Raw genomic sequence first — 55,686 nt, 5'->3', positions numbered from 1 at the left:
GCGCGGCGGCGTCTGGCATGCACGCCGTGCCTTCGCGCTGGCCGCGGCCGGCGCGGCCGCGCTGCCGGCGGCGGCGCAGGTGGACGTGGGCTCGGCCTCGGGCATGCGCCGGCTGGTGCCGGCCGAGACCCTGGAAGACTCCGCCACCGAGCAGTACGGCCAGATGCTGGCGCAGGCCAAGGCCAAGCGCGCGCTCGCGCCCGACAACCATCCCCAGCTGGTGAAGCTGCGCGCCATCGCCCAGCGCCTCATTCCGTACACCGCGCAGTGGAACGACCGCGCGGCCCGCTGGCGCTGGGAGGTGAACCTGATCGGCAGCAAGCAGATCAACGCCTTTTGCATGCCCGGCGGCAAGATCGCGTTCTACACGGGCATCCTGGACCAGCTCAAGCTGACCGACGACGAGATCGCCATGATCATGGGCCACGAGATGGCCCACGCGCTGCGCGAGCACGCGCGCTCGCGCCTGGCCAAGAGCCAGGCCACCAGCATCGGCCTGTCGCTGGGCGCGCAGCTGCTGGGCCTGGGCGACATGGGCAACGCGGCGGCCAACCTGGGCACGCAGCTGCTGACGCTCAAGTTCAGCCGCTCCGACGAGACCGAGGCCGACCTCGTCGGCCTGGAGCTGGCCGCGCGTGCGGGCTACAACCCCGATGCGTCCGTCACCCTGTGGCGCAAGATGGGCGAGGCCACGGGCAGCGGCGGCATCGGCTTCTTGTCCACCCACCCCACGGGCCCCGACCGCATCCGCGAGCTGGAGGAAAACGTGCCGCGCGTGGAGGGGCTGTACCGGCAGTCGCGATCCCGATAGCCACCGGGCCCTTGTCGCCCGAAAGGGGGACATATGGCGCCGCGCAGACCGTGTAGGCTTGCCGCTTTGCTGATTGCACGGCAAGGGACCTATGCGATTGATCCGACGAGCTGCCCGGGCGACCCCCCTCCAACGCCTTGCCGGCCCGGCGGGGCTGGGCTTGATGGCCCTGCTGTGGCAGGGCCCAGCCACAGCCGTGGGCTGGACTGCCGATGTCCCCATGGCCGTGCCCAGGGCGCAGCATGCCGGGGTGCTGCTGGACGATGGCTCGCTGGCGGTCTTTGGCGGGGTCAACGGGAGCGGCTTCGTCGCCGGCGGTGAGCGTTACTCCGGCGGGGCCTGGGCATCCATCGGCAACAGCGGTATTCAGGGCAACGTGACCGAAGCGGTCACGCTGGGCACGGGCCAGGTGCTCGTGCGCACGGACGGCAGCGCGGAGGCGCGCTTGTTCGACCCCGTGGCCGGCGCGTGGCTTCCCGCAGGCATCCAGACCGCAATGCGCAGCCTGCCGTCGATGACGCTGCTGCCCAATGGCAAGGTGCTGGTGGCGGGCGGAAGCACCCTGCAGACGGCCGAACTATATGACCCGCAGACCCGCACCTGGGCGGTGACCGGCAGCATGGCGCAGGTCCGCCGGGCACATGCGGCGGTGCTGCTGAGCGATGGCCGCGTGCTGGTGGCTTCCGGCTTCAACGGCGGGGGGGACGTGCCTGGGGCGGAAATCTACGATCCCGGCACGGAGACCTGGACCCCCGTGGCGCCCCCGCTGGTGCCGCGCCATTACGCCAGCCTGAACCTGCTGCCCGATGGGCGGGCGTTGCTCGCGGGGGGCTACACGGCTGCCGGTGCCACGACGCACGCCGAACTCTACGATGCCGTGACCAACACCTGGACCAGGACGGGGGACATGCACTTTGCGCGCAACGGCGTCATGGGCTCGCCGCTGGCCCATGGCACGGTGCTGCCGTCCGGCCTGGTGCTGATGGTGGGAGGTGCCGATTCCGCGCGAGACCCCCAGCCTGGCGCGGAGCTTTATGACGCGGCGACGGGCACCTGGGCGATCGACGGCTCCATGGGCGTGGGGCGGGAGAACGGCACGGCCAATCTGCTGCCCGAAGGCGATGTCCTGCTGACGGGTGGATACGCCCTCAACCCCTCCACCACCTTCTACGCCTCGGCAGAGCGCTATACCCCCGCCGTGCCCGTGGGGCCCGCGCCGGTGGTGGATGCCGTGCCGCTGCTGCAGCGCGCGGGCGCGGCGCTGACCCTCACGGGATCGGGCTTCACGGGGGGCTTGGGCAGCAGCACGCCCTGGCTGCAGCTGCAGCGTGTGGGCAACGGCGCCATCAGGGGCTGGGCCCCGGCCAGCCATACGGCCACGGGTTTCACGTCGCCGCCGCTGGGCGCCCTGCCGGCGGGGCTCTACATGGCGCGGGTGGTGGTCGATGGCGTTCCTTCCGCGGCCAGGCTGGTCCGGTTCACCGACCCGCCGGGCACGCCCGGCGGTACGCCGGGCAACACGCAGGTCACGGTGCACTGGGCGCCCCCCGCCAACACCGGCGGCAACCCGCCGGACGGCTACACCGTCACCGCCAGCCCGGGCGGCGCGGGCTGCACGGCCGCCGCGCCCGCCACCAGTTGCACGGTCACCGGGCTGACCAACGGCACGCCCTATACCTTCACAGTGCAGGCGCAGCACCCCAACGGCGGGGGGCCCGTGTCGCAGGTCTCCGCGCCGGTCACGCCGACCGCCGTGGTGGGCGCTGCGCCTGTGCCTGTGCCCGGGTTGTCGCCCGCAGGGGTGGCGTGGGTCGCACTGGCCACCGCCGCCTTGGCGGGATGGCGCTGCAGGAAGAGCCGGTGGCGGGATCGGGCGGTTAAGAGTGAAAAAGCCTTCTGGCGCTTACCCATCAAGTGCAAATAGCTATAAAAATAATAGCATTCATTGCGGCGCATCGACCGTCTGGAAACGGCGCAGCGCCAGCAGGCCCGCGGCAGCGGCCGCGGCGAAGGCGGCGCCGCAGGCAAAGGTGCCGCGAAAGCCCACGGCGTCCCACAGCGCGCCGGCAATCACGCTGGCCAGCAGCAGCGCCACGCCGGTCAGCAGGTGGAACATCCCGAACGCCGTGCCGCGCAGATCGGCCGGTGCGCTGTCGGCGATCAGCGCGTTGAACAGCCCCTGCGTGAAGCCCATGTGCAGCCCCCACAGGGCGACGCCCGCCATCAGGCCGGCGAGCCCGGGCACGAAGGCCAGCACCAGGTCGGCGGCGATGAGCAGGGCCAGGCCCGCGAGCAGCACGTCCAGCCGGCGCACGCGGTCCGACAGCGCGCCCGCGGGATAGGCCGACAGCGCGTAGGCCACGCCCATGACCACCAGCACCGACGGTGCCCACATCGGCGCCAGGCCCGCCGCCTGGCCGCGCAGGATGAGGAAGGCCTCGCTGAAGCGGGCCAGCGTGAAGACCAGCCCGATGCCCGCCACCTGCCAGTAGGCGGGGCCCAGGCGCGCCAGCTCGGCCCGGCGCAGCGGCAGCCGCCGCGGGCGTGCCGCGGCCGGCAGCCGGGGCTCGCGCACGCACAGCACGAGCACCGCCATGGCCACGAAGGCCGGCAGCACGGCCAGCCAGAACACCAGCCGGTAGTTGTTGGCCGTCCACCACATCAGGCCCATGGCCAGCAGCGGGCCCGTGAAGGAGCCGATGGTGTCCAGCGTCTGGCGCACGCCGTAGGCCGCGCCGCGCAGTTCGGGCGGCGTGACGTCCGCCACCAGGGCGTCGCGTGGCGCGGCCCGCAGGCCCTTGCCGATGCGGTCCACAAAGCGCGCGCCCACCAGCCATTCCAGCGTACCCGCCAGCGGAAACACCGGCTTGGTCAGGGCGCCCAGGCCGTAGCCGGCGATGGCCAGCAGCTTGCGCTTGCCGAAGCGGTCGCTGAGCGCGCCGGAGAACACCTTCACGATGGCGGCCGTGGCCTCGGCGATCCCCTCGATGAGCCCGACGGCCAGCACCGACGTGCCCAGCACCGCCACCATGTAGAGGGGCAGCAGCGCATGGATCATCTCGGAGGAGATGTCCATGAACATGGACACGAAGCCCAGCGCCCACACGCTGGCGGGTACGGCACGGGCACCCCCGGGCGGCGCGGGTTTCAGTGGTTCCATCGCACCGCCAGCGGGTTCTTGCGCGTGAACAGCTTGATGTGCTCCTCCAGGGTGCGTTGCACGCGCTCCAGGCCATCGGCCGAGTCGGCGGTGCAGGTGAGGTACAGGGTGTCGCCGTCGGCCCGCATGTCGCAAATGCCCGAGGGAAACTGGGCGTGGGCCCGGTGTTCATCGTACTGCACGCTGATCTTGCGGCTGAAGTGAAAGCACAGGCGCTGCAGGTAGCGGCTGGCTTCGGGGGTGGCCACCTGGCCTTGGGACTGGATCATGGGGTGTCTTTCGTGGAGAGGGAGGAAATGGCCTCGTCGGCCAGCACGATGGGGTGGCCCCGCGAGCAGCGCTCGACCCGTGCGCGCACGCCGTAGGCGCGCCGCAGCAGGTCGGGCGTCAGCACCTGGGCCGTGTCGCCAGCGGCCAGCACGCGGCCGCCGCCGAGCACCAGCACATGCTGGCAAAAGCGCAGTGCCAGGTTCAGGTCGTGCACGGCCACCAGGCCGATCGCGCCTTGCAGCTGCACCATGGCGCGCACGGCCTGCAGCACCTGCAGCTGCCAGCGCAGGTCGAGGGCGCTGGTGGGCTCGTCCAGCAGCAAGAGGCGCGGCGCGCGCACGATGACCTGGGCCAGGCCCACCATCTGCCGCTGCCCGCCCGAGAGTTCGTCGAGCCGCCGCAGCGCCAGCGCCGAGAGGCCCAGCGCGGCCACCACCGATTCGATGGCGGCCTCGCGCTGCGCGGGGCTCCATTCGCCGCGGCTGGCGCGCAGCGCGCTCTGCCAGGTTTCGTAGGCCACGAGCGAGGTGCTCTGCGGCAGCGCCTGCGGCAGGTAGCCCACGCGGCGCAGGCGCTCGCGCGCGGGCAGGGTGGCCAAGTCCGTGCCTTCCAGCCACACGCGGCCCTGCGCGGGGCGCAGCCCGGCCACGGCCTTGAGCAGCGTGGACTTGCCCACCGCGTTGGGCCCCACCACGGCCACCAGCGTGCCGGCGGGCACGCCGGGCAGGTGCACGCCCTGCAGCACGGGCCGGCCGGGGTAGCCTGCGGCGAGTTGTTCGATCTGCAGGCCCGTGGTCATGCCGCCCTCCGTTGACGAAGAACGAGCGCCATGAACAGCGGCACGCCCACCAGCGCGGTGATGATGCCGATCGGCAGCACCACGCCGGGCACCAGCGCCTTGCTCAGGATGGACGCGAGCGACAGCATCAGCGCCCCGGCCAGCGCGCTGCCCGGCAGGTAATAGCGGTGGTCTTCGCCCAGCAGCATGCGTGCGATGTGCGGCCCCACCAGGCCGACGAAGCCGATGGTGCCCACGAAGGACAGGGCCGTGGCCGCCAGCAGGCTCACGCGCAGCAGCGTCACCAGGCGCAGCCGCTCCACGCTGATGCCGAAGCTGCGCGCCTGGTCCTCGCCCGCGCGCAGCGCCGTGAGCGCCCAGGCCTGGCGTGCGGACCACAGCAGGCACAGCGAAAGCACCATGCCCACGATGCCGATCTTGGTCCAGGTGGCGCGGCCCAGGCTGCCCATGGTCCAGAACACGATCTGCTGCAGCGCGTTGCTGTCGGCGATGAACTGCAGCAGCCACAGCAGGGCCTCGAAGCTGAACAGCAGGGCGATGCCGAACAGCACCACGGTGTCCACCGTGGCGCCCTGGCGCCAGGCCAGCAGCTGGATCAGCGCCGTGGCGCAGGCCGCGCCGACAAAGGCGCACAGCGGCACGGCCATGTTCTCGCCCCAGGCGATGAGCGTGAAGCCGCTGACCACGGCGGCCGAGGCGCCCACGGCGGCGGCGGCCGACACGCCCAGCGTGAAGGGGCTGGCCAGCGGGTTGTTGAGCGCGGTCTGCATCTCGGCGCCCGCCAGGCCCAGGCTGGCGCCCACCAGCACGGCCATCACGGCGTAGGGCAGGCGTACCTCCCACAGGATCACCTGCTGCGCCTGCGGCAGCGCGCCGGGCGTGAACAGGCCGCGCAGCACGTCGGCAAACGCGAAGTTGGAGGGGCCCAGCGCGATGTCGGCCACCACGCTGGCGCACAGCACGGCCAGCAGCGCGGCCAGCAGCAGCAGGCGCCGGCGCACGAAATGCCGGTAGCGCTGGGCCAGCGAATCGGTGGTCGCCGGGCCGGGGCCGAGTGGGGAAGGGGTCAATGCAATTTCGGGGTCGGGCACGGCAGACGTCGCAATAGAGGTGGGGTGACGGGGCTCAGCGGGCCTGCTGCGCCAGCGCCAGCGCATCGATCAGGCCGGGCGCCATGGCGCCGCCATGGTCCAGGCCGGGCAGCACGGCCATGTCCACGCGCAGCTCGGGCCATTGCAGCGCGCCCAGTTGGTCGGCCAGCGCCTGGGTGCGCTCGATCATGCGGCGCTCGGCCTGCACGGCGGCGCGCGCTGCGGTGGGGGAGGCCTGTGCCTGCTCCAGGCTGCCCACGCGCAATTGCAACTGCGCCTTGAAGGGGCGCGGCGCCGTGGCGTGGGCCTGCATGAACTGGCGGGCGGTGTGCAGCAGCTGCGCGTTGTTCCACCACACCGAGGGGCTGGTGGCGGCGTAGCGTGTGAACTGCGCCGGGCGCGTGAAGAGCGCGTGCAGCACGAACAGGCCGCCGAACGAATGCCCGCTGATCGTCTGGCGCTGCCGGTCCACCGCAAAGGCATCGGCCACGCGGGGTTGCAGCTCGCGGGCGATGAAGTCGAGCAGCATGTCCGCGCCGCCCGCCTCGGGCGTGGCCGCGCGGCCGGGGGCGGGCGGCGTGTAGTCGCGCTGGCGTTCGGCGGGGTGGATCACGGCGTCGCCGGGGTGGCCGATGCCGACCACGATGGCGCTGCCCGTGCCCATGTCGCCGGGCCGCCCCGCGCTGTTGCGCGCCAACTGGGCCGCTAGCGCAAAGGCGGCATTGCCGTCCAGCACATACAGCACCGGATGGCCCGTGGCGGGCGCGGGGCCTGCGGGGCGCTGCACCCAGATGCGCCAGGTGCGGCCGCTGGCCGGGTCGCGCAGGTCTTGCTGGTGCGTGCCCGGCAGTTGCGCGGCGGGGGCCTGCAGCAGCGAAGGCGCGGCAGCCCCGGCGCTGGCGCAGCCGCCCAGCAGGCCCAGGCTGGCGCTGGCGCCTGCGGCGAGCAGCGCACGGCGCGTGCCCTGCGGCGAAGAAGGCACGGGCATCAGAGGCTGGTCCAGTACACGCCGGTCAGCGGGATGGGCTGGAACTGGGTGAACATGGACTGCAGCGTGGCGCGCGGGTCCAGGTCGGCGAACAGCTCGGGGTACAGCCATTTGGCGAACACCTGCACGGCCACCACGTTGAAGGGCGAGTTGTAGTAGTGGTGCCAGATGGCATGCGCGCGGCCGGGCTGCTGCACGGCCTGCAGCTGGGCGATGCCCCGGCGCTGCGTGGCGCGCAGCAGCGAGGCGCGGGCGGCCTCGGGTGTGGCATCGGCGCCCAGCACGATGCGCAGCGGCGACTTCTCGGCCGTGGCCATGCTGCCGATGCCGGTGCCGATGTACAGCCGGGGCTGGGTGGCGATCAAGAACTCGGGGTTCAGCGTGCCATGCTCGCCCGGGATGCGGCCGCGCGCCACGTTGTCGGCGCCCGCGGCATCCAGCAGCACGCCCACCAGGCCCACCATGGTGGCGCAGCATTCATCGGACAGGCCCACGCGGTTCTCCAGAAACACGCCGGGGTGGCGCGTGCCGGCCGGCAGGGTGCGCAGGCGCGATTCGACGCGCTCCAGCTGCGCCCGCCAGTAGGCGTTGAAGGCCTCGGCCTCCTGGCGCTTGCCCAGCACGGCGCCCAGCAGCGCCATGCTGCGCGGCGTGTTCTTGAGCGGGTCGTGGCGGAAGTCCACGAACACCACGGCCACGCCGGCCGCCTCCAGGCGGGCCAGGGTTTCGCGGTCGTTCTTGCTCGGGCCATGGCCGCCCGCCAGGCCCAGGATGGCCAACTGCGGGCGCAGCGCAATCGCCTGCTCGTCGCTGAAGCTGCCGCTGTGGTTGCGGCCCACGCGCGGCACCTTGTCGAGGTGGGGGAAGCGGCTGCGCCATTGGGCGTAGCCTGCGGCGTCCAGGGTTTCGTAGTCGCCCATCATGCCCACCAGCCGGCGGGCCACGTCGTCCCGCTCGAACACGCCCAGCGCGGGCAGCAGCCGGCCTTCGCCGAGCAGGATGCGGTCCACCTGGGCCGGCACGGTGACGCTGCGGCCGGCCAGGTCGGTCACGGTCTGGGTGGCGCCTGGGGCCTGCGCGGGCACTGGCGCGGCTGCGATGGCCAGGGCGCAGGACAGGGAGGCCAGTGCGGCCAGGAGACGGGGGAAGGTGAGGGTCATGGGCGGGAAGGTGCGGTCGGACCGGTGGCGAAGCAATACAGATTAAATGTTATTGAGAATTGTTTGTATTTATCATCTTGAGTTGCTAGCATCGCATGTCCCGTCGCCTGGCGTGTTTGCCCGGCGGAGGAAAACCTTTGCGCAAGCATCCGGGGGCAGGGCCTGGGGCGCCTGCCATGGCGCCTCCATGCCGCTGCTCCTCGCCGTCCCTGACTTTTCCTGTGCCACACCTGCCCATGACCGCCGTCAGACCATTGACCGTCCAATCCTCGGCGCCGCCGCTGGCGGGCCTGCAGGCATCGCTGCAGCGCCACCTGCAGCGCGTGCGGGTGCTGCGCCCCGGGCTGCACCTGCATGCCGACGATGCGGCCGATGCGCAGGACTTCACGGCCTGTGGCGAGATGGAGGCGGGCCTGCGCATCGTGCTGCTGCTGGAGGGATCGGTGGACGTGAGCTATGGCCCGCGCCGCGTGGCCTTGTCCAGCGCCGCGCAGCGTGCGCGGGTGCCGGGCCCGCCGCGCGCGCTGCTGGTGTCGGTGGCCGAGCCCGAGCGCTTTGAGCGGCGCGCACGCCGGGGCGCCTACGCACGCCGCGTGAGCGTGGGCCTGGGCGGCGAGTGGCTGGAGCAGGTGGCCGGGCCCGCGGCCTCGGGGGCCGTCGAGGCCTTTCGCCGCCAGCACCTGGCCATGCACCACTGGCAGCCTTCGGCGCGCATTGCCGCGCTGGCCGAGCAGATCGCCCATGCGCCGGACCTGAACCCGCTGCTGTTGCACCTGTACCTTGAAAGCCGCGCCCTGGAGCTGGTGGGCGAGGCCCTGGGCAGCCTGGCGCAGCACGCGCCCGGGCCTGCGCCCGCCCCGGTGTCGGCCCCGGCCCCCGCACCTGCCGCGCTGCGCCTGTTGCCCCATGAGCACCAGCGCATGCGCGCCTTGCACGCCTTCTTGCAGACCGATGGCGCGATGGACCTGTCGCTCGACGCGCTGGCGCGCCAGGCGGGCACCAACGCCAACACGCTGCAGCGGCATTTCCGCGCGGTGTACGGCACCACGGTGTTCGACTTCGTGCGCGAGCATCGCCTGCAGCGGGCGCGCCAGGCCCTGGAACAGGACGGCCTGACGGTGGGCCAGGCGGCCCTGGTGGCGGGCTACAGCAGCGCCGCCAACTTCGCCACCGCCTACCGCAAGCGCTTTGGCATGCCGCCCAAGCTGGCGCGCGGGAGGATTTGACGCCCCCCCTGAGTCGCCTGCGGCGCCTTCCCCCGGAGGGGGACGCCGCCAGCGCGGCGGGGCGGCCCTTGCGCGGCGGCCCTGGCGAGGCCACGCCCGTTGCGGGCCTCTGGGCTGTGGCGCAGCAAACATCTTTGTTGGGCGTGCAAACACGGCTGGCGGGGGGCCATGGAATCATCGGCCCATGCCAGATGTAACTCGCTGGCACGCCTTGTCACGGATTCCGGTGCCGGCCGTCGCTGCTGATTTTTGGTGGAGCCGGTTCGTGCGACAAGAGAAATCGCACTCATTCTTGTTTGCAATCCAGTGCCAAGGCGGCTCCTTTTCTTTTGGCTTTTGACCCAGGACTTTTATGCAGACTTGCCGCCCATCCCCGGGTGCCTTCCCGGCACATCCCTTTGCCCTGCGCCAGATCGCCCAGGCCTGCGCGTGGACCCTGCTGGCCGGTGCTGGCGCGGCCATGGCCCAGGCCCCTGCCGCCCCCGTGGCGCTCAAGGAGGTGACGGTGAACGCGGCGGCCGAAACGCCCGAGAGCCTGCCCGCCACCGCGCCCGGCGGCAAGGTGGCCAAGGGCACGCGCCTGGGCGTGCTGGGCAATGTGGGCGTGATGGACACGCCCTTCAACATGACGGGCTACACCGCCGAGGGCATTGCCGACCAGCAGGCCCAGACCGTGGGCGCGGTGCTCAAGAACGACCCTTCGGTGCGCACCACCACCAACGAAGGCCACATTGTTGAAAACTTCGTCATCCGGGGCTTCGGCGTGCTGGCCGGCTCGATGGCGATCAACGGCGTCTATGGGCTGGCGCCCGAGCAGAACACGCCCACCGAGATCTTCGAGCGCGTGGAGGTGCTCAAGGGCCCCGGCGCCATGATGATGGGCATGCCGCCCGCGGGCGATGTGGGCGGCGCCATCAACCTGGTGCCCAAGCGTGCGGGCAAGGCGCCGCTGACGCGCGTGACCACCACCTACTCGTCCAAATCGAACCTGGGCGTGCACGCCGACGTGGCGCGCCGCTTTGGCGCGGACCAGCGCCTGGGCGTGCGCGTCAACGGCGTGCTGTCGGGCGGCGAGACCTGGCTCAACCGCCAGACCAAGGCGCGCGAGATCGGTCACCTGGCGCTGGACTACCGGGGCGATGGCTGGAACATCGAGGCCGACGCCTATTCGCTCAAGAACAAGGTGCGCAAGGGCTCGCCCATGCAGCCCATCCTGACCGGCTGGACCACGGTGCCCAAGGCGCCCGACGGCTCCACCAACTTCTTCTACGGCGAGGGCGTGTACAGCAACACGCAGACGCAGGGCCTCATCGTGCGCGGCCAGGCCCGGATCAACGCGGGCTGGACGACGTTCGCATCGGCCGGCAAGGCGCAGCATGCCTACGACGGCTTCATCTTCGGCACCCGGCCCGTGTGGAGCCCGGCCCATGATGCCACCGGCAACGCCTCGGGCACGGCCTACAACTCCTGGGGCGAGTCCGACACCACCACGGCCGAGCTGGGCCTGCGCGGCCAGTTCAGCACCGGCGCCGTGGTGCACAAGCTCGCCCTGGCGGGCAACGTGATGCACTACGAGGGCGGCAGCCGCGCCAACGGCACGGCCCCCATCAGCAGCAACATTTACAACCCCACGCCCATCACCATGCCGCCAGGCGCGGCGGCCTCCACCTTCAAGCGGCACACCGATGACGTGATGACGGCGCTGAGCGCGGTGGACACGCTGTCGTTCGCCGACGACAGGCTGCAGCTCACCCTGGGCCTGCGCGTGCAGCAGGTGCACCAGAAGCTCAGCAACTACAAGGAAAGCGCCGTGACGCCGCTGGTGGGCGTGATCGCCAAGCCCTGGGGCGAGAACATCTCGCTGTACGGCAACTACGTGGAAGGCCTGAGCGCGGGCACGACCGTGAAGGCGCCCTATGCCAACGAGGGCGAAACCTTCAAGCCCTACAAGAGCAAGCAGGTGGAACTGGGCGTGAAATGGGTGACGGGCAGCCTGACGCAGACCGTGAGCCTGTTCCAGATCAGCAAGCCCGCCCTCATCGAGGTGGGCAACCGCCAGGTGCTCGACGGCGAGCAGCGCAACCGGGGCGTGGAGTGGAACGTGTTCGGCCAGCTGACCCCGTCGCTCGGCCTGCTGGGCGGCGCGGCCTACACCGAGGCCGAGCAGACCAAGACCAATAAAGGCGTGAACCAGGGCCGTGCGCAGTTCGGCGTGCCCAAGCTCACGCTGAACCTGGGCGCCGACTGGGCCATCCCCGGCGTGCAGGGCCTGTCGGTGAACGGCCGCGTGAACCACACGGGCGCGCAGTGGCTCACGGGCGACAACAGCGTGAAGCTGCCGGCGTGGACCACGGTGGATGTGGGCGCCCGCTACGCCACGCGCTTTGGCGCACAGCCCGTGGTGCTGCGCGCCACGGTGACCAACCTGGCCAACCGCGCGTACTTCGACAGCCTCTGGGGCGCCGGCCGGGTGAACGTGGGCGCACCGCGCGCCGTGCGCCTGTCGGCCACGTTCGACTTCTGATGCGGGCGGGGTGAACGCCCCCGGCCACGCGGGCCGGCGCGCAACCTGGTGGGCGCGCCGGGCCCTGTGGGCAGGGCGAGGATTAAAGCATTAGCTATAAAATTAATAGCTACTTGCGCTTACTCCATGGGCGCTAGAGGCCCAGAAGACTCAAAATGATCCATCCCGGGGCCTCTCAGGTCCCACCCACGTAGGGATTGCTCTGGCGCTCCCGGCCGAACGTGCTCTCCGGCCCATGCCCGGGGATGAACACGGTCTGGTCGCCCATGGGCCACAGGCGCCCGGTGATGCTGTCGATGAGCTGCTGGTGGTTGCCCTGCGGGAAATCCGTGCGGCCGATGCTGCCGGCAAACAGCACGTCGCCCACGAAGGCCCGGTCGATCTGCGGCGCGTGAAACACCACATGGCCGGGCGTGTGGCCGGGGCAGTGGCGCACGGCCAGCGTCTCGTTGCCGATCTGCACCTGGTCGCCATCGTGCAGCCAGCGCGTGGGCGTGAAGGGCTGCGCGGGCGGAAAGCCGAACATCGCGCTTTGCTGCGGCAGGCCGTCGATCCAGAACTGGTCGCCGGGGTGCGGGCCGACGATGGGCAACTGCAGCCGCTCGGCCAGCTCGCCCGTGCCGCCCGCGTGGTCGATGTGGGCATGCGTGAGCCAGATGGCCTTGAGCGTCAGGCCCAGGCGCCGCACCGCGTCCAGCAGCACATCCAGGTCGCCGCCGGGGTCGATGACGGCGGCATCCATGGTCTGGTCGCACCAGACGATGGAGCTGTTTTGCAGGAAGGCGGTGACGGGGATGGTCTGGTAGTGGAGCATGGGGGCATTGTGGGGTGTTGGCGGCACGGGGGCCATTGTTGAACAGGGCGTGATGGGGCGGTTGCCATGCAGCGCGGCGCAAACCCCTGCGGCAGGTCTGGAAACGGCGGGAACCATCAAAAAGGTGAGCTGCTAACGCTTGATGGATAAGCGCTAGAGCCGAATTTCCCTTTAAATCAAGGCCCTATCGCTCCCAGGTGCGGGCGATGGCCTCGCGCACGTTGCGCACATGCTGCATGCCCGCCGCGTCGGCGGCCTGTTCGTCGCCGGCCAGGATGGCCTGGCACATGGCCTGGTAGTCGCGCATGCGCACCTGCTGCAGCGTGGCGGGGCGGTGCTGGGCGTAGACGATGGGCATGTGGATGGAGGGGAACAGCCGGCGCAGCTCGCGGCTGCCGCTGGTGGCGAGCAGGGCGCGGTACAGAACGCGGCGGGCGCTGGCGAAGGCGTCGGCGTCCTGGCTGCGGTCGGCCTCGTCCAGGCGTTCCAGCGCCTGGGTGATGGCCTCTGGGGGCTCGCCGGCGGCAATGCGCCGCGCCGCGCTGCGCGCGAGCAGGCCGGTCATGCGCTCGGCCACGTCGAGCACCTCCAGGGTTTCCTGCGGCGACAGGGTGCGTATGGCCGCGCCCTTGTTGCGAAACAGGTCCACCACGCCCTCGGCGGCCAGCCGCTGCAGCGCCTCGCGCACGGAGTTGCGGCTCACGCCGAACTGGGCGGCCAGATCCACCTCGACCAGCCGCTGGCCGGGCACGAACTTCTGCTGTGCCAGTCCCTGGACGATGCCGTGGAAGACCGCGTCGGCGGCGCTTTCCGGGGCGTCGGCGGCGGCATCGGGCGGCGCGGCCGGGGGGCGGGCGGTGGAGGGCATGGGGCGGGCGGGGCTGGGGCGGTGGAGGCTGCCGACGTTAGCACAGCGAGGCGGGGTATTGTCTTCAATATTGTTCAACAATATCATCGGCAATGTGCCAGGCGTTCTGGCTGACTCTGTACGAGGACCCGCATGGACTTTTCTCTCTCCCCCGAACTGCGCGCTTTGCGCGACAAGACCCGGCAATTCATCGCCGAACAGGTGATTCCGCTGGAAAACGACGAGCGCCAGTCGCACCACGGCCCCAGCGAGGCGCTGCGCCGCGAGCTGGTGGCGCGCGGCAAGGCGGCCGGGCTGCTCACGCCCCATGCGTCCCGCGAGATGGGCGGCATGGGCCTGTCGCATGTCGAGAAGGCCGTGGTCTTCGAGGAGGCCGGCTATTCCTGGCTGGGCCCCACGGCGCTCAACATCCACGCGCCGGACGAGGGCAACATCCACCTCATGGAAGAGGTGGCCACGCCCGCGCAGAAGGAGCGCTGGCTGCGCCCCCAGGTGGCGGGCGAATGGCGTTCGTGCTTCGCCATGACCGAGCCCGCGCCCGGCGCCGGGGCCGATCCGTCCATGCTGGCCACCACGGCCGTGCGCGACGGTGACGACTACGTGATCAACGGCCGCAAGTGGTTCATCACCGGCGCCGAGGGTGCGCACTACGCGATCGTGATGGCACGCATGGAGGACGGCTCGGCCACCATGTTCCTGACCGATATGGATAAGGCCGGCATCGTGCTGGAGCGCAGCATGGATGCCATGGACGCCTGCTTCACCGGCGGCCACGGCGTGCTGCGCTTCGACAACCTGCGCGTGCCCGCGGCCGACGTGCTGGGCGAGATCGGCAAGGGCTTTCGCTACGCCCAGGTGCGCCTGGCGCCCGCACGCCTCACGCACTGCATGCGCTGGCTGGGCCAGGCGCGCCGCGCGCACGACACGGCGCTGGCCTATGCCCGCAAGCGCCAGGCCTTCGGCCAGCCGCTGGTCGCGCACGAGGGCGTGGGCTACATGCTGGCCGACAACGACATGGACCTGCACACCGCGCGCCTGCACATCTGGCACACGGCCTGGCTGCTGGACCAGGGCGAGAAGTGCAACTTCGAGTCGAGCCGCGCCAAGGTCGTGTGCTCCGAGGCCGAATGGCGCGTGGTGGACCGCAGCGTGCAGATCCTGGGCGGCCAGGGCGTGACGGGCGAGACACCGGTGATGCGCATCTTCACCGACATGCGGGCCTTTCGCATCTACGACGGCCCGAGCGAGGTGCACCGCTGGAGCATGGCGCGCAAGCTCGCCCACATGGCCGACAAGGCCGAGGCCGAACTGCTGCGCGAAGGGGGGGCCTGAGCATGGGCGCGGTGATGGACAGGTTCAGCCTGCGGGGCCGCCTGGTGCTGGTCACGGGCGCGTCGAGCGGCCTGGGCACGCATTTCGCGCAGGTGCTGGCGGCCGCGGGCGCCAGGGTGGCGGTGGCCGCCCGGCGGGCCGACAAGCTGGAGGGCGTGGTGGCGGCCATGGCCGCGGCGGGCGGCGAGGCGCGCGCGTTCACGCTGGACGTGACGGACAGCGCCAGCGTGCGCGCCTGCTTCGATGCCGTGGCCGAGGCCTGGGGCGTGCCCGACGTGGTGGTCAACAACGCCGGCGTGACGGTGACGCGCCCGGTGCTGGAGCAGACCGAAGAGGACTTCGACCAGGTCATGGACACCAACCTCAAGGGCCACTGGCTGGTGGCCACCGAGGCCGCGCGCCGCATGGTGGCGGCCGGCAAGGGCGGGGCCATCGTCAACGTGGCCTCCATCCTGGGCGAGCGCGTGGCCGGGGGCGTGGCGCCGTATGCCATTTCCAAGGCCGGCGTGATCCAGGCCACCAAGGCCATGGCGCTGGAGCTGGCGCGCCACCGCATCCGCGTGAACGCGCTGCTGCCCGGCTACGTGGTGACCGACCTCAACCGCGACTTCCTGACGAGCGAGCTGGGCGACAAGCTGCGCAGCCGCATTCCCAGCCGCCGCTTCAGCGAGCTGGGCGACCTGGACGGCCCGCTGCTGCTGCTGGCGTCCGATGCCGGCGCGGCCATGTCCGGCGCCACCGTCGCCGTGGACGGCGCCCACCTGGTGAACACGCTATGAGCGCGTCCACCGCAACACCCGCGCTGCCGCTCGGGCCGCTGGCCGACTACCTGCGCGCGCAGGGCCTGGCGGGCAGCGCGCCGCTGCAGGCCAGCGTGCTGGCGGGCGGCCAGTCCAACCCCACCTTCCGCCTGAGCGCCGGCGAGGGCCGCGAATACGTGCTGCGCAAGAAGCCCGAGGGCCTGCTGGTGGCCTCGGCGCACGCCATCGACCGCGAGTTCCGCGTGATGCAGGCGCTGCAGGACACCGAGGTGCCCGTGCCGCGCATGCTGCACTACTGCGACAGCGGCGAGCTGCTGGGCACGCCGTTCTACGTGATGGAGTTCCTGCAGGGCCGGGTGATGATGGACCAGTCCCTGCCGGGCATGGCGCCGGCCGAGCGGGGCTCCATCTACCGCGAGATGAACCGCGTGATCGCTGCGCTGCACGGCGTGGACTATGCCGCCGTGGGCCTGGCCGACTACGGCAAGGTGGGCCACTACGTGGGCCGCCAGATCGCGCGTTGGTCGCGCCAGTGCCGCGAATCCACCGTGCCCCTGCATGACGCCATGCACCGCCTCATGGACTGGCTGCCCGAACACCTGCCGGCGGGCGACGAAACCACGCTGGTGCACGGCGACTACCGGCTCGACAACCTGATCTTCCACCCCACCGAGGCGCGGGTGATCGGCGTGCTGGACTGGGAGCTGTCCACGCTGGGCCACCCGCTGGCCGACCTGTCGTACCAGTGCATGGCCTGGCGCATTCCGCCCACGCTGTGGCGCGGCATCGGCGGCCTGCCTCTTGTAGAGCTGGGCATTCCGTCCGAGGAGGAATACGTGGCCTGGTACAGCGCCGCCACCGGGCGCGAGGCCGCGGGCGCGTGGGACTACTACCTGGCCTACAACCTGTTTCGCATGGCCGCCATCCTGCATGGCATCGCCCAGCGCGCGCAGGACGGCAACGCCGCCTCGGCCGATGCGGTGGAGACCGGCCGCAAGGCGGGGCCGCTGGCGGAGCTGGGCTGGCAGAGCGCGCAGCGCTACATGGCGGCCACCCGGCGCTGAGGGCCGGTACCCAGCAATGGCACGCACAGCGGGCGCCTGTGGCGCCCGTTTTTATGGGGTTTTTGGCCTCTGGCGCCCGTCCAGTAAGCGCAAAATGCTATTGTTTTTGATGCGTCCACCGCATCACAGCGCGAAGTCGTAGCCCACGGTGATCGGCGCGTGGTCGCTGAACTTCTGGCCCTTGTAGATGTCCTCGGTGCGCGCCAGCGCGGCCAGGGCTGGCGTGGCCAGGTGGTAGTCCAGCCGCCACCCCACGTTGTTCGCATAGGCCTGGCCCCGGTTGCTCCACCATGTGTAGCTGGCGTCGGTGGCGTCGGGCTGTAACTGACGGTAAACGTCCACCAGGCCGCCCGTAGGCTCAGAGATGTGCAACAACTTTGTCATCCAGGCCCGTTCCTCGGGCAGGAAGCCGCTGTTCTTCTGGTTGCTGCGCCAGTTCTTCAGGTCGATCTGCTGGTGGGCGATGTTGATGTCGCCGCACAGGATGAACTCGCGCTCACCCTTGAGCCGCATGAGGTGGGGGTGGAACTCGTCCAGGAAGCGGAACTTGGCCTGCTGGCGCTCCTCGCCGGAGGAGCCGCTGGGAAAGTAGGCGCTGATGAGGGACAGCTTGCGCGCAGGGGTGTCGAAGCGCAGCTCCACATAGCGGCCCTCGGCGTCGAACTCCTGCGAGCCGTAGCCCACGCGCACGTCGCTGGGCTCGTGGCGGCAGTACACGCCCACGCCCGAATAGCCCTTCTTGGCGGCGAAGTGGAAATGGCCCTTCAGCCCAGCCAGCTCCTCGAAGCGCCCCTGGATATCCGCTGACTGGGCCTTGATTTCCTGCACGCAAATACAATCCGGTCGGCTTTGGGCAATCCATGCCTCGACCCCCTTGGACGTGGCCGAACGGATGCCATTGAGGTTGAGACTGGTTAATTTGAACAAGGAAGCATCCATGGTGATTGGTAGTGCACAAGCGGCCGAGCAGGGCCGTCTGGCGCAGGATTTTGTGCGTTTTGCCGTGGAATCCGGCGTGTTGCGCTTTGGCGAATTCAAGACCAAGGCCGGCCGCATGAGCCCGTATTTCTTCAACGCCGGACTGTTTGACGACGGCGCCAAGATGGGCCGCTTGGCGCAATTCTATGCACAAGCCCTGGTGGCCAGCGGCATCGAGTTCGACATGGTCTTCGGCCCCGCCTACAAGGGCATTCCGCTGGCCGCCACCGTGGCCGTGGAACTGGCGCGGCTGGGCAAGAACGTGCCCTTTGCCTACAACCGCAAGGAGGCCAAGGACCACGGCGAGGGCGGCACCCTGGTGGGCGCGCCGCTGCAGGGCCGGGTGCTGATCGTGGACGATGTGATGAGCGCCGGCACCGCGGCGCGCGAGTCCATCGCGCTGATCCGCGCCGCGGGCGCCACGCCGCATGCCATCGCCATTGCGCTGGACCGGCAGGAGAAGGCCACCGAGAATGGCCAGGACGTGGACCACAGCGCCGTGCAGTACGTGCGACGCGAGCTGGGCATGCAGGTTTGTACTATCGCCAAGCTGGCAGACTTATTGCAATACCTATCGGCAAGCGGGGGGGATGCGCAGATGCAGGCCCACCACGAGCGGGTGCTGGCCTATCGCCAGCGCTATGGCGTGAGCGATTGACGAAACGGCGGCGGGAGGGCTGGGCTTGAAATCAGATGCACGACGGATGGTGGGGTTCATGGCCGGCTTGGTCGTCGTGGTGCTGGGCTTGCCCCCTGCCTGGGCGCAGCAGAACAAGCCGCCGCAGGAGGTCTACACCTGCACCGACCGCAGCGGCCGCCGCATCACGGCCGACCGGCCCATCGCCGACTGCGTGGACCGCGAGCAGCGCATCCTGGACCACACGGGTGCCGAGCGCCGCCGCATCGGCCCCACGCTGACCGAAAATGAACGTGCGGCCCAGGAGGTGCAGCGCCGCAAGGAGGCACAGAACCGCGCGCGCATCGCCGAGGAGCGCCGCCGCGAGCGCGTGCTGATGTCGCGCTACCCCGACGAGGCCACGCACCAGACGGAGCGCGAGGCGGCCATCGTGCAGGTGGACGAGGTCATCGCCGTGGCCCACAAGCGCATCCAGGACCTGCGGGGCGAGCGCAAGCGCATCGACGCCGAGCTGGAGTTCTACCGCCGCGATCCGGCCAAGGCACCCATGAAGCTGCAGCGCCAGATCGCCGAGAACGACGAGGGCGTGGCCGAGCAGCAGCGCTTCATCACCGCGCAGGACCAGGAAAAGCGCCGCATCCACCAGCGCTTCGACGCCGAGCTGGCCCAGCTGCGCCAGCTGTGGGCGGCCCAGCGGGCATCGGCGGCCCAGTGGGCATCGCCCCCCGGCGACGCGGCGCCCGGGGCACCCGGCGTGCGCTGAGCGCGGCACGCCCACAGAAAAGGCTCCCTCGGGAGCCTTCTTTCTTGATAGCTGCCAGCGCTTGTCTGGCGGGCGTTTCAGGCCAATTTAGCCTTCAAAAGATCGTTGACCTGCTGCGGGTTGGCCTTGCCCTTGCTGGCCTTCATCACCTGCCCCACGAGCGCGTTGAAGGCCTTGTCCTTGCCGGCCTTGTACTGCTCCACGTTGGCCGGGTTGGCCTGGACCACCTCGTCGATGATGGCCTCCAGCGCGCCCGTGTCGTTCATCTGCTTGAGGCCCTTGGCCTCGATGACGGCGTCCACCTCGCTGCCCTCGCCGCTCCACAGCGCCTCGAAGACCTGCTTGGCGGCGTTGTTGCTGATGGTGCCGTCGTTGATGCGCCGGATCAGCTGGCCCAGCTGGCCGCTGGCCACGCGGGCCTGCTCGATGCCGATCTCCTCGGTGTTCAGGCGGCGCGAAATCTCGCCCATGACCCAGTTGGAGGCCAGCTTGGGCGCCCCGCAGGCCTTCGCCGCGTCTTCGAAGTAGGCCGCCATGGCCTGGCTCTGGGTGAGCGTGGTCGCGTCGTACTCGGGCAGGCCGTACTGCTGCACGAAGCGTGCGGCCATCTGGCGCGGCAGCTCGGGCATGGTGGCCTGGATCTGCGCCACCCATTCGGGCGCCACGCGCAGCGGCGGCAGGTCGGGGTCGGGGAAGTAGCGGTAGTCGGCCGCATCTTCCTTGGTGCGCATGGCGCGCGTCTCACCCGTGTCGGGGTCGAACAGCACGGTGGCCTGCTGGATGCTGCGGCCGTCCTCGATCTCCTCGATCTGCCAGCGGATCTCGTAGTCGATCGCCAGCTGCATGTTCTTGAAGCTGTTGAGGTTCTTGATCTCGCGGCGCGTGCCCAGCGGCGCACCCGGCTTGCGCACGGAGACGTTGGCGTCGCAGCGGAAACTGCCTTCCTGCATGTTGCCGTCGCAGATGCCGATCCAGGTGACGATCTGGTGCAGTGCCTTGGCGTAGGCCACGGCCTCTTCGGTGCTGCGGATGTCGGGCTCGGTCACGATCTCCAGCAGCGGCGTGCCGGCGCGGTTCAGGTCGATGCCGCTCATGCCGTGGAATTCCTCGTGCAGCGACTTGCCCGCGTCTTCCTCCAGGTGGGCGCGCACCAGGCGCACGGTCTTCTTCTCGTCGCCGAGGTAGAAACTCACCTCGCCGCCCTGCACCACCGGGATCTCGAACTGGCTGATCTGGTAGCCCTTGGGCAGGTCGGGGTAGAAGTAGTTCTTGCGCGCAAAAATGCTCTCTGGCGCAATGTGGGAGCCCAGGGCCAGTCCCAATTTGATGGCACAGGCCACGGCCTCGCGGTTCATCACGGGCAGGGTGCCGGGCAGTGCCAGGTCCACCGCGCAGGCCTGGGTGTTGGGCTCGGCGCCGAAGTCCGTGGGCGCGCGGCTGAAGATCTTGGACCGGGTGGCCAGCTGGGTGTGGGTCTCGAAGCCGATGACGACTTCGTAGCCTTGGATGAGTTTGCTCGTCATGTCACAGGCCTCCGGGTTGGCGGAGGTGGAAGTCGGTCGCCTGCTGCAGGCGGTGCGCGGCGTTGAGCAGGCGGCCCTCCTGGAAGTAGTTGCCGATCAGCTGCAGGCCCACGGGCATGCCCCCTTCGCCGAAGCCCGCGGGCACGCTCATGCCGGGCAGGCCGGCCAGCGAGGCGGGCAGCGTGAAGATGTCGGCCAGGTAGTCGGCCAGCGGGTCGCTGCCGTGCTCGCCCAGCTTCCAGGCCACCGTGGGCGCCACGGGGCCTGCGATCAGGTCGCAGTCCTTGAAGGCGTTCTGGAAGTCGTCGGCGATCATGCGGCGGATCTTCTGCGCCTGCAGGTAATAGGCGTCGTAGTAGCCGTGCGAGAGCACATAGGTGCCGATCATGATGCGGCGCTTGACTTCGTCGCCGAAGCCTTCGGCGCGGGTCTTCTTGTACATGTCCACCAGGTCGGCGTAGTCCTTGGCACGGTGGCCGAACTTCACGCCGTCGAAACGGCTCAGGTTCGAACTGGCCTCGGCCGGCGCGATGATGTAGTAGACCGGGATCGACAGTTCGGTGCGCGGCAGGCTGATGGGCACCAGCTTGGCGCCGAGCTTTTCATACTCCTTGAGCGCGCCATCGACGGCGGCGCGCACGTCGGGTGCCAGGCCTTCGCCGAAGAATTCGGCCGGAATGCCGATGCGCAGGCCGTCGATGCTGTCATTCAGCGTGCGGCCGTAGTCTTGCGCGGGCATGTCCAGCGAGGTGGAGTCGCGGTCCGGGTCGGGGCCGCACATGGCGGACAGCAGCAGCGCGCAGTCCTCGGCGCTGCGGGCCATGGGGCCCGCCTGGTCGAGGCTGGAGGCGAAGGCGATCATGCCGTAGCGGCTGGCGCGGCCGTAGGTGGGCTTAATGCCGGTGATGCCGCAAAAGGACGACGGCTGGCGGATCGAGCCGCCGGTGTCGGTGCCGGTCACGCCCGGGGCCAGGCGCGCGGCCACGGCCACGGCGCTGCCGCCGGACGAGCCGCCGGGAATGCGGTCCGTGGCCCAGGGGTTGCGCACGGGCGCGGGCGCATCGAAGCCCACGGGGGCGGCGGCCGAGTTCTCGTTGGCCGAGCCCATGGCGAACTCGTCGCAGTTGAGCTTGCCCAGCGTCACGCAGCCGGCCTCGGCCAGCTTGCCGACCACGGTGGCGTCGAACGGTGAACGGTAGCCCGCCAGCATCTTGGAGCCGGCGGTGCTGGGGAAGTCCCGGGTGACGAAGATGTCCTTGTGCGCGATGGGCACACCGGCCAGCGGCGCGGCCGTGCCGGCGGCCAGGGCGGCGTCCTGTGCGCGGGCCTGGGCCAGCGTCACGTCTTCGTCCACGGCCACGTAGGCGCCCAGGTGCTGGTGCGCCTTGGCGCGGGCCAGGAAATGCTGGGCGGCCTCGGTGGCCGACACTTGTTTGGCGCGCAGCTGCGCCGCCAGTTGGGCCACGCCCAGGTCATGCAGTGCGGGGGAGGTCATTCAATCACCTTCGGCACGAGGAACAGGCCGCGCTCGACGGCGGGGGCGCTTTGCTGGTTGGCCTCGCGCTGGTTGGGCTCGCTGGCCACGTCGTCGCGCAGCCGCAGCTGCACGTCCTGGATGACCGCGACGGGGTGCGGCAGCGGCGCGATGCCGCTGGTATCCACAGCCTGCATCTTCTCCACGATGCCGAAAAAACCGTTGATCTGCGTGAGCATGCGCTCACTGTCGTCCGGGCTCAATTCAAGCCGCGCCAGATTGGCAATGCGGCCGATATCCTGGGGTGTCAGTGCCATAGGGGAAAAGGGGCGTCGGAAACCGGATGTAACGCTGAAATCCGGGCCACGCCGGGGGGAGTTATTCACAGGGGATGCGGTATTATCCCGGCTTTGCCGCAATACCTCCACACTGCCGGTCATTGTGCGAAAAAAGCCAATAAACACCCTGTAAACACCCGGCGATGGCAGGCCGACGTGCATGCCGTGCCTGAGAGGATTCTCGTAATGTTCGGAGCTTTCCGTCGGTACTTCTCCACCGACCTGGCCATTGACCTTGGCACTGCCAACACCCTGATCTTCGCACGCGACAAGGGCATCGTGCTCGACGAGCCCTCTGTCGTCGCCATCCGCCACGAAGGCGGCCCCCACGGCAAGAAGGTCATCCAGGCCGTGGGCCGCGAGGCCAAGGCCATGCTGGGCAAGGTGCCCGGCAACATCGAGGCCATCCGCCCGATGAAGGACGGCGTGATCGCCGACTTCGTGATCACCGAGCAGATGATCAAGCAGTTCATCAAGATGGTGCATCCGCGCTCGGTGCTCACGCCCAGCCCCCGCATCATCATCTGTGTGCCCTGCGGCTCCACCCAGGTCGAGCGCCGTGCCATCAAGGACGCGGCCGAGGCCGCCGGCGCCACGGCCGTCTACCTGATCGAGGAGCCCATGGCCGCCGGCATCGGCGCGGGCCTGCCGGTGTCGGAGGCGTCGGGCTCCATGGTCGTGGACATCGGCGGCGGCACCACCGAGGTCGGCGTGATCTCCCTGGGCGGCATGGTCTACAAGGGCAGCGTGCGCGTGGGCGGCGACAAGTTCGACGAGTCCATCATCAACTACATCCGCCGCAACTACGGCATGCTGATCGGCGAGCCCACGGCCGAGGCCATCAAGAAGCAGATCGGCTCGGCCTTCCCCGGCTCCGAGGTCAAGGAGATGGAGGTCAAGGGCCGCAACCTCTCCGAGGGCGTGCCGCGCAGCTTCACCATCTCGTCCAACGAGGTGCTGGAGGCGCTCACCGAGCCGCTCAACCAGATCGTCTCCGCCGTCAAGAACGCGCTGGAGCAAACCCCTCCCGAGCTGGGCGCCGACATCGCCGAGCGCGGCATGATGCTGACCGGCGGCGGCGCGCTGCTGCGCGACCTGGACCGCCTGCTGGCCGAGGAAACCGGCCTGCCCGTGCTGGTGGCCGAGGAGCCCCTGACCTGCGTGGTGCGCGGCTGCGGCATTGCGCTGGAGCGCATGGACCGCCAGGGCAGCATATTCACCAGCGACTGAGCGGCGCCCGCGCCTGACGAGCTGCCCGCATGTCCCTGGAAACCCTGGACCGTTCGGCGCCGACGCTGTTCAAGCAGGGGCCATCACCGCTCGCACGTCTCACCCTCTACAGCGCCCTGGCGCTGTTTTTGATGGTGGCGGATGCGCGCTTTCAGCTCACCGAGCCGCTGCGCAAGGCCGTGGGCACCGTTCTGTACCCGCTGCAGTGGCTGATGCTGCAGCCGGTGGAGTTCGCCGGCAAGGGCGCGGGCTACCTCCAGTCGCTGCAGGCCGCGCAGGAAGGCGCGGACGAGGCGCACAAGAAGATGGCGCAGATGTCCGTGCGCGCGGGCGAGGCCGACCAGCTGCTGCGGGAAAACGCCGAGCTGCGCAAGCTGCTGGAGTTGCGCGAGCGCCTGGACACGCCGGCCCAGGCCGCGCAGGTGATCTATGACACGGCCGACCCGTACACGCGCCGCGTCATGGTGGACCGTGGCCAGCTGGCCGGCGTGGAGCTGGGCTCGCCCGTGGTGGATGCCTCGGGCGTGCTGGGCCAGGTGACGCGCGTGTTCCCCATGCTCAGCGAGGTCACGCTGCTCATCGACCGCGACCAGGCGATCCCGGTGCTCAACCTGCGCACGGGTGCGCGCAGCGTGGCCTATGGCGACCCGGTGGCCGGCCATGGCGGCGGCATGGAGCTGCGCTTCACGCCCAGCAATGCCGATGTGCAGGAAGGCGACCTGCTCACCACCAGCGGCGTGGACGGCCTGTACCCGGCGGGCCTGCCCGTGGCGCGCGTGGTGCGCGTAGAGCGGCGGGCCGATTCCGCCTTTGCGCGCATTTACTGCGCGCCGCTGGCGCAGGTCCACGGCGCACGCCATGTGATGCTGCTCACGCCGCCGGCGACCGACATGCCCGCACGGCCCACGCCCGAGCCCGCGGCGCCCAAGCGCGGAGGCCGCAAATGATCATGCCCAAGGGCCAGCAGCTGCTGCTGCCCGTGCGCCCCGCCTTCATCATGGCCAGCCTCGTGGTGGCCCTGGCGCTGAACATGCTGCCGCTGGGCCGCGTGGTCTGGACGCCGGACTGGGTCATGGTGCTGCTCGTGTTCTGGGGCATGCACCAGCCGCAGCGCGTGGGGCTGGGCATCGCATTCGCCATGGGCCTGTGCATCGACGTCTACCAGTCCGGCCTGCTGGGCCAGCACGCGCTGGTGTATTGCGCGCTGATGTTCGCCGCGCAGTACACCCACCGCCGCCTGCTCTGGTTCGGCCCGTTGCTGCAGGCGCTGCAGCTGCTGCCGCTGTTCTTCGCGGCCCATGCCATCGAGCTGGCGCTGCGCGTCGTGGCCGCCGGCGGCACGCTGCCCGGGTTCGAGGGACTGGTGGCGCCGCTGCTGGAGGCGCTCATCTGGCCGCTGGCCAGCTGGATCCTGTTGGCGCCGCAGCGGCGCCCGCCGGACCAGGACGACAACCGGCCGCTGTGAGCGTGCTGGCCATGACGGGGCACCACGGATGACCGAGCTGCGCAATGCCGAGGCCGATATTTGGCGTTTTCGCCTGCGCGTGTTCGTCGTGGGCGTGGTCGTGCTGCTGGCCTTCCTGCTCATCGTGGCGCGGCTGGTGGTGCTGCAGGTGGTGCGCCACGAAGACCTGGCGGACCAGGCCGAGAGCAACCGCACGGCCATCGTGCCCATCGTGCCCAACCGCGGCCTCATCATGGACCGCAACGGCGTGGTGCTGGCCACCAACTATTCGGCCTACACGCTGGAGATCACGCCCTCGCGGATCATGGATCTGGAGGAAACGATCGACGAGCTGGCCCAGATCGTGGACATCCAGCAGCGCGACCGGCGCCGCTTCAAGCGCCTGCGCGAGGAGTCGCGCAGCTTCGATTCGCTGCCCATCCGCACGCGGCTGACCGACGAGGAGGTGGCCCGCTTCGCGGCGCAGCGCTACCGCTTCCCGGGCGTGGAGATCAAGGCGCGGCTGTTTCGCAACTACCCGCTGGGCGAGGTGGCCAGCCATGCCATCGGCTACATCGGGCGCATCAACCAGCGCGAGAAGGAGCGCATCGAGGATTCGGACGACGCGGCCAACTACCGCGGCACGGACTACATCGGCAAGCTCGGCGTGGAGCAGAGCTTCGAGACCACGCTGCACGGGCAGACCGGCGTGGAGCGCATGGAGACCTCCGCGGGCGGCCATGCCGTGCGGCGCCTGGCCAGTCACCCGGCCACGCCGGGCAACACGGTGATGCTGTCGCTGGACATCAAGCTGCAAAAGCTCATCGAGGAGATGTTCGGCGAGCGCCGCGGCGCGCTCGTGGCGCTCGATCCGCGCAACGGCGAGGTGCTGGCCCTGGTGTCCAAGCCCACGTTCGACCCCAACCTGTTCGTCGAGGGCATCGACCAGGAAAACTGGCAGGCGCTCAACGAGTCCATCAACAAGCCGCTGCTCAACCGCGCGCTGCGCGGCACCTACCCGCCGGGCTCCACCTACAAGCCCTTCATGGCGCTGGCGGCGCTGGAGCTGGGCAAGCGCTCGGCCACGCAGGTGTTCAACGACCCGGGCTATTTCAACTACGGCGGCCGCACCTTCCGCAGCCACGAGGGCGGCCTGGGCGGGGTGGACATGCACCGCGCCATCCAGTTCTCCAGCAACACCTATTTCTATTCGCTGGCGGTGGAGATGGGCGTGGATGCCATCCACGACTTCATGCAGCCCCTGGGCTTCGGCCAGATCACCGGCATCGACCTCAATGGCGAGCTGCGCGGCGTGCTGCCCAGCACCGAGTGGAAGCGCAACGCCTACAAGCGCCCGGAGGCGCGGCGCTGGTATTCCGGCGAGACGGTGTCGCTGGGCATCGGCCAGGGCTACAACAACTTCACCATGCTGCAGCTGGCCGTGGCCGAGGCCACGCTGGCCAACGGCGGCACGCGCTACCGCCCGCACCTGATCAAGGCCGTGAAGGACCAGGTGAGCGGCCAGGTGAGCGAGGTGCAGCAGCCCCCGGGCGAGCACCTGGGCTACAACCCCAAGCATGTGGCGGTCGTGAACAACGCGCTCATGGCCGTGAACCAGGCCGGCACGGGCCGGCGCGTGTTCGCGGGCGCTTCCTACACCTCGGCCGGCAAGACCGGCACGGCCCAGGCCGTGAGCCTGGGGCAGAACGTGCGCTACAACGCCAAGCTGCTGGAGGAGCACCAGCGCGACCATTCACTGTTTGCGGCCTTCGCGCCCGTGGAGGAGCCCCGGATCGCCGTGGCCGTGATCGTGGAGAACGCGGGCTTCGGCGCGGCGGCGGCGGCGCCCATCGTGCGCCGCGTGTTCGACTACTGGCTGCTGGGCCAGTACCCGAGCGAGCAGGACCTGGCCGCGGTCTCCAAGGGCCAGGCCGGCGCGCCGCTGGGCACGCCGCGGCGCGCCGACGAGGTGCCGCTGGACATCGCACCCTGAGCTGATGGGCCGGCATCCCCGGAGGGCGCCGGCGCGGCCTCAGGCCGCCGCCGGCGTGCCGCGCGGCGGCTGCAGCTGGCTCACCACCAGCGCGGCCACGATCAGCGCCGCGCCCGCCAGGCCGGCCGTTCCCAGGCGCTCGCCGATCAGCGCCCAGGCCGTGAGCGCGGCGAACACCGGCTCCAGCCCGAAGATGATGGCGCTGCGCATGGCGTCCACGCGCTGCTGGCCCCAGGCCTGCAGCGTCACCACCAGCACGCTGGCCACCACGCCCAGGTACAGCAGCGCCGTCTGCGCCGCGGCGGGCAGGGTGAGCAGTGCCTGCAGCGACGAGCCGGCCTCGCCGTGGCGTGCCAGCACCAGGGCGCCGGCGGCGGTGAACATCACCAGCGCCTGCGTGGCCGCCATGCGCGTGGCGCGTAGCGGCTGGGCGGCCGTGCGGCGCGCGCATTCTTCCAGCGCCAAGATGTAGATGGCGTAGAACAGCGTGCTGGCCAGCGTCAGCGTGTCGCCCAGGTTCCAGGGCTCGTCCTCGTGGAACATCAGCGTCATGCCGGCCAGCGCCATCGCGCAGGCCAACCACAGCGCCCGGCCGTAGCGCCGGCCCAGCACGGCCATGGCCAGCAGCGGCACCACCAGCACGTTGAGCCCGGTGACGAAGGCGTTGCGGTTGCTGCTGGTGCGCGCCAGGCCCTCGATCTGCAGCCAGAAGGCCAGGAACAGCAGCGCGCCCAGCACCAGGCCCCAGCGCAGCTCGGCGCTGCGCATGCCGCGCCACATGGGCGCCAGCACCACCAGCGCGATGGCGAAGCGCGCCCAGATGATCTGCGGCGCGTCCAGGTGCGCCGACAGCATCTTCATGGCGGGGAAGGTGGTGCCCCAGACGGCAACGACCAGCAGGAGGGCCATCAGGCCATGGCGTTCGGAACGCATATGCACTACCAAAAAACAGGAGCGGTTCGCGCTTGATACGCAAGCACTTCAGCCGTATTTGATGCTGAAGTGCCCGCAGATAAAGCGCGGCAAGCTATTGATTCATGAGCGACCCATCAGGCGCTCATGCGCCCGATGAAGGAGCGGATACGGTCGTTGGCCGGGTGGGCGAAGAACTCGGCCGGCGGTGCATCGTGGGCGATGCAGCCCTGGTCGAAGAACATCACGCGGTCGGCCACCTCGCGGGCGAAGCCCATTTCGTGCGTGACCACGATCATGGTCATGCCGCCGCGCGCCAGCTCGCGCATCACGTCCAGCACCTCCTGCACCATCTCGGGGTCGAGGGCGCTGGTGGGCTCGTCGAACAGCATCACCTTGGGCTGCATGGCCAGTGCGCGCGCAATCGCCACGCGCTGCTGCTGGCCGCCCGACAGCTGCCAGGGGTACTTGTGCGCATGGTCCTGCATGCCCACGCGCTTGAGCAGGGCCATGGCCTTGTCGTTGGCCTGCGGGCGCGGCGTGCGGCGGATGCGCCGGGGCGCCAGCGTCACGTTGTCCAGGACCGTCATGTGGCCGAACAGGTTGAACTGCTGGAACACCATGCCCACCTCGCTGCGCTGCAGCTGCAGCGTGCGCGGGTCGTCGGTGACCTCCACGCCGTCGATGGTGATGCTGCCGCTGTCGTGCGGCTCCAGGCGGTTGATGGCGCGCAGCAGCGTGCTCTTGCCCGAGCCCGAGGCGCCGATGATCACCGTCACCTCGCCGGTGCGGAACACGGTGGACACGCCCTTGAGCACCTCGTGGGCGCCGAAGGCCTTGCGCACGTCCTTGACGACGATGTAGGCGTCGCGGCGGCTGCTGTCGTTGTCGGTGGCGCTCATTTCACGCGCCCTTCCACGTCGAAGCGGTACTCGATGGCATGCGTCACCTGCGTCACCAGCGTGGTCAGGATCAGGTAGGTGATGGCCACCGTGGACAGCGTGGCCACGGGCTGGAAGGTGGCCGACTGGATGCGGTTGCCCACGTTGGTCAGCTCCACCACGCCGATGGCGTAGGCCAGCGACGAGTCCTTGAGCAGCGCCACGAAGTTGCTCACCAGCGGCGGCAGCGCGATCTTGAACGCCTGGGGGAACACCACGTCGAAGAACACGTGCACGCGCGACAGCCCCAGCGCGCGAGCGGCCTCGGTCTGGCCGCGCGGCACGGCCAGCAGGCCGGCGCGGATGGCCTCGGCGTTGTAGGCGCCCACGTTCAGGCCCAGCGCCACCACGGCGGCGGCGAAGTCGGGCAGGTTGAGCCCCGGCACCAGCACGGGCAGGGCGAAGTACACGAACAGGATCTGCACCAGCAGCGGCGTGCCGCGGATGGCCCAGATGTAGAAACCGGCCACCGAGCGCAGCCATGCCTGGCGCGAGGTGCGCGCCAGGGCGGCGCCGGTGCCCAGCGCCAGGCCCGCTGCGCCGCTGACCAGCGTCAGGTACAGCGTGGTGAGGGCGCCTTCGGAAAACAGGGCGGCATTGGAGCCGATGGGTTCAGGAAAGAACGAGAGGAACTGGCCGAGCAGGGCGAGGACCAGCGCCATCAACACCAAAGCCGCTACCAGCGTCGCATTGCTGCGCTGGGAGCGGCTCCAGTGGGCGGGCCAGAGAGCGAGAAGCATGGGAGAGGGGCGCCGGGCCCATGGGCCCGGCGCAGGGGGTTACTTGCAGGTGACGTCTTCTTGGAAGTACTTCTTGGAGATGGCGGCGACGCCGCCGTCGGCGATGGCTTCCTTCAGCGCCTTGTTCCAGGCGTCGGCCAGGCCCTGGTTGCCCTTGGAAACGGCCGAGGCCACCTGCTCGACGAACAGCATGTCGCCGGTGTGGAAGCCCGCCTTGGGGGCCTTGGCCAGCATTTCCTTGGCCACGAAGCGGTCGGTCACCCAGGCGTCCACGCGCTTGGAGGCCAGGGCGTTGCGCGCCGCCTCGTCGGTGGGGAAGTTCTTCACGTCCTTCACGCCGGGCACCTTCTTCACGGCGTCCAGGTAGGTGGTGCCGGTCTGCACGGCCACCACCTTGCCGGCCAGGTCGCCGGCCTTGGAGATCTCGGGCTTCATCGAGACGATCTGGCCGCCCGAGCAGTAGTGCGGCAGGGTGAAGGTCACGGCCTTGGAGCGTTCTTCGGTGATGGCGTGCGAGGCGATCACCAGATCCCAGCGGTCCTGCGCCAGGCCGGTCAGCAGGGCGTCGAAGCCCACGGTCTTCCACTCGAACTTCAGGCCCATCTTCTTGGCGACCAGCTCGGCCACCTCGATCTCGTAGCCCGTCAGCTGCTTGCCCTTGAAGAAGTTGAACGGCGCGTACTGACCCTCGGAGCCGAGGATGATGGTGCCGCTCTTCTGGATGTCTTCCAGCGGGCGTGCCTGCACTGCAACGGCGGCGCACAGTGCCACCACAGTGGCCAAAGTCTTGAACATCTTCATGTCTGTTCCTGCGTGGGATCGCTTCAGGTACAAAAAATCCGGCATTGCGGATCACAAGCCGGAAACCAATGCCTGCACAAGCTCCCCGTTGTCGGAGCCGGCGTCATGAGGCGGTCACATTATAGGGAGGCCGCCTGCGCGCCGCGTACTGCCGCAAACCCGCGGTGGCCGGGCGTGCCGGCCGTTCACTGCGGGCGCATCAGCGTGGATTTGCCGAACAGGCTTTCGAGCAGGTCCACCGCCAGCTCCGCCGTCTGGTTGCGGATGTCCAGCGCCGGGTTCAGCTCCATCACGTCCACCGACCCCAGCGCGCCGCAGTCGGCCAGCATCTCCATGCACAGCTGGGTCTCGCGGTAGGTCGGGCCGCCGCGCACGGCCGTGCCCACGCCGGGCGCCACCGTGGGGTCCAGGCAGTCCATGTCGAAGCTCACGTGCAGGTGCGTGCCCTCGTCCACGTCGGCCAGGGCCGCCTGCATCACGGCGCGCATGCCCAGCTCGTCGATGGTGCGCATGTCGTACACCTCGATGCCCTGCTCGTTGACGAAGCGTTTTTCCGTCGCGTCCACGCTGCGCACGCCGATCAGCGTGATCTGCTGCGCCCGCAGCGCCGCCGGCGCATCCGGGCCCGCCAGCTGCGTGAGCTGCGCCGGCCCATGGCCCAGCAGGCAGGCCACGGGCATGCCGTGCAGGTTGCCGCTGGGCGAGGACGCGGGCGTGTTCGCGTCGGCGTGGGCGTCGAACCACAGCACTTTCAGGCGCTTGCCCCGCGTGCGGCAATGCTGGGCCACGGCGCTGATGGAGCCGATGGCCAGGCAGTGGTCCCCACCCATGAGCAGCGGCAGCTGGCCGGCGTCCAGCGCGCCCTGCGTGGCGGCGAACACCGCCCGGTTCCAGTCCGTCACCTCGGCCAGATGCCGGAAGCCATCGGATGGCGCGGCCTGCGGGTTGCCCGGGCCGCTCAGGTTGCCCAGGTCCTGCACGTCGAGGCCGCGCTCGCGCAGCGCGCGGGCAATGCCCGCGATGCGCAGCGCATCCGGCCCCATGCTGGCGCCGAGCACGCTGGCGCCCACGTCGGTGGGGGCGCCGATCAGGGTCAGGGGAATCATGGCGTTCTCTCCTATGCAAAGAAAGGGCGGTTCAGCGCAGGAAGGCGTCGTGGCCGGTCTTGAGGATCAGCAGGCCCACCACCAGGATGAAGATGCCCCGTACGAACCCCGCGCCATGCTTGAGCGCCAGGTGCGTGCCCAGCAGGCTGCCCACCACGTTGGCCACGGCCAGCGGCAGTGCGAAGTGCCACCACACATGGCCCTTGGCCGTGAACAGGATCAGCGCCGCCACGTTGGTGGCCAGGTTCAGCAGCTTGGCGGACACCGAGGCGTTCAGAAAATCGTAACCCAGCACGCGCACGAACAGGAACACGAAGAAGCTGCCGGTTCCGGGGCCGAAGAAGCCGTCGTAGAAGCCGATGGTCACGCCGATCAGGCTGGCGGCCAGGGTTTCCCGGCCCGGGGCGAAGCGCGGCGCATGGTGGCGGCCCAGGTCCTTGCGCACCAGCGTGTAGGCCAGCAGCGCGACCAGCACCAGCGGCAGCAGCTTGCGCAGGAAGTCGCCGGAGATCAGCGTCACCACCCAGGCGCCGGCGAAGGCGCCGACGAAGCCCGCCAGCGCGGCCGGCAGCATGGCCCGCCAGCGCATCTGCACGCGGCGGCTGAACTGCCAGGTGGCGATGCCCGTGCCCCAGATGGCGGCGCTCTTGTTGGTGCCCATCAGCGTGGCGGGCGACGCCGTGGGGAAGGTGGCGAACAGGGCCGGCAGCAGGATCAGGCCGCCCCCGCCGACGATAGCGTCCACGAAGCCGGCCAGCAGCGAGGCCAGCGAGACGATGATCCATTCCATGCGCCCGATTGTCGCACCGCAAGTGCTACGGAATCAGGAGCTGCAGGCGCTCACCCTGCGGGCGAGAAGGCCTCTTTGGATAGGTAGGCAGCAACAAAAAGGCACCTGGGTTACAGGTGCCTTGTCAAAGGCATCTCGTTGCGGATGCCGGTTCATATGTTGGTGTTCTTGAATTGGGTTTGTCTCCTCGGTCCCCTCGCTTGGCGTGCCGAGGCGCGCATCGAGTGCATGGACTGTAATGGCTTGCACCCGGATGGGGCATTGGTGATTTCCCGCCCCCTGTTGCGGTGCGTCAATGCTGGCCCGGGTGCCTTTGATAGTGCCGCCGGCCTCAGCCGCGCCGCGTGCCGCGGATCCACTGCGCGGCCATCTCCGCCATCATCAGCGTGGGCGAATTGGTGTTGCCGCTGGTGATGGTGGGCATGGCGCCCGCATCCACCACGCGCAGGCCGGCTACCAGGCCGCCGCGCCCGTCGCGCACGCGCATCTGCGCGTCGAGCACGGCCTGCGGGTCGTCCGCTCGGCCCATGCGCGTGGTGCCCACGGGGTGGAAGATGGTGGTGGCGATGTCGCCGGCCAGCCGGGCCAGGTCCTCGTCGCTCTGGTACTGCGGGCCGGGCTTGTATTCCTCGGGCTGGTAGGGGGCGAGCGCGCTCTGGGCGACGATGCGGCGCGTCATGCGCAGGCTGTCGGCGGCCACCTGGCGGTCCGCGTCGGTCGACAGGTAGTTGGGTGCGATGGCCGGCGCGGCGCGGAAATCCGCGCTCTTGATGGCCACCGTGCCGCGGCTCGTCGGGTTGAGGTTGCAAACGCTGGCCGTGAAGGCCGGGAAGCCGTGCAGCGGCTCGCCGAAGGCCTCCAGCGACAGCGGCTGCACGTGGTACTGGATGTTGGGGTACGGCAGGTCGGGGTGGCTGCGCGTGAACGCGCCCAGCTGCGACGGCGCCATGCTCATCGGGCCGCTGCGCTTGAGCGCGTATTCCAGGCCGATCCGCGCCTTGCCCAGCAGGCTGCCGGCCAGCTCGTTCAGCGTGGGCACGCCCCGCACCTTGTACACGGCGCGGATCTGCAGGTGGTCCTGCAGGTTGGCGCCCACGCCGGGCAGGTCGGCCTGCACGTCGATGCCGTGCCGCTGCAGCAGCGCCCCGGGGCCGATGCCCGACAGCTGCAGGATCTGCGGCGAGTTCACGGCGCCGGCGCTCAGGATCACCTCCTGCTGCGCCTGGGCGGTGACCATCTCCTCGCCGGTCCACACCTGCACGCCGGTGCAGCGCAGGCTGCCGTCCGGCTGGCGGTCCAGCACCAGCCGAGTGGCCTGGGCCGTGGTCCACATCTCGAAGTTGGGCCGGCCGTAGCAGGTGGGGCGCAGGAAGGCCTTGGCCGTGTTCCAGCGCCAGCCGTCCTTCTGGTTCACCTCGAAGTAGCCCACGCCCTCGTTGGTGCCGCGGTTGAAATCGTCGGTGGCGGGAATGCCGGCCTGCTGCGCGGCCTGGGCGAAGGCGTCCAGGATGTCCCAACGCAGGCGCTGCCGCTCCACGCGCCACTCGCCCGAGCCGCCCGTGCTCTTGCTGCCGTGCAGGCGCTTGAAGTTCTCGTTCACGCCCTCGGGCTGGTCCAGGCGCCAGTGGTCCTCGTGGCGGCGGAAGGCGGGCAGCACGTTGTCCCAGCGCCAGGCGTCGTCGCCCGTGATCTGGGCCCACTGGTCGTAGTCGCGCGCCTGGCCGCGCATGTAGATCATGCCGTTGATGCTGCTGCAGCCGCCCAGCACCTTGCCGCGCGGATAGCGCAGGCTGCGGCCGTTCAGGCCCGCGTCGGCCTCGGTCTGGTAGAGCCAGTCGGTGCGCGGGTTGCCGATGCAGTACAGGTAGCCCACGGGGATGTGGATCCAGTGGTAGTCGTCCTTGCGGCCGGCCTCCACGAGCAGCACGCGGTTCTTGGGGTCTGCGCTGAGCCGGTTGGCCAGCAGGGCGCCGGCCGTGCCGCCGCCGATGATGATGTAGTCGAAAGTGGTGTCGCTCATGGATGCCGATCGCATGTCAGAAAAGGCCGCCGCCCCCGGGGCCAGGCTTTTGTGCGGCGCCGCATCATTGTGCGAACCGGCCTCGGCGTGTCGAGGGTAAACCCCTGGAATGCTATAGTTTTGATTGCTGCTCACGCATGTTGCATAAGCGCTGGTGGCCGATTTTGATGTTTTTTCAAGACGCACGCCGACCGGCCACGGCGCATGCGTGGGGCCCGTCCCGCGCGAGCATGCAAAATCGGGCCTGCGCGCCGGGCTCGTCGTCCGGCACGCCCACCCCGCCCCTTCCCTGACCACCATGCCCGGTTTCACCCCTCCTTCGGTCGTACAGGACAACGCCGCCCAGCCCCGCGCCTTGCCGCAGGGCGACTGGGTGGCGGCGGCCTTTGCCGACCGCCACGCCTGGCGGCGCGTGGCCGCGCAGCTGCGCGGCTGCGGGCCCGGCCATGCCTGGAGCCTGCAGGGGCTGGCGCGCCTGGACCATGTGGGCGCGCAGGTCCTGTGGAACCACTGGGGCCGCGCCTGGCCGGCCCAGCTGGAGCTGAACGCCACGCAGCGCGAGATGCTCGAGCGCGTGGCGCAGTTCTCCACGCCCTGCGCGACCCCCGCGCCCTGGCGTCTGTCCGACCAGGTCGACCGCCTGGGCGTGCTGGTGCTGCATGCGCTGGACCACCTGGCCCACATGGTGGTGCTGGTGGGGCAGCTGCTGCTGGACCTGCTGCGGCTGGTGCGCAACCCGCGGCGCGGGCCCTGGCGCGACATCTCGGGCCACCTGTTTCGCATGGGGGCCATGGCCCTGCCCATCACGGCGCTGGTGGGCTTTCTGATCGGCGTGGTGCTGGCCTACCTGATGTCGCTGCAACTGCGCCAGTTCGGGGCCGAGGCCTTCATCGTCAACATCCTGGGCATCTCGCTGATCCGCGAACTGGGCCCGATGCTGGGCGCCATCCTGGTGGCGGGGCGTTCGGGCTCGGCCATCACGGCGCAGATCGGCGTGATGCGCGTGACCGAGGAACTCGACGCCATGCGCGTGATGGGCATCCCGCACGGCTTTCGCCTGGTGATGCCGCGCGCCCTGGCCCTGGGCCTGGCCATGCCGCTGGTGGCGCTGTGGACCACGCTGGCGGCGCTGGCCGGCGGCATGCTGGCGGCGGACCTGACCATGGGCATCTCGTCGGCCTACTTCGCGCAGGCGCTGCCCGCCGCGGTGAAGGTGTCCAACCTGTGGCTGGCCATGGCCAAGTCGGTGGTGTTCGGCGTGTTCATCGCGCTCATCGGCTGCCACTGGGGGCTGCGCGTCAAGCCCAACACCCAGAGCCTGGGCGAGGGCACGACGGCCTCGGTGGTCAGCGCCATCACCATGGTCATCATCGTGGACGCGCTGTTCGCCGTGGCCTTCAAGAACGTGGGTTTCTGACCATGGCCGACACGCAGTCCCTGCCCGTCACCGCCTCCCTGGCGCCCGCGCCGCCGCCGCAGGATGCAGCGGCCGTGGTGGACATCCAGGGCCTGGCCACGGTCTTCGGCAAGGGCGGCGAGACCTTCGCCGTGCACGACGACCTGCAGCTGACGGTGCGCCGCGGCGAGATCCTGTCGCTCGTGGGCGGCTCGGGCACGGGCAAGACGGTGCTGCTGCGCCACATCCTCGGGCTCACGCGGCCCACGCGCGGCAGCGTGACGGTGCTGGGGCGGCCGGCGGTGGAGCTGGGCGGCGACGGCGCCAGCGGCCGCGTGGGCATGCTGTTCCAGCACGGGGCGCTGTTCTCGGCCTTCAGCGTGCTCGACAACATCGCCTTCGCGCTCAACGAGCTGGGCACGCTGCCGCCGGCCATCGTGCAGGACGCGGCCATGGTCAAGCTGCGCCTGGCGGGCCTCAAGGCCGAGCACGGCGCGCGCATGCCCGCCGACCTGTCGGGCGGCATGATCAAGCGCGCGGCCCTGGCGCGCGCGCTGATCATGGACCCGCCGCTGCTGCTGCTCGACGAGCCCACGGCGGGGCTGGACCCGAGCAGCTCCGACGAGTTCTGCGCCCTGCTGCGCGAGCTGCACGCCGCGCTGGGCCTCACCGTGATCATGGTCACGCACGACCTGGACACGCTGTTCGCCCTGTCCACGCGCGTGGCGGTGCTGGCCGACAAGCGCGTCATCACCACCGGCGCGCCGCGCGAGGTCGCGCAGTTCGACCATCCCTTCATTCACCACTTTTTTCAGGGGGAGCGCGGCCGCCGCGCCATGGCGCAGCCGCCGGGCGGCGCCCCCTCGCCTAAGGAAGCCTGATGGAAAACAAGTCCCACGCCCTGGCCGCGGGCATCTTCGTGATCGTCGTGGCGGCGCTGCTGGCGGGCCTCGGCATGTGGCTCACGCGCGACCAGACCGACTACCAGGTCTACGAGCTCTCCAGCAAGGAAAGCGTGACCGGCCTGCAGCCCCAGGCCCCCGTGCGCTACAAGGGCGTGGCCGTGGGCAAGGTCACGTCCATCGGCTTCGATCCGCAGGCCGCGGGCAACGTGCTGATCCGCATCGCCGTCAACACCGACGCGCCCATCAGCCCCACCACCTTCGCCACGCTGGGCTACCAGGGCGTCACGGGCCTGGCCCATGTGCAGCTCGACGATGCCGACGCGCCCCTGCCCACACCGGCGCCGGGCCGCAGCGGCCTGCCGCGCCTGCCGCTGCAGACCTCCTCGTTCAGCCAGCTGGCCGAGCAGGGGCCGGCCATCATGTCCCAGGTGCAGGAGGCCACGCACCGCATCAACCTGCTGCTGGGCGACGAGAACCAGCAGCGCTTCGTCACCGCGCTGGACCAGCTGGGCCGGGCCGCGGGCAGCATCGACCAACTGGCCCGGCGCCTGGACGGTACGGTGGCCAACCGCCTCGACCCGGCGCTGGCCAGCGTGCCGCCGCTGGCCGAGGAAACGCGCCAGACGCTGCAGTCGCTGCGCCAAGCCGGCGGCAGCGCCGCCGCCGCGGCCGACGAGGTCCGCCAGGCCGTGCGTGCGCTCAACGCCGAGGGCGGGGCGCTCGACGAGATCGCCAGCGGCGCCCAGTCGCTGTCGGCCGCGGCCGACCGGTTCGGCCGCGTGACGCTGCCGCGCGTGAACCACGCGGCCGACGAGACGGCCCGCGCCGCCCGCCGCATGGGCCGCACGGCCTCGGGCATCACCGACAACCCGCAGTCGCTCATCTACGGCCCGGGCCGCGCGGCCGCCGGCCCCGGCGAGCCCGGCTTTGCCGCGCCGGCCACGCAGCCCTGACCCGCAGGAACCATGCCATGAATACTATTGAAAACATAGCTGCTAGCGCAGGCAGGACGGGCGCAAAAGCCATTTTTGGCCTGATTTTTGCCGCGCTGGCCGCGGGCTGCTCCGTGCTGCCCGAGCCGCCCGTGCGCGCCGATGTGTACGACTTCGGCCCCGGCCCCCTGCAGCATGCGCCCAGCGACCGGCGCGCGCCGCTGCCGCCCATCGCGCTGGGCGAGGTGGCCACCGTGGGCCTGCCCGAGGGCAGCTCGGCCCTGCTGTACCGCCTGGCCTATGCCAACGCCCAGCAGCTGCGCCCCTACGCCCAGGCGCGCTGGAGCCAGCCGCCCGCGGCCCTGCTGCAGCAGGCTCTGCGCCAGCGCCTGGGCGAGCGCCGGGTGGTGCTGTCGGGCGATGACGGCATGGCCGTGCAGCTGGACCAGGGCCGCCTGCCCGCCGTGTTGCGCGTGGAGCTGGAGGAGTTCAGCCAGGTGTTCGGCAGCCCGGACGCCAGCGAGGGCCTGGTGCGCCTGCGCGCCATGCTGTCCGACGCCGGCCGCGGGGGCGAGACCCTGGTGGCGCAGCGCGTGTTCGTCGTGCGGCGCCCGGCCGCCACGCCCGATGCCCCCGGCGGCGCCAAGGCCCTGGCCGAGGCCGCCGCGCAGGCGGCCGACGAGCTGGCCGCCTGGGTCGAGCAAACGGGCCGCTGAGCGCGCGCGGGCCCCCCTCACAACGCACAGAGACATGCCCCGGCATGTCTCTTTTTTTTGCCTGTGCTGCCGTGCCCGGTGGGGTGCTGGCCTACACGGCGCTATCGCCCTGGGCTGACGCAGCTGGCTCCTGCACACCGACGCGCCGCCGCCGGGGGGCTGCCTACAGTTCGTTCATCGCCTGACGCAACGCCACCGCCGCAGCGGGAGTTCGCCAGGCGATCCTTTGACAACTGCACAGGAGAGTGACTCATGAACGAAGACCGCATCAAGGGCAACTGGAAACAGTTCACGGGCAAGCTGAAGGAGCAGTGGGGCAAGCTCACCGACGACGACCTCGACGTCATCGCCGGCAAGCGCGATCAGTTGCTGGGCAAGCTGCAGGAGCGCCATGGCCTGGCCCGGGAAGCCGCCGAGGAGCAGCTCAAGAACTGGGAACAGCGCAACCCCGGTTTCCGTTACGACTGACCTGACCGCCCAGGCGCCACGGCGCTTGGGCAGACCACCAGCAACCCGTTCTGAATTTGGAGGACAACCCGTGAATCACGCACGCAATCTGATGGCCCTGGCCGCCGCCGCCCTGATGGCTACGTCCGGCATGGCAATGACCAAGGAGGAATACAACGCTGGCAAGGACCGCATCGGCGCCGACTACAAGGCCGCCAAGGCCCAGTGCGACACCCTGCAGGGCAATGCCAAGGATGTCTGCATCAAGGAAGCCATGGGCAAGGAAAAGGTGGCCAAGGCCGAGCTGGAGGCCCAGTACAAGCCCAGCGATAAGGCCACCTACAAGGTGAACGAGGCGCGCGCCGATGCCGACTATGAAGTGGCAAAGGAGAAGTGCGACGACCAGAAGGGCGATGCCAAGGACATCTGCGTGAAGGATGCCAAGGCGGCCCATGTGGCAGCCAAGGAAAAGGCCAAGGTCCAGCGTGAGCAGGCCAAGCCCGCCGACTCGGCCGCCGAAAAGCGCGCTGACGTGGCCGATGCCCAGAAGGATGCCGCCGAAGCCCAGCGCGAGGCACGTTACAAGGCGGCCAAGGAGCGCTGCGACACCATGAACGGTGACGCCAAGGACAAGTGCGTGGCCGACGCCAAGCGCGCCTACGCCCAGTAATCCCCGCCGGGACACGCTGTCTCCGAGCCCCGCCCATGGCGGGGCTTTTGGGTTGTGCAGCCCGTGGTGCCGCCATGTCCTGACGTGCGTCAATGCACCAGTGCGGCCGCTTTCTTAAGCTCGCGCGGCTTCATACACGCTGCACAGGAAGGAAGGACTGCATATGGCTGCACTGCAATGGTCTGAGGGGCTGGCGCTCGACTTGCCGCTGATGGACGACACGCACCAGGAATTCGTGGAACTGCTGCAGGCCGTGGAGCGCGCGGACGACGCGCGGCTCATCGCCGCCTGGCAGGCACTGGTGCAGCACACCGAGGCGCATTTCGGCCAGGAAGACCGCTGGATGCAGTCCACGCGCTTCGCCTCGGGCAACTGCCACAGCCTGCAGCACAAGGTGGTGCTGCAGGTCATGCGCGAGGGCGCGGAGCGCGCCGCGCAGGGTGAGCTGGGCGTGCTGCGCGGCATGGCGGCCGAGCTGGCCGTCTGGTTCCCGCAGCACACGCAGAGCATGGATGCGGCCCTGGCGCTGCACCTGCGGCGCGTGGGCTTCGACCCCGCCACCGGCACGGTGCAGGCGCCCGACGCGCTGCCGGCCGACCTCATCCACGGCTGCGGCGGCGCCTGCGCCTCGGGCGATGACGAGGCCACAGCGGGCACGCCCGCGGCCGTGGCGGCCTGAGCGCGGATTTAGAAGAAATCAGGCCTCTGGCCAATCAGGGTAAGCGCAAGCAGCTATTGTTTTAATATCTCAAGCGGGTGCGCTCGCCTCAGCGCATCTGGAACAGCTCCTGGTGGAAGCGTTCGGCCGGCAGCCCGTGCGCCGTAAGGTCCTGGCGCATGGCGTCGCCGAAGGCGGTGGGGCCGCAGAACCACACATCGGCCTGCGCCCAGTCGGGCACGGCGGCCCGCAGGCGCTCGCCCGTCAGGCGGCCGTCGCGCTCCGACAGGATCAGGTGCAGGCGCACGCCGGCGGCCGCGGCATCGGCGCGCAGCAGGTCCAGGGCCCGCTCGTCCACCTGGGCCGTGGAGTGGAACAGGTCCACGCTGCGGCCGTCGGGCTGGGCTGCCAGCGCCTTCATGCGCGCCACGAAGGGCGTCACGCCGATGCCCGCGCCGATCCAGATCTGCCGCTGCGCGCTGCCCTCGAACCGGAAGCGCCCGTAGGGCCCCTCCACCGTGACGGGGTCGCCCGGCCGCAGCGCGTGCCGAAGGGTGCGCGTGTAGTCGCCCAGGGCCTTGATGAGGAACAGCAGCCGGCCGTCGCCCTCCCAGGCCGAGGAAATGGTGAACGGGTGCGGGCCCTCGCGCTCGTCGAAGGTCACGAAGGCGAACTGTCCGGCCTCGTGGCCGGCCCACTGGTCCTTGAGCTGGATGGCGACGGCATTGACCTGCACGCCCTCAAGGAAGCCCACCTCCACGATCTCGCCCACCGCCTTGCGCCGCACGCCGATGCGCCGCAGCAGGCTGATGCCGGCGGCCACGGTGCCGGCGGCCAGCAGCAGGCCCATCGCCCAGCCCAGGGGCTGGCCCCAGTAGGGGAAGCTGGCCAGGACCACGGAGTGGAACACCAGCACCAGATAGACCAGCGCCAGCCAGCGGTGGGTGCGAAAGAAATGGCGGTAGGGGAAGCGCCGTATCAGCGCCAGGGCGATCAGGACCACGGCCGCGTAGAAGGCCTGCTCGCCCAGGTCCTCGGCCAGGCCGCGCAGGCTGCGCAGCAGGCGCAGGACCTCCTGCGTCTCCTCGGCGCGCGGCCCGCGCGCGGGCCGCTCCAGCAGCCCCGCCCGCACCAGCCACTTGGGCCCCTGGGCACAGAGCCAGTGGGCGATGGCCAGCACCAGGCCGGCGATGCCCAGCCATTTGTGCAGACGGTACATCTTGTCGAGCCCGTGCAGGCGGGACTCCAGCCAGGCGGGGCGCACCGCCAGCAGCATGGCGGCCGACATGGCGCCCATGGCCAGCACGCCCGAGTACTGCACCAGCAGGTGGCGCCAGTCGAAAAACCCCCGGGCCGCGCCCAGCGCCGGCGCCTCGGCCAGCAGCCACAGCGCGGTCAGGCCCGCGAACAGCCCTGCCAAGCCGGTCTTGATCCTCTTCATGCCTGCCATGTTTCCACGGTTGGGCCGGTCTGGATAGGCCGTGGCCCGCACGGCTTGCGCTGTGTCAACAGCTCTCGGGCGGAATGGGGGAGGGTCGTTGGGGTGGCGGCCTGACCGCTTGTCCTGCTAAGCTTGCCGCGTATCCATTGCCCGCTTGCCGACCACCATGTCCACCGCCCCCGACAGCGCGCTCTACCGCACCCTGCTGGAATCCACGCGGGCCATTCCCTGGAAGATCGACTGGGCCACGGCGACCTTCGCCTACATCGGGCCGCAGATCGAGAGCCTGCTGGGCTGGGAGCCCACGAGCTGGCGCACGGTGCAGGACTGGGCCGACCGCATGCACCCCGACGACCGCGAGCGCGTCGTCAACTTCTGCGTCACGCAGTCGCAGTGCGGGGTGGACCACGAGGCCGACTACCGCGCCCTCACCACGCGGGGCGACTATGTGTGGATCCGCGACGTGGTGCATGTGGTGCGCGATCTGCAGGGCAACGTGGTGTCGCTGGTGGGCTTCATGTTCGACATCACCGAGCGCAAGCAGAGCGAGGAAAAGCTGCTGAGCCTGCAGCAGGAGCTGGAGGAGCTGTCCTTCCGCGACGGGCTCACCGGGGTGAACAACCGCCGCAAGTTCGACGCGGTGTTCGACCGCGAGTGGCTGGCCGCGCGGCGCGAGCTGCAGCCGCTGGCGCTGCTGCTCTTCGACGTGGACTTCTTCAAGCGCTACAACGACCGCTACGGCCATGTGGAGGGCGACGAATGCCTCAAGCGCGTGGCCCGGGCGCTCGACAGCGCCGCCTGCCGCCCGCGCGACTTCCTGGCGCGCTACGGCGGCGAGGAGTTCGTGCTGCTGCTGCCCGGCAGCGACACGGCGGCGGCGCGCGCCGTGGCCGAGCGTTGCATGCAGGAGATCGCGGGCGCGGGCATCGCGCATGCGGACTCGCCGATCGGCCCGCGGCTCACGCTCAGCGTAGGCATCGGTGCCGCCATTCCGGGCCCGCACGACGACCCGACGCAGTTCCTGCAGGAGGTGGACCGCCGGCTCTACCGGGCCAAGCGCGGCGGGCGCAACCGCATCGAGGACGCGCCGGCCGGCTGAGCCGCGCCGCGCTCAGCGCGTGGCGAGGATGGGGAACAGCTTGCTCAGGCCGTCGGCCATCACCTCCACCGCCAGCGCGGCCAGGATCAGGCCCATGAGCCGCGTCATCACGTTGATGCCGGTTTTGCCCAGCACGCGCTCGATGGGCTCGGCCAGCGCGAAGCACAGGGCCGTGGCGGCGCCCACCACCACGCCGTAGCCCACCAGCGCCACATGCTGCCAGGCGGTCTGCGCGCGGTCGGCGTAGATCACCACGGTGGACATGGCGGCCGGCCCGGTGAGCAGCGGAATGGTGAGCGGCACCACGGCGATGCTGGAGCCCTGCGCGGCCTTCTCGGCGCCTTCCTCCAGGTCGTTGGTGTGGGGCTTGGCCTCGGCCGGCTGGGCGTTCAGCATGTTCATGGCGCTGATCAGGAGCAGCATGCCGCCGCCCACCTGGAAGCTCTGCAGCGAGATGTTGAAGAAGTCCAGCACCTGCAGCCCGATGAGGGCGCAGGCCGCGATCACGCAGAACGCGCTGAATGCCGCCACCTGGACGGTGCGCCGGCGCTGCGCGGCGCTGAAGCCGCTGGTGTAGTGGATGAAGAACGGCACGATGGCCAGCGGGTTCACGATGGCCAGCAAGGTGATGAGGGGCTTCAGGTCCATGAAGGGATGACTCCTGCAAGAATGGCGCATTGGAACAGGTTTCAGCCCCCTGGCGGAGGCGCCGCGTTCCGCTCGGCCCGGGGAGAACACGACATGGGACAGTGGGTAGATCTGACATCAAGCGACGGCTTCGTGCTGCCCGCCTGGGTGGCGCGCACCGATGGCGCGCCGCGCGGCGCGGTGGTGGTGCTGCAGGAGATCTTCGGCGTCAACGCCCATATCCGCGCGGTCACCGACCGGCTGGCCGCGCGCGGCTACATCGCGGTGGCGCCGTCCACCTTCGCGCGGGTGCGCCAGGGCGTGGACCTGGGTTACGGCGCGCAGGACATGCAGGACGGCGTGGCGCTCAAGGCCGCCGTGGAGGGCCTGCCCGCGCCGGGCGTGATGCCCGACATCCAGGCCGCCATCGACTATGCCGCGGGGCAGTGCGGCGGCAAGGTCGGCGTGGTGGGCTTTTGCTGGGGCGGGCTGCTGGCCTGGCGCGCGGCCTGTCTGCTGGACGGGCTGTCGGCCGCGATCACCTACTACGGCGGCGGCATGACCACGCCCGCCGAGGCGGCCCGCCAGCCGCGCGTGCCGGTGCTGGCGCATTTCGGCGAGCACGACCGCTGGATCGCGCTCGACGGCGTGCAGGCCTTCGCGCGCGCCCACCCCCAGGCGCAGGTGCATGTGTACGCGGCCGACCATGGCTTCAACTGCGACCAGCGCGGCAGCTACGACGAGGCCGCCGCCATGGCGGCACGCGAACGCACCCTGGCCTTCCTGGCCCGGCATGTGGGCTGATTTTGAGTGAAAAAATGGCTGTGGCGCTTGATGGATAAGCGCTGATAGCTATTATTTTGGTAGTGTCCGGCCGTCAGCCGCGCCCGGTGCGGGCCAGGTAGCGCTTGCGCCAGAACAGCAGCGTGAGCGCGGCGGCGATGACGCTCATGGTGCCCAGGGCCCACCAGAAGCCGTCCTGCTTGTGCACCAGCGGGATGAAGTCGAAGTTCATGCCGAAGATGCCGGCGATCAGGTTCAGCGGCAGGAACACGGCGGTGAGCGCCGTGAGCGTGCGCATGATGTCGTTGGTGCGGTTGCTCTGCACCGAGAAATGCATCTGCACGGCCGCCTCGGTGCTCTGCTCCAGCCGGCGCACGTGGTGCACCACGCGCTCGATGTGCTCCAGCACGTCGCGGCTGCGCACCTTGAGCAGGTCCAGCTCGCGCAGGGCCGCGGCGTTGCCGGCGGGCGGCGCCCAGGTCTCCAGCGCCTCGCCCCAGGCCTGCACGGCGGCGCGCTGGTCCTCGCAGATGCCGTCGAGCTGGTGCAGGGTCAGGCGCGCGTCCAGCAGGGCGCTCCAGTTGGTGAAGCGCGTGCGGGGTCGCAGCAGCTCGGCCTGCCAGTGGTCGAGCTGGCGCGACAGTTCGCGCCGCAGGTCCAGGTAGTTGTCCACGATGTGGTTGACCACGCGCAGCATCAGGTCGGCCGGGCTCAGCGGCAGGCGCGCGCCGGCCACGGGGCCGGTGCGCAGCTCGCGCACCATGGCCTCGGCGGGCGTGGCCGGGGCCGCCGCGGGGGCGGGCCGGGCGCCCGGCGCCGGGCTGCCGGTCAGGCGCGCGGCGTAGGCGTCGCGCACGCCGCAGTCGCCGGGGTGCACGGACAGCAGCACCTGGTCGAACACGGCAAAGCCGACGGGGCTGGTGTCGATGCGGCGCAGCACGGGCGGCCCGCCCCGTGTGGCGGCGGCGCCGGGCAGCGGGGCGGCGGCCTCGCCCTCGGCCGCCGCGGTGCCCAGGCGGCGCACGACCAGCAGGTCGTACTGCGAGGTGTAGTCGTAGTGCGAGGGCAGCTGGGCGTTGAGCAGGTCGGACACATGCAGGTCCACCAGCTGCTGTCCCGCCAGCGCCTGCAGCGTGGCCTGCAGGCGCGGCAGATCGGCGCTGAAGGCCGTGCGCGTGCAGGCGATCCAGTAAAAGCCTTGGGCGGGCGGCTGCGTGGGCAGCGCCTGCAGCTCCAGGGCGCTGGCGCCGGGCTGCAGGTGGAAGATGCGGATCGCCTGTACGGTCTTATGCGTCAAATGGGCCTCCAGCGCTTTGGTAGTAAGCGCGAGCAGCTCTTATTTCGTGAGCAGACGGGCGGCGTCGAGCGCGAAGTAGGTCAGCACGCCGTCGGCGCCCGCGCGCTTGAAGGCCAGCAGCGACTCCATCATCACCTTGTCGTGGTCCAGCCAGCCGTTGGCCGCGGCGGCCTTGAGCATGGCGTATTCGCCGCTGACCTGGTAGGCGAAGGTGGGCACGCGGAACTCGTCCTTCACGCGGCGCACCACGTCCAGGTAGGGCATGCCGGGCTTGACCATGACCATGTCGGCGCCCTCGGCCAGGTCCAGCGCCACCTCGCGCAGGGCCTCGTCGGTGTTGGCCGGGTCCATCTGGTAGACGTTCTTGTTGCTGGCGCCCAGGTTGGCGCTGGAGCCCACGGCGTCGCGGAACGGGCCGTAGAAGGCGCTGGCGTACTTGGCGCTGTAGGCCATGATGCGGGTGTGGACGTGGCCATGGGCCTCCAGCGTGTCGCGGATGGCGCCGATGCGCCCGTCCATCATGTCGCTGGGCGCGATCATGTCCACGCCGGCCTGGGCATGCGTGAGGGCCTGGCCCACGAGCAGCTCCACGGTCTCGTCGTTCAGGATGTAGCCCGTGGCGTCGAGCATGCCGTCCTGGCCGTGGCTGGTGTAGGGGTCCAGCGCCACGTCGGTCATCACGCCCAGCTCGGGGAACTCGGCCTTGAGCCTGCGCACCACGCGCGGGATCAGGCCCTCGGGGTTCAGCGCCTCCTTGCCGTCGGGCGTCTTCAGCGCGCCGTCGATCGACGGGAACAGCGCCAGCACGGGGATGCCCAGCCGCACGCATTCCTCGGCCACGGGCAGCAGCAGGTCCAGGCTCAGGCGCTCCACGCCGGGCATGGAGGACACGGGTACGCGCAGGTTGGCGCCCTCGTGCACGAACACGGGATAGATAAAATCGTGCGGCGTGAGCAGGTTCTCGCGCACCAGGTTGCGGGTGAAGGCGTCGCGGCGCAGGCGGCGCGGGCGGTTGGCGGGGAAGGGGGTGGGGCTGGACAGATGCATGGGCACAAATTGTGCGCCACATTGCGCCCGGGCACCCTTGCGCTGGCGCAGTCGCACCGGCCCGGGTGCGGCACGGCTTGCGCCGGGCGCGCACGAGTGCTAGATTGCCCCCGGGCGGCCGCGCCGCCCCCCGCTTTACCTCCCTGAGCGGGGCCTTGCCAGGCAAGCTGCGGCAAGGTTTTCCCGCCCGGTCCTGCCGGGCATCTTTTTTGGTCGCGGGCCGCGCGCGCGGTGCGCCACGTACACTGCGCCGATGCTCTGGGTCAAAGCCTTTCACATCGTCTTCGTCGCCAGCTGGTTCGCTGGCCTGTTCTACCTGCCGCGCATCTTCGTCAACCTGGCCATGGTGGCGCCGGGCTCGGTGGCCGAGCGCGAGCGGCTGCTGCTGATGGCGCGCAAGCTGCTGCGCTTCACCACCTTGCTGGCGGTGCCGGCCATCGGCCTGGGCCTGTGGCTGTGGCTAGGCTACGGCATCGGCTTCGGGCCGGGCAATGGCTGGATGCACGCCAAGCTGACCGTGGTGCTGCTGGTCGTGGTCTACCACTGGGCCTGCGCCGTACTGTGCGCCAGGCTGGCGGCGAACACCGACCAGCACAGCCACCGCTGGTTCCGCTGGTTCAACGAGGTGCCGGTGCTGCTGCTGGTGGTGGCCGTGGTGCTGGTGGTGGTCAAGCCGTTCTGATATGCGGGCCCCCCTGAGGCGCTGCGCGCCTTCCCCCGCAGGGGGACGGCGCCAGCGGCCGGGCCAAGCCCGCTCCGCGGCGCCTGCTGGCATGGCCTGCTCCGCGGCCTTCGGGCGGGTGGGCCGCGGTGCAAAGGATGATTGATACGGCATGCACAAGACATCGGCCTGGCCCCTGGCGCTCATCTATGCGGCGCTGATCGTCTTTGCCAGCCTGTTCCCGTTCGACGGCTGGCGCGAGCAGGGCATCTCGCCCTGGGTGTTCTTCTCGGCGCGCATCCCGCCGCCGTACTGGACCTGGTTCGACGTCAACATGAACCTGGCCGGCTATGCGCCGCTGGGTTTCTTGCTGGCGCTGGCGCTGCTGCGCACCGGGTGGCCGCGCTCGGCCGCGCTGGTGACCGTGCTGGCGGCGCTGGCGGGGGCCGCGCTGTCGCTGGGCATGGAGTATCTGCAGATCTTCCTGCCGCGGCGCGTGCCGTCCAACATGGACCTGGCGCTCAACGCGGCGGGCACGCTGCTGGGCGCGCTGGCGGCGACGCTGCTGGAGCGCCTGGGCGCCATCGCACGCTGGAGCCGCTTTCGCGAGCGCTGGTTCGTGCCCCAGGCGCGCGGGGCCCTGGTGCTGCTGGCCCTGTGGCCCTGGGCGCTGCTGTTTCCCGCGGCGCTGCCCTTCGGGCTGGGCCAGGTGTGGGAGCGGCTGGAGTCCGCGCTCATCGAACTGCTGGAGGACACGCCGTTCCTGGAGTGGCTGCCGGTGCGCGAGGCGCCCCTGGAGCCGCTGTCGCCCGGCGCCGAGCTGCTGGCCGTGGCGCTGGGGCTCCTGATCCCCTGCCTGCTGGGCCACTGCATCATGCGCCACCTGGGGCGGCGGGCCGTGTTCGCGCTGGCCACGGTGGCCATCGGCGTGGCGGTGACGGCCCTGTCCTCGCTGCTGAGCTACGGCCCGGCCCATGCGTGGGAATGGCTCACGCCGGCGGCGCGGGCGGGCGTGGTGGCGGGCCTGGGCGCGGCACTGCTGCTGGTGGCCGTGCCGCGGCGGGGCTGCGCGGCCCTGCTGCTGCTGGCGCTGATGCTGCACCTGAACCTGCTCAACCAGGCGCCCACCAGCGCCTACTTCGCGCAGACGCTGCAGGCCTGGGAGCAGGGGCGCTTCATCCGCTTCTACGGTCTGGGCCAGTGGCTGGGTTGGCTCTGGCCCTATGCCGCACTGGTGTATGTGGTGCTGCGGGTGTCGCGGCGCGACAGCGAAACCTAGAATCCGTCCATGAGCGATACCACTTCCCAGTACTACCAGCGCCATATCTTCTTCTGCCTCAACGAGCGCGCCAACGGCGAAAACTGCTGCGCCCACCACGGCGCGCAGCAGGCGTTCGAGCGCTGCAAGATGCTGGTCAAGGAGCAGGGCCTGACGGGTCCCGGCAAGGTGCGCGTGAACAAGGCCGGCTGCCTGGACCGCTGCGCCGGCGGCCCCATCGCCGTGGTCTATCCCGAAGGCACCTGGTACACCTATGTGGACGAGAGCGACATCGACGAGATCGTGGAGTCGCACCTCAAGAACGGCCAGGTGGTGGAACGACTGCTCACGCCGCCGGAACTTGGGCGCTGATTCGCGCTCTCTCCCCTGGTTGATAGTGTTTTAAGGCTGCGGCGCTTGACCATCAAGCGCCGGCAGCTATTGTTTTTGATAGCCTGACGTGAACGCCCAGACCGAACGCCTGACCCTCAACGGCCCCGCGGGGGCCATCGAAGCGCTGCGCGACGCGGCCATGCCGCCCGCAGGCGGCGGCGCGCGCGGCGTGGCCGTGATCGCCCATCCGCATCCGCTGTTCGGCGGCACCATGGACAACAAGGTGGTGCAGACACTGGCGCGCGCCTTCGCGGCCAGCGGCTGGACGGCCGTGCGCTTCAACTTCCGCGGCGTGGGCGGCACGGCCGGCACGCACGACGAGGGGCGCGGTGAGCTCGACGACCTGCTGGCCGTGGTGCGCCAGGCGGCGCCCGAGGGGCCGATCGCGCTGGCCGGTTTCTCCTTCGGCGCCTTCGTGACCAGCCACGCGCTCGCGCGGCTGTGGGGCGAGCGTGCCGTGGAGCGCGCCGTGCTTGTGGGCACGGCGGCCAGCCGCTTCACGGTGGCGCCGGTGCCGCCCGAGGCCCAGCTGCGCACCCTGGTCGTGCACGGCGAGGCCGACGACACCGTGCCCCTTGCCGCCGTGATGGACTGGGCGCGGCCCCAGACACTGCCGGTTACGGTTGTGCCCGGGGGCGGTCATTTCTTTCACGGACAATTGCCCCTGCTCAAGGGCTTGGTCATGCGCCACCTGCAGGCCACGCTCTGACGGCGCACCGCGCCGCCGCAGGCGGCGTGGCGCGCATCTCCGCCACCGGTCATGCCGACCGGTTTGTTACCTCTGTTTCCCGAGTGCCCGTTTTCACCATGAAGTTTTCCCTGTCCTCGTTGCGATCCCTTGCCTGCGCCGCCCTGATGGCCCCCGCCATCCTCTGGGCCCAGGCGCCTCAGCCGCCCGAGATCGCCGCCCGCAACTACCTGCTGGTGGACGTGACGGCCGGCCAGGTGCTGGCCGAGAAGGACATTGACGCACCGGTGGAGCAGGCTTCGCTGACCAAGCTCATGACCGGCTACCTGGTCTTCGACGCGCTGCGCGCCAAGAAGGTCACGCTGGAGCAAAGGCTGCCCGTGAGCGAGCGCGCCTGGAAGATGCCGGGCTCGCGCATGTTCATCGACCCCAAGATGCAGGTGCCGGTGGACGACCTGCTCAAGGGCATGATCGTGCAATCCGGCAACGACGCGACCGTGGCCCTGGCCGAGGGCGTGGGCGGCACGGTGGAGAACTTCGTGCGCCTGATGAACGAGCAGGCCAAGGCCCTGGGCATGGCGGGCACGAGCTACAAGAACCCCGAGGGCCTGACGGAGCCCGGCCACATCACGACGGCGCGCGACCTGGCCACGCTGGCCACGCGGCTGATGCAGGATTTCCCGGAACACCTGCACTACTACGCCACCAAGCAGTACCGCTACGAGGGCACGCCGGCATCCAACAGCAACAACCGCAACATGCTGCTGTTCCGTGACCCGACGGTCGACGGCCTGAAGACCGGCCACACGGCCGCCGCCGGCTACTGCCTGGTGGCCACGTCCCGCCGCGATTTCCCGAACGTCGGCCAGCGCCGCCTGCTGTCCATCGTGCTCGGCGCCGCCAGCGAGAACGCCCGCGCCAACGAGAGCCAGAAGCTGCTGAACTGGGGCTACACGGCGTTCGACGCCGTGAAGCTGTTCGACGCCGGCCAGGCCGCCGCCACGCCGGCCGTCTGGAAGGGCACGCAAAGCACGCTCAAGATCGGCCGCCCCGACGCCATCGTCATCACCGTGCCCTCGGGCAGTGCCGGCAAGGTGAGCACGGAGATCGTGCGCCAGGACCCGCTGATCGCGCCCTTCACCAAGGGCCAGTCCATCGGCACGCTGAAGGTGAAGCTGGGCGAGCACCAGGTGGCCGAGGTGCCCCTGGTGGCGCTGGAGGACGTGGCACAGGCGGGCATCTTCGGCCGCGCCTGGGATGCCATCCGCCTCTGGATCAAGTAAGCCGGCGCCAGGGCTGGCGGCCGCGCCGGGCGAGTCCGGAGCGGCCGCGGGCTTTGGGCGGGGCGATTGCCCATATCGCGTCAAGCTGGTACATTAGAAAGCTTTTCGGAATTTCCGAAGGGATTCACGTTTTCGCTTTTCATAGCAATTCACGTTTAGGGACGTATTAATGCCAACCATTAACCAACTCGTGCGTCAGGGCCGCACGGTCGAAGTTGTCAAATCCAAGAGCCCTGCCATGGAAAACTGCCCCCAGCGCCGTGGCGTGTGCACCCGCGTGTACACCACGACGCCGAAGAAGCCTAACTCCGCTCTGCGTAAGGTCGCCAAGGTGCGCCTGACCAACGGTTTCGAGGTGATCTCGTACATCGGCGGTGAAGGCCACAACCTGCAAGAGCACAGCGTGGTGCTGGTGCGTGGCGGTCGTGTGAAGGACTTGCCCGGTGTGCGTTACCACATCGTGCGCGGCTCCCTGGACCTGCAAGGCGTCAAGGACCGTAAGCAAGCCCGTTCCAAGTACGGTGCCAAGAAGCCGAAGGCCAAGTAATCAGGCTTTTGCAAATTTTCGGTGCTGTGTCCCCCGCGTGGCGCGGAAGGTGCAGCGTAGTGACCCTCACGCAAATGGTTTGCGCGGGTCGAGTAAGTGGGAGTCCTGATGGCTCTCGCGGTGCCCGAGATGGCGCCAACTGAAGCAAGATAGAGGTAAAAAATGCCACGTCGTCGCGAAGTCCCCAAACGTGAAATCCTGCCGGATCCCAAGTTCGGCAACGTAGAGCTGTCCAAATTCATGAACGTGATCATGGAAGGCGGCAAAAAGGCAGTTGCAGAGCGCATCATCTATGGCGCCCTGGAGCTGATCTCCAAGAAGCAGCCCGAGAAGGATGCTCTGGAAGTGTTCGTCACGGCCATCAACAACGTGAAGCCGATGGTCGAAGTGAAGTCCCGCCGCGTGGGCGGTGCCAACTACCAGGTGCCCGTGGAAGTGCGTCCCGTGCGTCGCCTGGCGCTGTCGATGCGCTGGATCAAGGAAGCCGCCCGCAAGCGTGGCGAGAAGTCCATGGCCCAGCGCCTGGCCAGCGAGCTGATGGAAGCCACGGAAGGCCGTGGCGGCGCCATGAAGCGCCGTGACGAAGTGCACCGCATGGCCGAAGCCAACCGAGCGTTCAGCCACTTCCGCTTCTAATTCAAGCGGAAGTCATCAGGGGTTCACTTCTGAACACGATAAAGGCCGCAGGCGTGCACAAACACGCTGCGGCCTTGTGTTGATTGAGGCCCCGTGAAAGACAGCAGCCGCGCAGGTGTGCGCGGCCAGCCCCCCAAGAGCGATCAACCAAGGATTTATCATGGCTCGCAAAACCCCCCTTGAGCGCTACCGCAATATCGGTATTTCGGCACACATCGACGCTGGCAAGACCACGACGTCCGAGCGCATCCTGTTCTACACGGGCGTGACCCACAAGCTGGGCGAAGTGCACGACGGCGCTGCCACCACCGACTGGATGGAGCAGGAACAAGAGCGCGGCATCACGATCACCTCGTCTGCCGTGACCTGCTTCTGGAAGGGCATGGACCTGTCCCGCCCCGAGCACCGCATCAACATCATCGACACCCCGGGCCACGTGGACTTCACCATCGAGGTGGAGCGTTCCATGCGCGTGCTCGACGGCGCCGTGATGGTGTACTGCGCCGTGGGCGGCGTGCAGCCCCAGTCTGAAACGGTGTGGCGCCAGGCCAACAAGCACAAGGTGCCGCGCCTGGCCTTCGTGAACAAGATGGACCGCACCGGCGCCAACTTCTTCAAGGTCGTGGACCAGATGAAGCTGCGCCTGAAGGCCAACCCCGTGCCCATCGTGGTGCCGATCGGCGCCGAAGACAACTTCCAGGGCGTGGTCGATCTGGTCAAGATGAAGGCCATCTTCTGGGACGAGGCTTCCCAGGGCATGAAGTTCGAATACCGCGACATTCCCGCTGAGCTGGTCGAGACCTGCAACAAGTGGCGCGAGAACATGGTCGAAGCGGCTGCAGAAGCCAGCGAAGACCTCATGAACAAGTACCTGGAAGAAGGCACGCTGTCCGAAGCCGAAATCGTCGCCGGCCTGCGCCAGCGCACGATCGCCACCGAAATCCAGCCCATGCTGTGCGGTTCGGCCTTCAAGAACAAGGGCGTGCAGCGCATGCTCGACGCGGTGCTGGACCTGCTGCCCTCGCCGGTGGACATCCCCGACGTGCAGGGTACGGACCCCGACGACGAAGAAAAGAAGCTGACCCGCAAGGCCGACGACAACGAGAAGTTCTCGGCCCTGGCGTTCAAGCTGATGACCGACCCGTTCGTGGGCCAGCTGACGTTCGTGCGCGTCTACTCGGGTGTTCTTAGCAAGGGTGATACCGTCTTCAACGCCGTCAAGGGCAAGAAGGAGCGTATCGGCCGTATCGTGCAGATGCACGCCAACGAGCGCCAGGAAATCGACGAAATCCGCGCCGGCGACATCGCTGCCTGCGTGGGCCTGAAGGAAGTGACCACCGGTGACACGCTGTGCGACGTTGACGCGCACATCACGCTGGAAAAGATGGTCTTCCCCGAGCCCGTGATTGCACAGGCCGTGGAACCCAAGTCCAAGGCCGACCAGGAAAAGATGGGCATCGCCCTGTCGCGCCTGGCCTCCGAAGACCCGTCCTTCCGCGTGCGTACCGACGAAGAGTCCGGTCAGACCATCATCGCCGGTATGGGCGAGCTGCACCTGGAAATCATCGTGGACCGCATGAAGCGCGAATTCGGCGTGGAAGCCAACGTGGGCAAGCCCCAGGTGGCCTACCGCGAAACCGTGCGCAAGACCGTGACCGATGTGGACGGCAAGTTCGTTCGCCAGTCCGGCGGTAAGGGTCAGTACGGCCACGTGGTGTTCACGCTGGAACCCCAGGAAGCCGGCAAGGGCTTCGAGTTCGTCGACGAAATCAAGGGTGGCGTGGTGCCGCGCGAGTACATCCCCGCGGTGGAAAAGGGCGTGGTCGAAGCCCTGACCAGCGGCGTGCTGGCCGGCTACCCGGTGGTGGACGTCAAGGTCCGTCTGACCTTCGGTTCGTACCACGACGTGGACTCGTCCGAGCAGGCGTTCAAGATGGCTGCCATCTTTGGTTTCAAGGAGGCCGCTCGCAAGGCCAGCCCCGTGATCCTCGAGCCGATGATGGCCGTGGAAGTGGAAACGCCCGAAGACTACGCCGGCACCGTCATGGGCGACCTGTCGTCCCGCCGCGGCATGGTGCAGGGCATGGACGACATGGTGGGCGGTGGCAAGGCTATCAAGGCCGAGGTGCCGCTGTCCGAAATGTTCGGCTACGCCACGCAACTGCGCTCCATGACGCAGGGCCGCGCCACGTACACGATGGAGTTCAAGCACTACGCCGAAGCTCCGCGCAACGTGTCCGAAGCCATCGTCGCGGCTCGCGCCAAGTAAGCTGGTTTTAGGCCAAAAGGGCTGCTAGTGCTTGTGTACCAAGCGCTAGCAGCTCTGATATTTATAGCAAGTTTCTTGCAATCTGCGATCCGGTGCCGTCCTGTGGCACTGTGCGGGCCGAACCAGCAACCGGGTGCAGACGTTAAACCCTCACACAGGCATTGCTCTTTTGGAGTTTGAAAATGGCAAAAGGTAAGTTTGAGCGTACCAAGCCCCACGTGAACGTGGGCACGATCGGTCACGTGGACCATGGCAAGACGACGCTGACGGCGGCCATCGCCACGGTGCTGTCCAAGAAGTTCGGCGGCGAAGCCAAGGGCTACGACCAGATCGACAACGCCCCCGAAGAAAAGGCGCGTGGCATCACGATCAACACCTCGCACGTGGAATACGAAACGTCCACTCGCCACTACGCCCACGTGGACTGCCCCGGCCACGCCGACTACGTCAAGAACATGATCACCGGTGCCGCCCAGATGGACGGCGCCATCCTGGTGTGCTCGGCCGCTGACGGCCCGATGCCCCAGACCCGCGAGCACATCCTGCTGGCCCGCCAGGTGGGCGTGCCCTACATCATCGTGTTCCTGAACAAGTGCGACATGGTGGACGACGAGGAACTGCTGGAACTCGTCGAAATGGAAGTGCGCGAACTGCTGGACAAGTACGACTTCCCCGGCGACGACACCCCCATCATCCGCGGCTCGGCCAAGCTGGCCCTGGAAGGCGACCAGTCCGACAAGGGCGAGCCCGCCATCCTGCGCCTGGCTGAGGCACTGGACACCTACATCCCGACGCCCGAGCGCGCCGTGGACGGCGCCTTCCTGATGCCCGTGGAAGACGTGTTCTCCATCTCCGGCCGCGGTACCGTGGTGACCGGCCGCGTCGAGCGCGGCATCATCAAGGTCGGCGAAGAAATCGAAATCGTCGGCATCCGCGACACGCAAAAGACCACCTGCACGGGCGTGGAAATGTTCCGCAAGCTGCTGGACCAGGGCCAGGCTGGCGACAACGTCGGTCTGCTGCTGCGCGGCACCAAGCGCGAAGACGTCGAGCGTGGCCAAGTGCTGTGCAAGCCCGGCTCCATCAAGCCCCACACCCACTTCACGGCTGAGGTGTACGTGCTGAGCAAGGACGAAGGCGGCCGCCACACGCCCTTCTTCAACAACTACCGCCCCCAGTTCTACTTCCGCACCACCGACGTGACCGGCTCCATCGAGCTGCCGGCCGACAAGGAAATGGTGATGCCTGGTGATAACGTGTCGATCACCGTCAAGCTGATCAACCCCATCGCCATGGAAGAAGGCCTGCGCTTCGCCATCCGCGAAGGTGGCCGCACCGTGGGCGCCGGCGTCGTTGCCAAGATCATTGCGTAATC

54 protein-coding genes (1 of these 54 only partly in view) are annotated in these 55,686 nt (G+C 69.4%); 31 read left to right on the top strand and 23 right to left on the bottom strand.

Annotation, left to right across the window (positions count from 1 at the left end):
• Positions 1-811 carry the 3' portion of a M48 family metallopeptidase gene (locus BP68_RS09920; RefSeq protein WP_496371193.1) on the top strand. Its footprint begins 68 nt before the window's first position, so only the last 811 of its 879 coding nucleotides appear in the window; its start codon lies off the left edge, out of view; the stop codon is at positions 809-811.
• Between the two features lie 163 nt (positions 812-974).
• Positions 975-2,735 carry a fibronectin type III domain-containing protein gene (locus tag BP68_RS09915; RefSeq protein WP_496371191.1) on the top strand — a complete coding sequence of 587 codons (1,761 nt, stop codon included), beginning with the start codon at positions 975-977 and terminating at the stop codon, positions 2,733-2,735.
• Positions 2,736-2,753: 18 nt separating this feature from the next.
• On the opposite strand, the gene BP68_RS09910 is transcribed toward BP68_RS09915, so the two are convergent.
• From BP68_RS09910 to BP68_RS09885, 6 genes are read right to left on the bottom strand one after another with little or no spacing between them, the layout of a single operon-like run.
• Positions 2,754-3,971: an MFS transporter gene (locus BP68_RS09910; RefSeq protein WP_496371189.1), complete on the bottom strand. Its 1,218-nt coding sequence runs from the start codon at positions 3,969-3,971 to the stop codon at positions 2,754-2,756.
• Positions 3,959-4,240, bottom strand: a complete 282-nt coding sequence (locus BP68_RS09905; RefSeq protein WP_496371187.1) for a DUF2218 domain-containing protein — start codon at positions 4,238-4,240, stop codon at positions 3,959-3,961. Before BP68_RS09905 ends, BP68_RS09910 begins: the two co-directional genes overlap by 13 nt.
• Positions 4,237-5,040 (bottom strand): ABC transporter ATP-binding protein, encoded by an 804-nt coding sequence (locus tag BP68_RS09900; protein WP_496371186.1) that lies wholly within the window; start codon positions 5,038-5,040, stop codon positions 4,237-4,239. Before BP68_RS09900 ends, BP68_RS09905 begins: the two co-directional genes overlap by 4 nt.
• Complete coding sequence (locus BP68_RS09895) at positions 5,037-6,110, bottom strand: FecCD family ABC transporter permease (protein ID WP_496371184.1); 1,074 nt, start codon at positions 6,108-6,110, stop codon at positions 5,037-5,039. The genes BP68_RS09900 and BP68_RS09895 overlap by 4 nt, the downstream gene beginning before the upstream one ends.
• Before the next feature lie 55 nt (positions 6,111-6,165).
• Positions 6,166-7,119, bottom strand: coding sequence for an alpha/beta hydrolase (locus BP68_RS09890; protein WP_496371183.1), 954 nt, complete (start codon positions 7,117-7,119; stop codon positions 6,166-6,168).
• The gene (locus tag BP68_RS09885) at positions 7,119-8,279 is read right to left on the bottom strand and encodes an ABC transporter substrate-binding protein (RefSeq protein ID WP_496371181.1); all 1,161 of its coding nucleotides are present in this window, start codon (positions 8,277-8,279) and stop codon (positions 7,119-7,121) included. Before BP68_RS09885 ends, BP68_RS09890 begins: the two co-directional genes overlap by 1 nt.
• Positions 8,280-8,515: 236 nt before the next feature.
• Between BP68_RS09885 and BP68_RS09880 the strand changes: the two genes are divergently transcribed.
• The gene (locus BP68_RS09880; RefSeq protein ID WP_496371179.1) at positions 8,516-9,505 is read left to right on the top strand and encodes a helix-turn-helix transcriptional regulator; all 990 of its coding nucleotides are present in this window, start codon (positions 8,516-8,518) and stop codon (positions 9,503-9,505) included.
• A 352-nt stretch (positions 9,506-9,857) separates the two neighbouring features.
• A complete protein-coding gene (locus BP68_RS09875; RefSeq protein WP_496371177.1) occupies positions 9,858-12,029 on the top strand; it encodes a TonB-dependent receptor in 2,172 nt (723 codons plus the stop codon).
• Between the two features lie 175 nt (positions 12,030-12,204).
• On the opposite strand, the gene BP68_RS09870 is transcribed toward BP68_RS09875, so the two are convergent.
• The gene (locus BP68_RS09870; RefSeq protein WP_496371175.1) at positions 12,205-12,843 is read right to left on the bottom strand and encodes an MBL fold metallo-hydrolase; all 639 of its coding nucleotides are present in this window, start codon (positions 12,841-12,843) and stop codon (positions 12,205-12,207) included.
• A gap of 184 nt (positions 12,844-13,027) precedes the next feature.
• The gene (locus tag BP68_RS09865) at positions 13,028-13,711 is read right to left on the bottom strand and encodes a GntR family transcriptional regulator (protein WP_496371173.1); all 684 of its coding nucleotides are present in this window, start codon (positions 13,709-13,711) and stop codon (positions 13,028-13,030) included.
• 132 nt (positions 13,712-13,843) lie between these two features.
• Between BP68_RS09865 and BP68_RS09860 the strand changes: the two genes are divergently transcribed.
• Genes BP68_RS09860 through BP68_RS09850 form a run of 3 tightly spaced genes read left to right on the top strand, consistent with a single transcriptional unit; the run spans position 13,844 to position 16,868 of the window.
• Complete coding sequence (locus BP68_RS09860) at positions 13,844-15,043, top strand: acyl-CoA dehydrogenase family protein (protein ID WP_496371171.1); 1,200 nt, start codon at positions 13,844-13,846, stop codon at positions 15,041-15,043.
• A gap of 2 nt (positions 15,044-15,045) precedes the next feature.
• Positions 15,046-15,822: an SDR family NAD(P)-dependent oxidoreductase gene (locus BP68_RS09855; protein WP_496371169.1), complete on the top strand. Its 777-nt coding sequence runs from the start codon at positions 15,046-15,048 to the stop codon at positions 15,820-15,822.
• Positions 15,819-16,868: a phosphotransferase gene (locus BP68_RS09850; RefSeq protein ID WP_496371167.1), complete on the top strand. Its 1,050-nt coding sequence runs from the start codon at positions 15,819-15,821 to the stop codon at positions 16,866-16,868. The genes BP68_RS09855 and BP68_RS09850 overlap by 4 nt, the downstream gene beginning before the upstream one ends.
• Positions 16,869-16,991: 123 nt before the next feature.
• On the opposite strand, the gene BP68_RS09845 is transcribed toward BP68_RS09850, so the two are convergent.
• Positions 16,992-17,795 carry an exodeoxyribonuclease III gene (locus tag BP68_RS09845; protein WP_496371642.1) on the bottom strand — a complete coding sequence of 268 codons (804 nt, stop codon included), beginning with the start codon at positions 17,793-17,795 and terminating at the stop codon, positions 16,992-16,994.
• A 10-nt stretch (positions 17,796-17,805) separates the two neighbouring features.
• Here BP68_RS09845 and pyrE point away from each other — a divergent pair, with 10 nt between their 5' ends.
• Together pyrE and BP68_RS09835 are read left to right on the top strand one after the other, a co-directional pair.
• The gene (gene pyrE, locus BP68_RS09840; RefSeq protein ID WP_496371165.1) at positions 17,806-18,504 is read left to right on the top strand and encodes an orotate phosphoribosyltransferase; all 699 of its coding nucleotides are present in this window, start codon (positions 17,806-17,808) and stop codon (positions 18,502-18,504) included.
• Between the two features lie 58 nt (positions 18,505-18,562).
• Entirely contained in the window at positions 18,563-19,246 is a 684-nt protein-coding gene (locus BP68_RS09835) for a DUF4124 domain-containing protein (RefSeq protein ID WP_496371163.1), read from the top strand.
• 77 nt (positions 19,247-19,323) lie between these two features.
• Here BP68_RS09835 and gatB read toward each other — a convergent pair whose 3' ends face one another.
• From gatB to gatC, 3 genes are read right to left on the bottom strand one after another with little or no spacing between them, the layout of a single operon-like run.
• Positions 19,324-20,769, bottom strand: a complete 1,446-nt coding sequence (gatB, locus tag BP68_RS09830) for an Asp-tRNA(Asn)/Glu-tRNA(Gln) amidotransferase subunit GatB (protein ID WP_496371161.1) — start codon at positions 20,767-20,769, stop codon at positions 19,324-19,326.
• A 1-nt stretch (position 20,770) separates the two neighbouring features.
• Positions 20,771-22,264, bottom strand: a complete 1,494-nt coding sequence (gene gatA, locus BP68_RS09825; protein WP_496371159.1) for an Asp-tRNA(Asn)/Glu-tRNA(Gln) amidotransferase subunit GatA — start codon at positions 22,262-22,264, stop codon at positions 20,771-20,773.
• Entirely contained in the window at positions 22,261-22,560 is a 300-nt protein-coding gene (gene gatC, locus BP68_RS09820) for an Asp-tRNA(Asn)/Glu-tRNA(Gln) amidotransferase subunit GatC (RefSeq protein WP_496371157.1), read from the bottom strand. The genes gatA and gatC overlap by 4 nt, the downstream gene beginning before the upstream one ends.
• A 207-nt stretch (positions 22,561-22,767) precedes the next feature.
• Between gatC and BP68_RS09815 the strand changes: the two genes are divergently transcribed.
• From BP68_RS09815 to mrdA, 4 genes are read left to right on the top strand one after another with little or no spacing between them, the layout of a single operon-like run.
• Positions 22,768-23,811 (top strand): rod shape-determining protein, encoded by a 1,044-nt coding sequence (locus BP68_RS09815; RefSeq protein WP_496371155.1) that lies wholly within the window; start codon positions 22,768-22,770, stop codon positions 23,809-23,811.
• A gap of 29 nt (positions 23,812-23,840) precedes the next feature.
• Positions 23,841-24,758 (top strand): rod shape-determining protein MreC, encoded by a 918-nt coding sequence (gene mreC, locus BP68_RS09810; RefSeq protein WP_496371153.1) that lies wholly within the window; start codon positions 23,841-23,843, stop codon positions 24,756-24,758.
• Positions 24,755-25,276, top strand: a complete 522-nt coding sequence (gene mreD, locus BP68_RS09805; RefSeq protein WP_496371151.1) for a rod shape-determining protein MreD — start codon at positions 24,755-24,757, stop codon at positions 25,274-25,276. The genes mreC and mreD overlap by 4 nt, the downstream gene beginning before the upstream one ends.
• Before the next feature lie 28 nt (positions 25,277-25,304).
• Positions 25,305-27,248, top strand: a complete 1,944-nt coding sequence (mrdA, locus tag BP68_RS09800; RefSeq protein ID WP_496371149.1) for a penicillin-binding protein 2 — start codon at positions 25,305-25,307, stop codon at positions 27,246-27,248.
• A 39-nt stretch (positions 27,249-27,287) separates the two neighbouring features.
• On the opposite strand, the gene BP68_RS09795 is transcribed toward mrdA, so the two are convergent.
• The 7 genes from BP68_RS09795 to BP68_RS09765 form a co-directional block, all read right to left on the bottom strand.
• Positions 27,288-28,181, bottom strand: coding sequence for a DMT family transporter (locus tag BP68_RS09795; RefSeq protein ID WP_496371147.1), 894 nt, complete (start codon positions 28,179-28,181; stop codon positions 27,288-27,290).
• A 116-nt stretch (positions 28,182-28,297) separates the two neighbouring features.
• Positions 28,298-29,062 carry an amino acid ABC transporter ATP-binding protein gene (locus tag BP68_RS09790; RefSeq protein ID WP_496371145.1) on the bottom strand — a complete coding sequence of 255 codons (765 nt, stop codon included), beginning with the start codon at positions 29,060-29,062 and terminating at the stop codon, positions 28,298-28,300.
• A complete protein-coding gene (locus tag BP68_RS09785; RefSeq protein ID WP_496371143.1) occupies positions 29,059-29,841 on the bottom strand; it encodes an amino acid ABC transporter permease in 783 nt (260 codons plus the stop codon). The genes BP68_RS09790 and BP68_RS09785 overlap by 4 nt, the downstream gene beginning before the upstream one ends.
• A gap of 39 nt (positions 29,842-29,880) precedes the next feature.
• Entirely contained in the window at positions 29,881-30,642 is a 762-nt protein-coding gene (locus BP68_RS09780) for an ABC transporter substrate-binding protein (RefSeq protein WP_496371141.1), read from the bottom strand.
• 185 nt (positions 30,643-30,827) lie between these two features.
• A complete protein-coding gene (gene rocF, locus BP68_RS09775; RefSeq protein ID WP_496371139.1) occupies positions 30,828-31,748 on the bottom strand; it encodes an arginase in 921 nt (306 codons plus the stop codon).
• 31 nt (positions 31,749-31,779) lie between these two features.
• Positions 31,780-32,538, bottom strand: coding sequence for a sulfite exporter TauE/SafE family protein (locus BP68_RS09770; protein WP_496371137.1), 759 nt, complete (start codon positions 32,536-32,538; stop codon positions 31,780-31,782).
• A gap of 331 nt (positions 32,539-32,869) precedes the next feature.
• Positions 32,870-34,558 carry a GMC family oxidoreductase gene (locus BP68_RS09765; RefSeq protein WP_496371135.1) on the bottom strand — a complete coding sequence of 563 codons (1,689 nt, stop codon included), beginning with the start codon at positions 34,556-34,558 and terminating at the stop codon, positions 32,870-32,872.
• A 298-nt stretch (positions 34,559-34,856) separates the two neighbouring features.
• Here BP68_RS09765 and BP68_RS09760 point away from each other — a divergent pair, with 298 nt between their 5' ends.
• The 7 genes from BP68_RS09760 to BP68_RS09730 all read left to right on the top strand — a co-directional run bounded on the left by BP68_RS09760 (position 34,857) and on the right by BP68_RS09730 (position 40,303).
• Positions 34,857-35,975, top strand: coding sequence for an MlaE family ABC transporter permease (locus BP68_RS09760; protein ID WP_496371133.1), 1,119 nt, complete (start codon positions 34,857-34,859; stop codon positions 35,973-35,975).
• Positions 35,976-35,977: 2 nt separating this feature from the next.
• Positions 35,978-36,835, top strand: a complete 858-nt coding sequence (locus tag BP68_RS09755) for an ABC transporter ATP-binding protein (protein WP_496371131.1) — start codon at positions 35,978-35,980, stop codon at positions 36,833-36,835.
• Positions 36,835-37,812, top strand: a complete 978-nt coding sequence (locus tag BP68_RS09750) for an MlaD family protein (protein ID WP_496371129.1) — start codon at positions 36,835-36,837, stop codon at positions 37,810-37,812. Before BP68_RS09755 ends, BP68_RS09750 begins: the two co-directional genes overlap by 1 nt.
• Before the next feature lie 17 nt (positions 37,813-37,829).
• Positions 37,830-38,507 carry an ABC-type transport auxiliary lipoprotein family protein gene (locus tag BP68_RS09745; RefSeq protein WP_496371127.1) on the top strand — a complete coding sequence of 226 codons (678 nt, stop codon included), beginning with the start codon at positions 37,830-37,832 and terminating at the stop codon, positions 38,505-38,507.
• Between the two features lie 252 nt (positions 38,508-38,759).
• The gene (locus tag BP68_RS09740; protein WP_496371125.1) at positions 38,760-38,975 is read left to right on the top strand and encodes a CsbD family protein; all 216 of its coding nucleotides are present in this window, start codon (positions 38,760-38,762) and stop codon (positions 38,973-38,975) included.
• Positions 38,976-39,045: 70 nt separating this feature from the next.
• On the top strand, positions 39,046-39,624 hold the full coding sequence (locus BP68_RS09735; RefSeq protein WP_496371123.1) for a hypothetical protein: 579 nt from the start codon (positions 39,046-39,048) through the stop codon (positions 39,622-39,624).
• 163 nt (positions 39,625-39,787) lie between these two features.
• Complete coding sequence (locus BP68_RS09730) at positions 39,788-40,303, top strand: hemerythrin domain-containing protein (protein ID WP_496371121.1); 516 nt, start codon at positions 39,788-39,790, stop codon at positions 40,301-40,303.
• Between the two features lie 88 nt (positions 40,304-40,391).
• Here BP68_RS09730 and BP68_RS09725 read toward each other — a convergent pair whose 3' ends face one another.
• Positions 40,392-41,723, bottom strand: coding sequence for a ferredoxin reductase family protein (locus tag BP68_RS09725; RefSeq protein ID WP_496371119.1), 1,332 nt, complete (start codon positions 41,721-41,723; stop codon positions 40,392-40,394).
• A 166-nt stretch (positions 41,724-41,889) separates the two neighbouring features.
• On the opposite strand from BP68_RS09725, the gene BP68_RS09720 reads away from it, so the two are divergent.
• The gene (locus tag BP68_RS09720) at positions 41,890-42,822 is read left to right on the top strand and encodes a GGDEF domain-containing protein (protein ID WP_496371117.1); all 933 of its coding nucleotides are present in this window, start codon (positions 41,890-41,892) and stop codon (positions 42,820-42,822) included.
• A gap of 12 nt (positions 42,823-42,834) precedes the next feature.
• Here BP68_RS09720 and BP68_RS09715 read toward each other — a convergent pair whose 3' ends face one another.
• Entirely contained in the window at positions 42,835-43,470 is a 636-nt protein-coding gene (locus tag BP68_RS09715; RefSeq protein ID WP_496371115.1) for a MarC family protein, read from the bottom strand.
• Positions 43,471-43,563: 93 nt separating this feature from the next.
• Here BP68_RS09715 and BP68_RS09710 point away from each other — a divergent pair, with 93 nt between their 5' ends.
• Positions 43,564-44,253 (top strand): dienelactone hydrolase family protein, encoded by a 690-nt coding sequence (locus tag BP68_RS09710; protein ID WP_496371113.1) that lies wholly within the window; start codon positions 43,564-43,566, stop codon positions 44,251-44,253.
• 73 nt (positions 44,254-44,326) lie between these two features.
• On the opposite strand, the gene BP68_RS09705 is transcribed toward BP68_RS09710, so the two are convergent.
• Together BP68_RS09705 and hemB are read right to left on the bottom strand one after the other, a co-directional pair.
• Positions 44,327-45,529 (bottom strand): magnesium transporter CorA family protein, encoded by a 1,203-nt coding sequence (locus BP68_RS09705; protein WP_496371111.1) that lies wholly within the window; start codon positions 45,527-45,529, stop codon positions 44,327-44,329.
• A 39-nt stretch (positions 45,530-45,568) separates the two neighbouring features.
• Positions 45,569-46,576, bottom strand: coding sequence for a porphobilinogen synthase (gene hemB / locus BP68_RS09700; protein ID WP_496371109.1), 1,008 nt, complete (start codon positions 46,574-46,576; stop codon positions 45,569-45,571).
• 253 nt (positions 46,577-46,829) lie between these two features.
• Here hemB and BP68_RS09695 point away from each other — a divergent pair, with 253 nt between their 5' ends.
• The 9 genes from BP68_RS09695 (at position 46,830) to tuf (ending at position 55,684) form a co-directional block, all read left to right on the top strand.
• Positions 46,830-47,258, top strand: coding sequence for a CopD family protein (locus BP68_RS09695; RefSeq protein WP_496371107.1), 429 nt, complete (start codon positions 46,830-46,832; stop codon positions 47,256-47,258).
• Positions 47,259-47,409: 151 nt separating this feature from the next.
• Entirely contained in the window at positions 47,410-48,516 is a 1,107-nt protein-coding gene (locus tag BP68_RS09690) for a VanZ family protein (RefSeq protein WP_496371105.1), read from the top strand.
• 9 nt (positions 48,517-48,525) lie between these two features.
• The gene (locus tag BP68_RS09685; protein WP_496371103.1) at positions 48,526-48,867 is read left to right on the top strand and encodes a (2Fe-2S) ferredoxin domain-containing protein; all 342 of its coding nucleotides are present in this window, start codon (positions 48,526-48,528) and stop codon (positions 48,865-48,867) included.
• Positions 48,868-48,955: 88 nt separating this feature from the next.
• The gene (locus BP68_RS09680; protein WP_496371101.1) at positions 48,956-49,597 is read left to right on the top strand and encodes an alpha/beta hydrolase; all 642 of its coding nucleotides are present in this window, start codon (positions 48,956-48,958) and stop codon (positions 49,595-49,597) included.
• Positions 49,598-49,695: 98 nt separating this feature from the next.
• Positions 49,696-50,859: a D-alanyl-D-alanine carboxypeptidase family protein gene (locus tag BP68_RS09675; RefSeq protein ID WP_496371099.1), complete on the top strand. Its 1,164-nt coding sequence runs from the start codon at positions 49,696-49,698 to the stop codon at positions 50,857-50,859.
• A gap of 169 nt (positions 50,860-51,028) precedes the next feature.
• Complete coding sequence (gene rpsL, locus BP68_RS09670; protein WP_003059441.1) at positions 51,029-51,406, top strand: 30S ribosomal protein S12; 378 nt, start codon at positions 51,029-51,031, stop codon at positions 51,404-51,406.
• Positions 51,407-51,568: 162 nt separating this feature from the next.
• A complete protein-coding gene (gene rpsG / locus BP68_RS09665) occupies positions 51,569-52,042 on the top strand; it encodes a 30S ribosomal protein S7 (RefSeq protein WP_496371097.1) in 474 nt (157 codons plus the stop codon).
• A 160-nt stretch (positions 52,043-52,202) separates the two neighbouring features.
• A complete protein-coding gene (gene fusA / locus BP68_RS09660) occupies positions 52,203-54,311 on the top strand; it encodes an elongation factor G (protein ID WP_496371095.1) in 2,109 nt (702 codons plus the stop codon).
• A gap of 182 nt (positions 54,312-54,493) precedes the next feature.
• A complete protein-coding gene (tuf, locus tag BP68_RS09655; protein ID WP_496371092.1) occupies positions 54,494-55,684 on the top strand; it encodes an elongation factor Tu in 1,191 nt (396 codons plus the stop codon).
• The last annotated feature ends 2 nt before the right edge of the window (positions 55,685-55,686 follow it).

Source organism: Diaphorobacter oryzae DSM 22780, assembly GCF_059568935.1.
The sequence above is the reverse complement of the archived record's forward strand: the minus strand, read 5'-3'. Positions and strand labels throughout refer to the sequence as shown.

Coding starts and splice junctions, on each gene's coding strand:
- BP68_RS09915 (WP_496371191.1), top strand. CDS start 975: ATGGCCCTGCTGTGGCAGGGCCCAGCCACAGCCGTGGGCTGGACTGCC.
- BP68_RS09910 (WP_496371189.1), bottom strand. CDS start 3,971: ATGGAACCACTGAAACCCGCGCCGCCCGGGGGTGCCCGTGCCGTACCC.
- BP68_RS09905 (WP_496371187.1), bottom strand. CDS start 4,240: ATGATCCAGTCCCAAGGCCAGGTGGCCACCCCCGAAGCCAGCCGCTAC.
- BP68_RS09900 (WP_496371186.1), bottom strand. CDS start 5,040: ATGACCACGGGCCTGCAGATCGAACAACTCGCCGCAGGCTACCCCGGC.
- BP68_RS09890 (WP_496371183.1), bottom strand. CDS start 7,119: ATGCCCGTGCCTTCTTCGCCGCAGGGCACGCGCCGTGCGCTGCTCGCC.
- BP68_RS09885 (WP_496371181.1), bottom strand. CDS start 8,279: ATGACCCTCACCTTCCCCCGTCTCCTGGCCGCACTGGCCTCCCTGTCC.
- BP68_RS09880 (WP_496371179.1), top strand. CDS start 8,516: ATGACCGCCGTCAGACCATTGACCGTCCAATCCTCGGCGCCGCCGCTG.
- BP68_RS09875 (WP_496371177.1), top strand. CDS start 9,858: ATGCAGACTTGCCGCCCATCCCCGGGTGCCTTCCCGGCACATCCCTTT.
- BP68_RS09870 (WP_496371175.1), bottom strand. CDS start 12,843: ATGCTCCACTACCAGACCATCCCCGTCACCGCCTTCCTGCAAAACAGC.
- BP68_RS09865 (WP_496371173.1), bottom strand. CDS start 13,711: ATGCCCTCCACCGCCCGCCCCCCGGCCGCGCCGCCCGATGCCGCCGCC.
- BP68_RS09860 (WP_496371171.1), top strand. CDS start 13,844: ATGGACTTTTCTCTCTCCCCCGAACTGCGCGCTTTGCGCGACAAGACC.
- BP68_RS09855 (WP_496371169.1), top strand. CDS start 15,046: ATGGGCGCGGTGATGGACAGGTTCAGCCTGCGGGGCCGCCTGGTGCTG.
- BP68_RS09850 (WP_496371167.1), top strand. CDS start 15,819: ATGAGCGCGTCCACCGCAACACCCGCGCTGCCGCTCGGGCCGCTGGCC.
- pyrE (WP_496371165.1), top strand. CDS start 17,806: ATGGTGATTGGTAGTGCACAAGCGGCCGAGCAGGGCCGTCTGGCGCAG.
- BP68_RS09835 (WP_496371163.1), top strand. CDS start 18,563: ATGGCCGGCTTGGTCGTCGTGGTGCTGGGCTTGCCCCCTGCCTGGGCG.
- gatB (WP_496371161.1), bottom strand. CDS start 20,769: ATGACGAGCAAACTCATCCAAGGCTACGAAGTCGTCATCGGCTTCGAG.
- gatA (WP_496371159.1), bottom strand. CDS start 22,264: ATGACCTCCCCCGCACTGCATGACCTGGGCGTGGCCCAACTGGCGGCG.
- gatC (WP_496371157.1), bottom strand. CDS start 22,560: ATGGCACTGACACCCCAGGATATCGGCCGCATTGCCAATCTGGCGCGG.
- BP68_RS09815 (WP_496371155.1), top strand. CDS start 22,768: ATGTTCGGAGCTTTCCGTCGGTACTTCTCCACCGACCTGGCCATTGAC.
- mreC (WP_496371153.1), top strand. CDS start 23,841: ATGTCCCTGGAAACCCTGGACCGTTCGGCGCCGACGCTGTTCAAGCAG.
- mreD (WP_496371151.1), top strand. CDS start 24,755: ATGATCATGCCCAAGGGCCAGCAGCTGCTGCTGCCCGTGCGCCCCGCC.
- mrdA (WP_496371149.1), top strand. CDS start 25,305: ATGACCGAGCTGCGCAATGCCGAGGCCGATATTTGGCGTTTTCGCCTG.
- BP68_RS09795 (WP_496371147.1), bottom strand. CDS start 28,181: ATGCGTTCCGAACGCCATGGCCTGATGGCCCTCCTGCTGGTCGTTGCC.
- BP68_RS09790 (WP_496371145.1), bottom strand. CDS start 29,062: ATGAGCGCCACCGACAACGACAGCAGCCGCCGCGACGCCTACATCGTC.
- BP68_RS09785 (WP_496371143.1), bottom strand. CDS start 29,841: ATGCTTCTCGCTCTCTGGCCCGCCCACTGGAGCCGCTCCCAGCGCAGC.
- BP68_RS09780 (WP_496371141.1), bottom strand. CDS start 30,642: ATGAAGATGTTCAAGACTTTGGCCACTGTGGTGGCACTGTGCGCCGCC.
- rocF (WP_496371139.1), bottom strand. CDS start 31,748: ATGATTCCCCTGACCCTGATCGGCGCCCCCACCGACGTGGGCGCCAGC.
- BP68_RS09770 (WP_496371137.1), bottom strand. CDS start 32,538: ATGGAATGGATCATCGTCTCGCTGGCCTCGCTGCTGGCCGGCTTCGTG.
- BP68_RS09765 (WP_496371135.1), bottom strand. CDS start 34,558: ATGAGCGACACCACTTTCGACTACATCATCATCGGCGGCGGCACGGCC.
- BP68_RS09760 (WP_496371133.1), top strand. CDS start 34,857: ATGCCCGGTTTCACCCCTCCTTCGGTCGTACAGGACAACGCCGCCCAG.
- BP68_RS09755 (WP_496371131.1), top strand. CDS start 35,978: ATGGCCGACACGCAGTCCCTGCCCGTCACCGCCTCCCTGGCGCCCGCG.
- BP68_RS09750 (WP_496371129.1), top strand. CDS start 36,835: ATGGAAAACAAGTCCCACGCCCTGGCCGCGGGCATCTTCGTGATCGTC.
- BP68_RS09745 (WP_496371127.1), top strand. CDS start 37,830: ATGAATACTATTGAAAACATAGCTGCTAGCGCAGGCAGGACGGGCGCA.
- BP68_RS09740 (WP_496371125.1), top strand. CDS start 38,760: ATGAACGAAGACCGCATCAAGGGCAACTGGAAACAGTTCACGGGCAAG.
- BP68_RS09730 (WP_496371121.1), top strand. CDS start 39,788: ATGGCTGCACTGCAATGGTCTGAGGGGCTGGCGCTCGACTTGCCGCTG.
- BP68_RS09725 (WP_496371119.1), bottom strand. CDS start 41,723: ATGAAGAGGATCAAGACCGGCTTGGCAGGGCTGTTCGCGGGCCTGACC.
- BP68_RS09720 (WP_496371117.1), top strand. CDS start 41,890: ATGTCCACCGCCCCCGACAGCGCGCTCTACCGCACCCTGCTGGAATCC.
- BP68_RS09715 (WP_496371115.1), bottom strand. CDS start 43,470: ATGGACCTGAAGCCCCTCATCACCTTGCTGGCCATCGTGAACCCGCTG.
- BP68_RS09710 (WP_496371113.1), top strand. CDS start 43,564: ATGGGACAGTGGGTAGATCTGACATCAAGCGACGGCTTCGTGCTGCCC.
- hemB (WP_496371109.1), bottom strand. CDS start 46,576: ATGCATCTGTCCAGCCCCACCCCCTTCCCCGCCAACCGCCCGCGCCGC.
- BP68_RS09695 (WP_496371107.1), top strand. CDS start 46,830: ATGCTCTGGGTCAAAGCCTTTCACATCGTCTTCGTCGCCAGCTGGTTC.
- BP68_RS09690 (WP_496371105.1), top strand. CDS start 47,410: ATGCACAAGACATCGGCCTGGCCCCTGGCGCTCATCTATGCGGCGCTG.
- BP68_RS09685 (WP_496371103.1), top strand. CDS start 48,526: ATGAGCGATACCACTTCCCAGTACTACCAGCGCCATATCTTCTTCTGC.
- BP68_RS09675 (WP_496371099.1), top strand. CDS start 49,696: ATGAAGTTTTCCCTGTCCTCGTTGCGATCCCTTGCCTGCGCCGCCCTG.
- rpsL (WP_003059441.1), top strand. CDS start 51,029: ATGCCAACCATTAACCAACTCGTGCGTCAGGGCCGCACGGTCGAAGTT.
- rpsG (WP_496371097.1), top strand. CDS start 51,569: ATGCCACGTCGTCGCGAAGTCCCCAAACGTGAAATCCTGCCGGATCCC.
- fusA (WP_496371095.1), top strand. CDS start 52,203: ATGGCTCGCAAAACCCCCCTTGAGCGCTACCGCAATATCGGTATTTCG.
- tuf (WP_496371092.1), top strand. CDS start 54,494: ATGGCAAAAGGTAAGTTTGAGCGTACCAAGCCCCACGTGAACGTGGGC.